40 protein-coding genes and 1 tRNA gene are annotated in these 54,502 nt (G+C 32.5%); 32 read left to right on the forward strand and 9 right to left on the reverse strand.

Annotated elements, in window-relative coordinates; translation table 11 throughout:
* The first annotated feature begins 161 nt into the window (after nt 1-161).
* The 4 genes from N5D46_RS10055 to N5D46_RS10070 all read left to right on the forward strand — a co-directional run bounded on the left by N5D46_RS10055 (nt 162) and on the right by N5D46_RS10070 (nt 2,625).
* The gene (locus N5D46_RS10055) at nt 162-569 is read left to right on the forward strand and encodes an NUDIX domain-containing protein (protein WP_038331012.1); all 408 of its coding nucleotides are present in this window, start codon (nt 162-164) and stop codon (nt 567-569) included.
* A 160-nt stretch (nt 570-729) separates the two neighbouring features.
* Complete coding sequence (locus N5D46_RS10060) at nt 730-1,233, forward strand: sigma-70 family RNA polymerase sigma factor (protein WP_038331014.1); 504 nt, start codon at nt 730-732, stop codon at nt 1,231-1,233.
* Nucleotides 1,223-1,813: a hypothetical protein gene (locus tag N5D46_RS10065; protein ID WP_038331016.1), complete on the forward strand. Its 591-nt coding sequence runs from the start codon at nt 1,223-1,225 to the stop codon at nt 1,811-1,813. The genes N5D46_RS10060 and N5D46_RS10065 overlap by 11 nt, the downstream gene beginning before the upstream one ends.
* 239 nt (nt 1,814-2,052) lie before the next feature.
* The gene (locus N5D46_RS10070) at nt 2,053-2,625 is read left to right on the forward strand and encodes a hypothetical protein (protein ID WP_280049877.1); all 573 of its coding nucleotides are present in this window, start codon (nt 2,053-2,055) and stop codon (nt 2,623-2,625) included.
* 136 nt (nt 2,626-2,761) lie between these two features.
* Here N5D46_RS10070 and ahcY read toward each other — a convergent pair whose 3' ends face one another.
* Nucleotides 2,762-4,075 (reverse strand): adenosylhomocysteinase, encoded by a 1,314-nt coding sequence (gene ahcY / locus N5D46_RS10075; protein ID WP_280049878.1) that lies wholly within the window; start codon nt 4,073-4,075, stop codon nt 2,762-2,764.
* Between the two features lie 74 nt (nt 4,076-4,149).
* On the opposite strand from ahcY, the gene N5D46_RS10080 reads away from it, so the two are divergent.
* From N5D46_RS10080 to N5D46_RS10095, 4 genes are all read left to right on the forward strand, one after another.
* Complete coding sequence (locus N5D46_RS10080) at nt 4,150-4,779, forward strand: 4'-phosphopantetheinyl transferase family protein (RefSeq protein WP_280049879.1); 630 nt, start codon at nt 4,150-4,152, stop codon at nt 4,777-4,779.
* A gap of 74 nt (nt 4,780-4,853) precedes the next feature.
* Nucleotides 4,854-5,537, forward strand: coding sequence for a nicotinamide riboside transporter PnuC (gene pnuC / locus N5D46_RS10085; RefSeq protein ID WP_280049880.1), 684 nt, complete (start codon nt 4,854-4,856; stop codon nt 5,535-5,537).
* A gap of 67 nt (nt 5,538-5,604) precedes the next feature.
* Complete coding sequence (locus N5D46_RS10090; protein ID WP_280049881.1) at nt 5,605-6,309, forward strand: Bax inhibitor-1 family protein; 705 nt, start codon at nt 5,605-5,607, stop codon at nt 6,307-6,309.
* 70 nt (nt 6,310-6,379) lie between these two features.
* Nucleotides 6,380-7,096 (forward strand): TIGR00730 family Rossman fold protein, encoded by a 717-nt coding sequence (locus N5D46_RS10095; protein WP_180905791.1) that lies wholly within the window; start codon nt 6,380-6,382, stop codon nt 7,094-7,096.
* Between the two features lie 55 nt (nt 7,097-7,151).
* Here N5D46_RS10095 and N5D46_RS10100 read toward each other — a convergent pair whose 3' ends face one another.
* From N5D46_RS10100 to N5D46_RS10115, 4 genes are all read right to left on the reverse strand, one after another.
* Nucleotides 7,152-9,965 carry an alpha-amylase family glycosyl hydrolase gene (locus tag N5D46_RS10100; RefSeq protein ID WP_280049882.1) on the reverse strand — a complete coding sequence of 938 codons (2,814 nt, stop codon included), beginning with the start codon at nt 9,963-9,965 and terminating at the stop codon, nt 7,152-7,154.
* A gap of 96 nt (nt 9,966-10,061) precedes the next feature.
* Nucleotides 10,062-11,126: a SusE domain-containing protein gene (locus N5D46_RS10105; protein WP_280049883.1), complete on the reverse strand. Its 1,065-nt coding sequence runs from the start codon at nt 11,124-11,126 to the stop codon at nt 10,062-10,064.
* Complete coding sequence (locus tag N5D46_RS10110; protein WP_280049885.1) at nt 11,126-12,742, reverse strand: RagB/SusD family nutrient uptake outer membrane protein; 1,617 nt, start codon at nt 12,740-12,742, stop codon at nt 11,126-11,128. The genes N5D46_RS10105 and N5D46_RS10110 overlap by 1 nt, the downstream gene beginning before the upstream one ends.
* Nucleotides 12,743-12,752: 10 nt before the next feature.
* Nucleotides 12,753-15,668, reverse strand: a complete 2,916-nt coding sequence (locus tag N5D46_RS10115; protein WP_280049886.1) for a TonB-dependent receptor — start codon at nt 15,666-15,668, stop codon at nt 12,753-12,755.
* 224 nt (nt 15,669-15,892) lie between these two features.
* On the opposite strand from N5D46_RS10115, the gene N5D46_RS10120 reads away from it, so the two are divergent.
* The 10 genes from N5D46_RS10120 to N5D46_RS10165 all read left to right on the forward strand — a co-directional run bounded on the left by N5D46_RS10120 (nt 15,893) and on the right by N5D46_RS10165 (nt 31,956).
* Nucleotides 15,893-16,912 (forward strand): LacI family DNA-binding transcriptional regulator, encoded by a 1,020-nt coding sequence (locus N5D46_RS10120; protein WP_114998825.1) that lies wholly within the window; start codon nt 15,893-15,895, stop codon nt 16,910-16,912.
* A 162-nt stretch (nt 16,913-17,074) separates the two neighbouring features.
* Complete coding sequence (locus tag N5D46_RS10125; RefSeq protein WP_038331042.1) at nt 17,075-18,421, forward strand: MFS transporter; 1,347 nt, start codon at nt 17,075-17,077, stop codon at nt 18,419-18,421.
* Between the two features lie 5 nt (nt 18,422-18,426).
* Nucleotides 18,427-19,083 (forward strand): beta-phosphoglucomutase, encoded by a 657-nt coding sequence (gene pgmB / locus N5D46_RS10130; protein WP_221853995.1) that lies wholly within the window; start codon nt 18,427-18,429, stop codon nt 19,081-19,083.
* Nucleotides 19,084-19,110: 27 nt separating this feature from the next.
* Nucleotides 19,111-21,408: a glycoside hydrolase family 65 protein gene (locus tag N5D46_RS10135; protein WP_114998830.1), complete on the forward strand. Its 2,298-nt coding sequence runs from the start codon at nt 19,111-19,113 to the stop codon at nt 21,406-21,408.
* A gap of 282 nt (nt 21,409-21,690) precedes the next feature.
* Complete coding sequence (locus N5D46_RS10140; protein WP_115001942.1) at nt 21,691-23,544, forward strand: glycoside hydrolase family 13 protein; 1,854 nt, start codon at nt 21,691-21,693, stop codon at nt 23,542-23,544.
* Nucleotides 23,545-23,896: 352 nt separating this feature from the next.
* Nucleotides 23,897-26,074 (forward strand): glycoside hydrolase family 97 protein, encoded by a 2,178-nt coding sequence (locus N5D46_RS10145; RefSeq protein ID WP_280049887.1) that lies wholly within the window; start codon nt 23,897-23,899, stop codon nt 26,072-26,074.
* Between the two features lie 389 nt (nt 26,075-26,463).
* Nucleotides 26,464-28,119, forward strand: a complete 1,656-nt coding sequence (locus N5D46_RS10150; protein ID WP_280049888.1) for an alpha-amylase family glycosyl hydrolase — start codon at nt 26,464-26,466, stop codon at nt 28,117-28,119.
* 26 nt (nt 28,120-28,145) lie between these two features.
* Complete coding sequence (locus N5D46_RS10155) at nt 28,146-29,534, forward strand: alpha-amylase family glycosyl hydrolase (protein WP_280049889.1); 1,389 nt, start codon at nt 28,146-28,148, stop codon at nt 29,532-29,534.
* A gap of 79 nt (nt 29,535-29,613) precedes the next feature.
* A complete protein-coding gene (locus N5D46_RS10160) occupies nt 29,614-30,225 on the forward strand; it encodes a PepSY-like domain-containing protein (protein WP_280035334.1) in 612 nt (203 codons plus the stop codon).
* A gap of 129 nt (nt 30,226-30,354) precedes the next feature.
* Nucleotides 30,355-31,956 carry a class I SAM-dependent methyltransferase gene (locus N5D46_RS10165; protein ID WP_280049890.1) on the forward strand — a complete coding sequence of 534 codons (1,602 nt, stop codon included), beginning with the start codon at nt 30,355-30,357 and terminating at the stop codon, nt 31,954-31,956.
* Between the two features lie 73 nt (nt 31,957-32,029).
* On the opposite strand, the gene N5D46_RS10170 is transcribed toward N5D46_RS10165, so the two are convergent.
* Both N5D46_RS10170 and N5D46_RS10175 read right to left on the reverse strand, forming a co-directional pair.
* On the reverse strand, nt 32,030-33,046 hold the full coding sequence (locus N5D46_RS10170) for a hypothetical protein (protein ID WP_280049891.1): 1,017 nt from the start codon (nt 33,044-33,046) through the stop codon (nt 32,030-32,032).
* A 218-nt stretch (nt 33,047-33,264) separates the two neighbouring features.
* Complete coding sequence (locus tag N5D46_RS10175) at nt 33,265-36,006, reverse strand: pitrilysin family protein (RefSeq protein WP_125349445.1); 2,742 nt, start codon at nt 36,004-36,006, stop codon at nt 33,265-33,267.
* A gap of 120 nt (nt 36,007-36,126) precedes the next feature.
* Here N5D46_RS10175 and N5D46_RS10180 point away from each other — a divergent pair, with 120 nt between their 5' ends.
* From N5D46_RS10180 to N5D46_RS10190, 3 genes are all read left to right on the forward strand, one after another.
* A complete protein-coding gene (locus N5D46_RS10180) occupies nt 36,127-38,541 on the forward strand; it encodes an alpha-ketoacid dehydrogenase subunit alpha/beta (protein WP_280049892.1) in 2,415 nt (804 codons plus the stop codon).
* Between the two features lie 91 nt (nt 38,542-38,632).
* Entirely contained in the window at nt 38,633-39,883 is a 1,251-nt protein-coding gene (locus N5D46_RS10185) for a type IX secretion system plug protein domain-containing protein (protein ID WP_260391957.1), read from the forward strand.
* A complete protein-coding gene (locus N5D46_RS10190) occupies nt 39,858-42,545 on the forward strand; it encodes a DEAD/DEAH box helicase family protein (protein WP_125349443.1) in 2,688 nt (895 codons plus the stop codon). Before N5D46_RS10185 ends, N5D46_RS10190 begins: the two co-directional genes overlap by 26 nt.
* Nucleotide 42,546: 1 nt before the next feature.
* On the opposite strand, the gene N5D46_RS10195 is transcribed toward N5D46_RS10190, so the two are convergent.
* Nucleotides 42,547-42,906: a DUF2200 domain-containing protein gene (locus N5D46_RS10195; RefSeq protein ID WP_125349442.1), complete on the reverse strand. Its 360-nt coding sequence runs from the start codon at nt 42,904-42,906 to the stop codon at nt 42,547-42,549.
* Nucleotides 42,907-43,006: 100 nt separating this feature from the next.
* Between N5D46_RS10195 and N5D46_RS10200 the strand changes: the two genes are divergently transcribed.
* The 6 genes from N5D46_RS10200 to N5D46_RS10225 all read left to right on the forward strand — a co-directional run bounded on the left by N5D46_RS10200 (nt 43,007) and on the right by N5D46_RS10225 (nt 50,612).
* Nucleotides 43,007-43,996, forward strand: a complete 990-nt coding sequence (locus tag N5D46_RS10200; protein WP_038331057.1) for a hypothetical protein — start codon at nt 43,007-43,009, stop codon at nt 43,994-43,996.
* Nucleotides 43,993-46,554 carry a hypothetical protein gene (locus N5D46_RS10205; protein ID WP_280049893.1) on the forward strand — a complete coding sequence of 854 codons (2,562 nt, stop codon included), beginning with the start codon at nt 43,993-43,995 and terminating at the stop codon, nt 46,552-46,554. Before N5D46_RS10200 ends, N5D46_RS10205 begins: the two co-directional genes overlap by 4 nt.
* A 66-nt stretch (nt 46,555-46,620) precedes the next feature.
* Nucleotides 46,621-47,340: a DUF1003 domain-containing protein gene (locus N5D46_RS10210; protein WP_280049894.1), complete on the forward strand. Its 720-nt coding sequence runs from the start codon at nt 46,621-46,623 to the stop codon at nt 47,338-47,340.
* Nucleotides 47,341-47,453: 113 nt separating this feature from the next.
* Nucleotides 47,454-49,082, forward strand: coding sequence for an L-glutamate gamma-semialdehyde dehydrogenase (gene pruA / locus N5D46_RS10215; protein WP_280049895.1), 1,629 nt, complete (start codon nt 47,454-47,456; stop codon nt 49,080-49,082).
* 58 nt (nt 49,083-49,140) lie between these two features.
* Nucleotides 49,141-50,070 (forward strand): cation diffusion facilitator family transporter, encoded by a 930-nt coding sequence (locus N5D46_RS10220; RefSeq protein ID WP_114998851.1) that lies wholly within the window; start codon nt 49,141-49,143, stop codon nt 50,068-50,070.
* Between the two features lie 11 nt (nt 50,071-50,081).
* Nucleotides 50,082-50,612 (forward strand): hypothetical protein, encoded by a 531-nt coding sequence (locus N5D46_RS10225; protein ID WP_280049896.1) that lies wholly within the window; start codon nt 50,082-50,084, stop codon nt 50,610-50,612.
* Nucleotides 50,613-50,691: 79 nt separating this feature from the next.
* Here N5D46_RS10225 and N5D46_RS10230 read toward each other — a convergent pair whose 3' ends face one another.
* The gene (locus tag N5D46_RS10230; RefSeq protein WP_280049897.1) at nt 50,692-51,336 is read right to left on the reverse strand and encodes an OmpW family outer membrane protein; all 645 of its coding nucleotides are present in this window, start codon (nt 51,334-51,336) and stop codon (nt 50,692-50,694) included.
* Between the two features lie 238 nt (nt 51,337-51,574).
* Between N5D46_RS10230 and N5D46_RS10235 the strand changes: the two genes are divergently transcribed.
* From N5D46_RS10235 to N5D46_RS10255, 5 genes are all read left to right on the forward strand, one after another.
* Nucleotides 51,575-52,717, forward strand: a complete 1,143-nt coding sequence (locus tag N5D46_RS10235) for an acyl-CoA dehydrogenase family protein (protein WP_280049898.1) — start codon at nt 51,575-51,577, stop codon at nt 52,715-52,717.
* Between the two features lie 68 nt (nt 52,718-52,785).
* Nucleotides 52,786-52,980, forward strand: a complete 195-nt coding sequence (gene rpsU, locus N5D46_RS10240) for a 30S ribosomal protein S21 (RefSeq protein WP_038331168.1) — start codon at nt 52,786-52,788, stop codon at nt 52,978-52,980.
* An 83-nt stretch (nt 52,981-53,063) separates the two neighbouring features.
* Entirely contained in the window at nt 53,064-53,963 is a 900-nt protein-coding gene (locus N5D46_RS10245) for a tyrosine-type recombinase/integrase (RefSeq protein ID WP_114998855.1), read from the forward strand.
* A gap of 2 nt (nt 53,964-53,965) precedes the next feature.
* Nucleotides 53,966-54,265, forward strand: a complete 300-nt coding sequence (gene raiA, locus N5D46_RS10250) for a ribosome-associated translation inhibitor RaiA (protein ID WP_038331066.1) — start codon at nt 53,966-53,968, stop codon at nt 54,263-54,265.
* Nucleotides 54,266-54,395: 130 nt separating this feature from the next.
* Nucleotides 54,396-54,469, forward strand: a tRNA-Thr gene (locus tag N5D46_RS10255).
* Nucleotides 54,470-54,502: the final 33 nt, after the last annotated feature.

A 54,502-nucleotide genomic window follows, 5' to 3' on the forward strand; every position in this document is an offset into this window, starting at 1 on the left:
CGCAAGTGGTCGCGGGTTCGAGTCCCGTCCGGATCGCCAACTTTTATAAGCTTCACTTATTGTGAGGCTTTTTTTTGCTCCAAACTCTCCTAAATTCTACTTTTGCATAACGCATAACGCATAACGCATAACGTATAACGCATAACGCATAACGCATAACAATGAATCATATTTATTTGGTGAACGCCTTGGTTACAGATGAAACGGGTAGAATGTTAGCTGTCCGAAAAAAGAAATCGAAATTTTTTCAGATGGTTGGTGGAAAACGAGAACAAGATGAAGAATTATTAACCACACTTCGACGCGAATTTTTAGAAGAGATTAATGTTGATATTCTACAGCACGATGTTTCATTTTTAGGGCAACACACTTCTATTGCCGTTAATGAAGTTAATACCGAAGTTTATGCAAATGTATTTCATGTTAAATTAAAATCATTAGAAACGCTTAAAATCGCTTCTGAGATAGAAGAAATGGCGTGGATAACGAAAGAAAACTACAAAGAATTTCAATTGGCTCATTTATTAGAAGAATTCAGTTTACCGATTTGGTTAGAAATGGTTTTTTAAATTTTTTTTCAAAATTTTTGTAACGTTTTTACTTTATGTTTACTTACTAATAAACACTAAATAATTAAGCGATGAAATCTATTTTGGAAATAACAGTTGAAAATAATGTTATCATAATAGACGATGAACAAGTTGCGTTGAAAAAAATAAAGTAACGATTTTGGAAGCTAAACAAACCCTTTTTTTAGAATTAATCGATCAACACAAAGAGATTTTACACAAAATCGCTAAGATGTATATGGATAATTCTGAAGATCAAAATGATTTGATACAAGAGATTGTTTTGCAACTATGGAAATCTTTTGATCGTTTCGAAGGTAAATCTCAATTTTCAACTTGGATGTATCGCGTTTCGTTGAACACGGCGTTAACTTATTTTAGAAAAGAAAAGAAAAAAGCAGATCGTCATACTTTTTTAGAAAATATTGATCAAGTAGATGAGATGGATTTTGGTGAAAAAGAAACACAACTCGAATTGTTTTATAAAGCAGTTCATGAATTGAATAAAGTAGAAAAAGCATTGATTTTTCTGTTTTTGGAAGGACAAAATCACAAGGAAATTTGTATGAACTTGGGAATTTCGGAAGTAAATGCACGTGTGAAATTGAACAGAACGAAAGAAAAAATACAAATCATCATAAAAAAATACGGTTATGAATTTTGATGAATTACAAAAACAATGGGACAATCAATCTTCAGATGAAGTTAAAATTGATCCAAATCTTGAGTTTAATCAAGAAGCAAATACCATTATTGATAAAGTACGAAAAACCTTGAAGAAAGAGTTTTATGTTCAATTATTAGGATTATTGTTTTTATATACTTTTCCTTTCTTATTTGATGCAAATACGCCAACAATTTGGTGGACATTGTTGTGTATTTCGTTGACTTTTTTGGTGCCGTTTATTTATGTTTTCAAGTTTTATAAACGATCATATCATCTGGAATATAATTCGCTAAAGAACATCAATTGGTTTTATTATAATTACAAATCTGCGATTGATATTTACAGTATTTACTCGTACTTGATTTCTATTTTAGTGTTGATGATTATTGGGATTTCGTATATCCAGCATCCTAACTCGTTGCAATTTGAATACAAATTTCAGTTTTATCTTTATATTTTTCTTACACTATTTTTTTATGTATTAATTTGCGTTTTATTATTAAAATGGTGGATTTCTACTTATTATAAAAAGAATCTGGTAGAATTAGAAAATATATTGCATCAATTAGAAGAGTAACCAAAAGTTACTCTTCTTTTGTTAATGTAATGCGTTAAACTTTAACATGTCATTGTGTAACCTTTGTGAATTTTGAACATCTATATTTTATAAAATTGATAAATGATTTAAAAACCAAATAGATGACAAAAATTTACTTTCTTTTTTTATGTTTTATAACGTTTGCAAATGCACAAGATTATAAAAAAGATACGATAGAATGACATGAAACGATTTTGTATGATAAAAGCAAATTTCGATTGAAACGTGTTGGTTCGGATACCAAGACGAAATCAATTTTAATCGGATTAACGGCTGATATTAATTTTAGTAAAGATTCACTTCCTAAGTTTACCAAAGAATTTGCAATTCCAATAAATGCGCCTAAAAAAGAATTCACTTTTCAACGTATTAATTTCAATTTTAGTAATAGTTTGAAATTAGATTCTATTCTTTTGAAAGTTGATTTAACGGCAATGAATAATGGGAAACCAGCTCAATCAATTTTAGAAAAACCTTTTGAAGTTGTTGTAAAAAAAGAATATCAACAGAATGATGTCTTTTCGATGGATTTACGTGATTTGAATATTAAATATCAAGATGATTTTTTCATCAAAGTAGAATTATTAACAGAAGTTGAAAAGCCAATTTATTTTAGTGGAGCTTTGCTGGCTAAATGTTTATATAAAACGACTGATTCTGATGTGTGGATGAAAACACCATTAGGAATTACGCCTGCAATCAATGCTGATATTTTGATAAAAAATAAAAAAGAAGCGACATTTAATTTAAGAAAAATATTCCTAAAAAATATACAACAAAGGAAGAGCTAAATAAATTGAATAATGAACTTGAATCAATTTCTGGCGTAGAAAATGACTAACAAAAAAGCCCTCGCTTGTTCAGGGCGAGGGCATATAGTTAAGTGCTTTTTTCTTTTTTCAAATAAAAATTTTGAATTAAAATTAATTAATATCTATAATATTCTGGTTTAAATGGTCCTTCAACCGTTACACCAATGTATTCTGCTTGTTCTTGAGATAAAACTTCTAATTCTACTCCTAATTTAGCTAAATGCAATTCTGCAACTTTTTCATCTAAATGCTTAGGTAAAGTATATACTTCATTTTTGTAAGCTGATGAATTTGTCCACAATTCGATTTGAGCTAAAGTTTGGTTAGAGAAAGAGTTTGACATCACAAAAGAAGGGTGTCCTGTTGCACAACCTAAGTTAACTAAACGTCCTTCAGCCAAAATGATGATGTCATTTCCGTTGATGTTGTATTTGTCAACTTGTGGTTTAATTTCTTCTTTCGTGTTTCCGTAGTTTCCGTTTAACCAAGCCATATCGATTTCGTTATCGAAGTGACCAATGTTACACACAACTACTTTGTCTTTCATTTTCTCGAAATGCTCTGCACGTACAATTCCAAAGTTACCAGTAGTCGTAATTACGATATCAGCGTTTGCAACCACTGTATCTAATTTTTTTACTTCGTAACCTTCCATAGATGCTTGTAAAGCACAAATAGGGTCGATTTCTGTTACTGTAACAATTGCTCCAGCACCACGGAAAGAAGCCGCTGTACCTTTACCAACATCACCATATCCACAAACTACAACACGTTTACCAGCGATCATCAAGTCAGTAGCACGTTTGATAGCATCTACTGCAGATTCGCGACATCCGTATTTGTTGTCGAATTTAGATTTTGTTACAGAATCATTTACGTTAATTGCAGGCATAGGCAATGTACCTTTCTCCATTCTTTCGTAAAGACGGTGTACACCTGTAGTCGTTTCTTCTGATAATCCTTTGATCTCAGCAACCAATTCTGGGTAACGATCAATCACCATATTCGTTAAGTCTCCACCATCATCCAAAATCATGTTTAATGGTTTACGATCTTCTCCGAAGAATAATGTTTGCTCGATACACCAATCGAATTCCTCTTCGTTCATCCCTTTCCAAGCATACACAGGAATCCCAGCAGCAGCAATTGCAGCAGCAGCGTGATCTTGTGTAGAGAAAATATTACATGACGACCATGTAACATCAGCTCCTAAAGCAACCAACGTTTCGATTAATACTGCAGTTTGGATTGTCATGTGTAGACAACCTGCAATGCGAGCACCTTTCAAAGGTTGAGCAGCTTTGTACTCTTCACGGATAGCCATCAACCCAGGCATTTCTGCCTCAGCCAACGTAATTTCCTTTCTTCCCCACTCAGCTAAAGAAATATCTTTAACTTTGTATGGAATGTATTGCGTTTTTGTATCCATCAATTGATATATTTAACTAACTTTTTTTTAAAGTTTATAATGAACAAATTTACAAACAAATTTCGATTAATAAAATGCCCGTTATCGATTATATTAACGATTTTAAACATACCCGCATTATCACGTGGAATGTAACAGAATCGAATGAAGAATTATTAGAATATCTTCATTTAGAGGATTATAGGATAGAAAAATATAATAATCTTCGACCTAAACAGGCCAGAGAATATCTTGGTTTGCGCGCTTGTCTAAAGAAATTGGACTTGGATTATGATGTAAATTATGACGAACGTGGAAAACCTTTTTTACCTACAAATAAAGAAATTTCCATTACACATTCCTATGGATTGGTTTCTGTTGGCGTGAGCGAATATAATATTGGAATTGATATTGAATTGGCTCGACCAAGAAAAATTTTGAACATCAAACATAAATTTGCCCGTCCAGATGAAATAGCTTGGATACCTCAAGAACATGAAACTGAATATTTGCATGTAATTTGGGGAATGAAAGAAGGTTTGTACAAATTGAATGGTGGAAATCTTTGGAATTTTCTGAATCATTATCGTGCAGAAGAATTTGAATTAATAGAAAATAAACAATTTATTTGTTGGATTTCGGATGATGTAAAATCTCGAAAATATCATGCATTCTATAAAATGATTGGTGAATATTATTTGGTTTGGGTGTTGGATTATGAATAGATTGAAGTTAGAAATTATAATTACGAATTTAGATTTACGATTTAGAATGAATTATTTTAACTCACAACTTAAGAATGAACGATTTTATTGATTACATCTTTGCTCCTTATAAAACCTATTCTACACTGAATATTTTACTTGAAATAATTGCAACTTTATTTGGGATTATTTCCGTTTATTATACCTACAAACGTAATATTTTGGTTTATCCAACCACTATTATTTCGACGTTTATTTTCATCTATTTATTTTTTAATTGGGGATTATACGGCGAAACTATTATTAATATTTACTATACTTCAATGGCGATTTATGGTTGGATTTTGTGGCAAAAAAATCTCGAAGCAGATCATAAACATGTCGATGTTTCGTGGGCTTCGAAGAAAGAATATTTATATGCAACTTTACTTTTCGCGTTGAGTTTTATCTTTATTTTGACGATTTATTATTTCCGTCCAGTTATTCAAAATGGTTTTGATTTCAGTTTTATCAACCAATGTAAATTACATTATTCTAAAATTGATTTTGTAGACGCTTCGACGACCGCTATCTTTTTGATTGGAATGTGGATGATGGCGCGACGAAAAATTGATAATTGGTATTTCTGGATTATCGGCGATTTAATCATGATTCCATTAATGATTTACAAAGGAGCAGTTATCACTTCGGTGCAATATATTGTCTTGTTGATTTTATCATTTATCGGATTAATCGATTGGATAAAATCAGCCAAAAATTCACAGAAAATAGTGAGTTAAGAAATAATTTAAAATTAGTATTTTAGCCTTATAAATTGAATTTGAAAAACCTATAAAAATTACGAATATGGAAAATCAACATTTATATCAACAAAACCAATTGGTTGCAGAGGCAACAAGCGTAGAAAGGGCAAATTTCTATAAACATACTTACGGACACGTTGCTGGAGGAGTTTTGGTATTTGTTTTAATCGAATCTTTGATGTTAAAATCAGAAGCATTAGTCAGCTTTATGTTAAGTTTAACTTCTGGATATCTTTGGCTTATTTTATTAGCAGGTTTCATGGGAATTACATGGGTTGCACAAAAAATGGCGTACGGATCGATTTCAAAATCTAAACAATATTTAGGCTATTTTTTATACATAGTTGCAGAAGCTTTAATCTTTGTGCCAATGCTTTACATTGCATTATATTATGGAGGAACTTATGTAATAAAACAAGCAGCCGTTGTAACAGGCGGATTATTTGTAGGATTATCAGCTATTGTATTTTTAACAAAAGCAGATTTCTCTATTTTACGAGGAGCATTAACTATAGGATTTTTCTTAGCAATTGGATTGATTATTGCAGGGATGTTATTCGGGTTCGATCTAGGATTATGGTTCTCAGTTGGAATGTGCGCCTTAGCTGGTGGAGCAATTTTGTACAACACTCACCAATTAAAATATGAGTTCGGAACACAACAGTATGTTGCAGCGGCATTGTCGTTATTTGCTTCATTAATGTTATTGTTTTGGTATATTTTGAGAATTTTTATGAGTAGAGATTAATCATGAAGAAACAATAAATTTGTATATTGAACCGTAGCATTTTTGTTGCGGTTTTTTTATTTAAGATACTATGACAGATAAAGAAAAAGAAGACGATAGAATACAATCTCCGTTTCGACCAAAAGATTGGAATGAGATTAGAATAAATGATTCTTGGGCGTTGTTCAAGATTATGGCAGAGTTTGTAAATGGTTACGAAGTAATGTCTAAAATAGGACCTTGCGTGTCTATTTTTGGTTCGGCACGTACTTCTCCAGATCATCCATATTATGCATTAGCAGAGGACATTGCGTATCGATTAACGCAAATAGGTTTTGGTGTAATTACTGGTGGAGGTCCGGCAATTATGGAAGCTGCAAACAAAGGAGCGCAAAAGGGTGGAGGAACTTCTGTTGGATTGGGAATTACATTGCCTTTCGAAACAGAATTGAACAAATATATCGACCGTGAATATGAAATTAATTTCGATTATTTCTTTGCACGAAAAGTAATGTTTGTGAAATATTCACAAGGATTTATCGGAATGCCAGGAGGTTTTGGGACGTTAGATGAATTGTTTGAGTCGATGACATTGGTACAAACGAAGAAAACAGGACGTTTCCCAATTGTGTTAGTTGGAACTGAGTATTGGTCAGGTTTAATTGATTGGATCAAAGAAACGGTTTTGAGAGAAGGTTATATTTCTGAGAAAGATTTGGATCTTTTCCGTTTGGTTGATACAGCGGAAGAAGCAGTTGCTCACATCGAGAATTTCTACGAAAAATATAATATTAAGCTTAATTTTTAAGCAACGAAAAACCTCATCATTTGATGAGGTTTTTTTATTTCATAAAGAATGATAATTATTGTTTAATTAATTTAGACGTTCCAATTTTTCGATTTTTAGCTTCAATGTCAAGAATGTAAATACCTTTTGGTAATTCTTTGATGTTAAATTGATGTATCGCTGAAAATTTTCCTGAAAACTCTTTGATCAGTTTTCCTGTTAAATCATAGATTTTTACTTTTTCTGAATTAATATTTAATGAAAAAGAGGAAGAAACTGGATTTGGAGTTACAGAGATTTTTTCTGAATTAACCTCAATATTATCTGTTGATAAATTTGCTTTTGCATTCCCGAAAATTCTAAATTCACCTGGATTTAGATTAACTGTAAATGATGAATTTGTATTGGTGACATTCAGCGTTGTTTCGTCCATCAAATTGTACCAATTTCCTGTAAATGGAAAAAGTGGCGCAATTGCTTGAGTGCTTGTTGTGAAGTTTGCAATAACAATTACCTCATATAAATCAGACGACGATAATAAATTATTTGTAATCTGAATACGCGGTTTTAAATCGCCAGATGTAATCGTATAATTATCAGTTTCGAAAACTTTGTTGTTTAATTTAAGTCCAATAATTTTTGCCCAAACATCATAAACAGATTTTCTATCAGTATTTGTTAAATAACCAATTTCGCTTGGAATTGGTTTTGGATTGGTACGGCATCCGTCACTATTTGTCTCATCTTGACAATGATTAATCGAGTAATCGTATCCTAATTCTCCGAATTGCCACAACATTTTAGGACCAGGAATTGTAAATAAAACTGCACCAAGAGCTTTTTGTCTTTCTAAAGAAGTTTTTAAATCTTTTACATTATAGGTTCCTGAAGATGCACCATATTGTAAATTCTTGTACATCATTCTTTCCTCATCATGACTTTCTGCGTAAGCAACTAAATGTTTTTTCGTAAAACCTTTTACAGTATGCTTCAACCAATCAAAGTTACTATCCGAAGCATATCCCATTGTATTTTGATTAAAATTATTAGTCGCTTTACCCCAAAGCATAATTCCTTTACCTTCGTTAATGCGATAATTCGCCCATTCTGTTTCCTCTTGTGCTGAACCATTATTTCCTAAATGCTCAAAAATGATGTAGGAATTCGGATCAATTGTCCATTGCATATCTGCATATTTTTTTAAAATTGCTACACGATCAGCTTGATATCCGTTTGTACAAGTTTCATCAGAAGGTGTACAATTTTGTGTAAATCCTTTTGTTAAATCCCATCTAAATCCATCAATTTTAAACTCTTCAATCCAATGTTTTAATGTACGTTGTACATAATTTTGAGTTGGTGTTAATTGATGATTTAAATCGTATCCAACATTGTAACTATGTTTTGCAGTTTGATTAACATAAGGATTTATAGCAGTTGGTTCTCCAAAACCATCATTGTCGGGATCATTCATCCACATTCTAACCAACGGAGATCGACCATAAACATGATTTAAAGCAACATCTAAAATGATTGAAATTCCATTTTGATGACACAAATCGATGAATTCTTTCATTTTATCTGCTGGTCCATAAGCTTTATCCAAAGCAAGATGATAAGCTGTATTATAACCCCAAGAAATATTTCCTTCAAACACCATTACGGGCATAACTTCGATTGCGTTAATGTTTAATTTTTTGAAATAATCAAAATCATCAATTAAAGATTGCCATGTTTTTGTCGAATTGAAATCACGAATTAATAATTCGTAAATCATCAAATTCTCTTTATTTGGGCGATTGAAATTTGAAACTTTCCAATTGTATTTTGCTTGATTTGTTTGTAAAACCGAAACTTCAAATTGTTGTCCAGTAGGATATACAGGCATATTTGGGTAAGTTGCTGCGGTAATATACGGATCATCATAAGGCGATAAAACTAAAGTCGAATAAGGATCTGCAGTTTTGATTCCATCACTTGTTCGATATTGAAACGTATAGATTTCACTTGCTTTAAGATTAGATAATTCAATCCAATATAAATCCTTGTTAGTTGTATCTCGATTCATCACATATTGATCAGAAAGTTGCCAATTATTGAAACTTCCGATTACATGAATAAACTCTTTTTGTGGAGCGTATAAAACCAAATATGCTTTTGTAAAATCATTAGCCAAATAATTAATTCCTTCATGTAAATTAGATGGAATGGCTACATCTTTAACCGTTGGTTTGATATTAATTGTAAAAGATTTGCTTATTGTTTGACCATTAAAAGTTGCATTTAATGTATAATTCTGATTTTGTGAAATGGTATAATTTTTATCAAATGAATTACTATCATTTACTTGATCAAAAGTATTACCGTTACCTTCTAATGTCCAATTCACATGAATTGTACTTGTTGCTTGGATATTAAAACTAGAACCGCTATTCACATTGGTTGTGCTGTTTTCTAGCGGATGAATTAGATTAACTTGCAAAGCACCAACATTGATAAAAATATCTGATGAGGTTTGTTGATTACCTTCTGCGTTTCTTACCACAAAAGCCATTTTAGTTATAGTTTTGTTTGGCTCTACATTGTAAAAACTTGTGATAGAAGGTGTGATTTCTAATTTATAAACATTACCAGATTGATGAATAAATTGAGGTTGAGAAGAATTATCTCCCCAAGAACCAATCACATTTTGCCAATCTTGTCCATCAACAGTTACACCCGTATGAGCATAAAGATTTCCTTGGTAATTTTCTAGTGGAGTTCCTGTTTTGTCAAAATACAAAGTGACCGATTTGTCTGCTTCTGGCGGACTAGGATCTGAAGTGATTTGCGCATCGATCTTTAAGAAAGAAAGGCAAATCAACATGAAAGTTAAATAAAATGTTTTCATATTATTGCGATTTTTGAATTATTAGATTAGATAAAAAAAGCTGTTAAAACATACAAGTATGTTTGTAACAGCTCTATTTTTAAATGAGGAATTTCTTTATTGTTTTACAAAAGAATAAGTTTCTTTACTGAAGTTTGCTGTTACAATGTAAGTCCCAGCTTCAGTAACTTTGATGTTGTCGCCACCTGATTTTAAAACTCCAGGAGTTCCAGAATCACCATAGTTTACATCCCAAGATTTATTTTGTCTGAATTTAAATTCACCAACTTTTAATTCTATAGTAGCTATCCAAGAATCTATTGTGCCATCGTAATTTAGAGCAGTGTCAGCATCCCAACCAAGCGGTGTTGCATCACCAATAACTCCCCAAGTGAAAGCTTCTATTTTGAAAGTTGAATCACTTTGATTAAAAGTTACTTTATATCTTCCGATATTTGGAATTTTAATATTATTTCCACCAGCGTCTAAACTTCCAGATACTGTTCCGTCAGATGCAGTTGTTGGGTTGTTACTTCCAAAGTTTACATCCCAAGATCCGTTTTGTCTGAATTTAATTTCTGCGTTAGCTTCTTCAACATTAATATAAGCAACTAAAACATTAGTTTCTTCACTTTTCCAGAAAGGAATATCTTGATTATCTGCCCAATTCGTAATAGAACCTACAACACCCCAATTTGTAGATAAATCTGTAGGATATGCTGTGATTGTGATTGTTTTTACAGCAGAAACTAGTGGTTGAGATTGTTGTGTACCTAATTCTGATTTTACACGATAAATATAATCTTGCTCCACATTTGGTTCAACACCAAGATCAATTACTTTATTATTAAAGTCTTTAAATGATATTTGAAACTCTGTTGTTGTAGAATTACCTATTAGAACTGTTGCATTAGCAAAGTTACTATCGTCTTTTGTTGTAAATTCTAAAGAATATTTTGGGACAACATCAAGTCCATATTCTGCTTTGTTCCAAGAGAAAGTAATAATTGAATCTTGATGCTCCTCTGTTAAAATAAATTGCGCATTATCGTTTGGTGTTACCAATTCTGGCGCTTGATAATCTGATGGATTTACAGTTAGTAAATCATCATCTTCTGAACAGCTTGTAATGGCAATACTACCAATTAAAGCAATTGAGATATATTTTAAAAAATTTTTCATTAGTAACCAGGATTTTGAGTTAAATTCGGATTAATTGCAATGATATTGATAGGAATTGGGAAAAGTTTTCTAATGTCAGAAACAGAAGTCCCGTTAGCTACACCTCCTTTAAATGGCCAGTTGTAACCTGTTGTAAATTTATTGAAACGGATTAAATCTGTTCTTCTTGTTCCTTCCCAATACAATTCGCGCGCACGTTCATCTAAAATAAAATCTAGGTTTAATTGTGCGTTTGTGATGTTACCAGAAGTGTTACCATAAGCTCTTGTACGCAATGCGTTAATGTAATTAAGAGCTGTAGCACGATCGCCCCCACCACCGCGAAGAACTGCTTCTGCATAATTTAGATAAATTTCTGCAAGTCTTATTACAGGAACATCGGTATCTACAAATTCACCTGTTGAGTCATTACCATTATTCCCATTAGATTTTTTATTTTTAAATTTTGTTACGGCATAACCATCACTAAATCTACTAACTTCTGCAATATCATATGTTTGACCATCTGTATAAAACATAGCACGTTTATCTGTCCAAGCTATAGGATTACCATTAGAATCATTTTGTGATGACTGAAATTTCTCAACCAAAGCGCTTGTAGTACGAGGACCTCCCCAACCACCATTTACACCATAATCTGCTGGTTGCATAGAACCACCGATAGCAGCTTTTACCAAATAAGTAGAACCACCATAAGTTCTAGAATTATTTCCGTCAAAATTTAATACAAAAATACCTTCGTTTTGAGCACCATTAGTATCGTTATCAGCTAAAAATAATTCGTCATACGCAGTTCCATTTTCATTGGCATCCGTGGTGTTTAACGAGTATCCTGATTCGATTGCTAAGTTAGAATAGGTGATAGATTCTGAATATTTAGCTACGTCTATCCAAGACTCTGCATTTAGATACAAACGAGAAAGTAATGCGTAAGCTGCAACTTTATCTACACGTCCGTATTCGTTTGCGCGACCAGCTTTTAATTCAGCTTCGATTGCTTTTAATTCGCTCTCAACGAAAGTGAAAATCTCTTTACGATTGCTTTGTTTTGGTAATTCAGAAGAAACTTCTGTTACTAACGGAACATTCGCATATAAATCCATTAAGCTATAATAAGCATATGCTCTAATGAAACGCGCTTCAGCTACATATTCTTTCACTTCTGGAGTTGTACTAGATAAAGCTTCAGCATTTGCAATAAACGAATTAGAGAAAGAAACGGTTTGTGCTAAACGATAATACATTGCTTCAACAAAACTGTTACTTGCTCCCCAACTTAGCGCATGCAAGTTTGGTAAACCTGGGTCTCCCCAACCAACAATAGATTCGTCTGTTGTCAATACATTTAAGTTGAACATTAAACGAGTATATTGAGAAGCACCTTCGTCAATACCTTGAATATCTCCACTTCCCGCAGGTCCTTTTTGTCCCGTAAGCGCTAAAGAAGCGTATACTTTTGCTAAAGCAGATTTTGCTGTAGCAGCATCTTTGAATACATCAAATTGTGTATAAGTATCTGGATCGTTTGGCATTAAATCTAAATCATCGTGACAAGATGTTATAGAGAAAGCTAATGCCGCTGCAATTATATATTTTGATATTTTTATTTTTTTCATGACTTTTTGATTAGAATTTAACATTTAAACCGAATACAAATGTTCTAGGTCTTGGATAGAAATTATTATCAATACCGCCAAACATTTCAGGATCTAACCCATCATAATTTGTAAATACAGCTACGTTTTGTACCGCACCGTATAAACGTACATCTAATCCTTTTATCGCTTGATTTAGATTATATCCGACAGTTATATTATCTATACGGAAGAATGATGCGTCTTGTACGTAATAATCACTCATTAAGTTTGAATCTGTAATTTCTACGAATCCTGCATTGTAAAAATCAGTATGAACATTAGATAAATAATTTTGTCCATTACCAGTCGCTTTTCTACTATAACCTTTTGCAGAAGCAACATTGTTATAAGCATAGTTACCTAAGTTTGCTCGAGCGCTAGCAGATAAATCTAGATTTTTGTAACGGAAAAACAAATTGAATCCCATGGTAACATCTGCGTATGGGTTTTTATGTATGTAACGATCTTTGTCGTTGATGATACCGTCACCATTCAAATCTTCGTAAGCACCTTCGATAGGTTTACCGTTAACATCGTAAATTTGTTTGTAAACATAGAAACTGTATGGAGCATAACCTTCTCTATGGATTTGTATATTATTACCTGTACCACCGTCAATTCCACCAACATAATTATCATTAGAAAGATTGGTAATTTTGTTGTCGTTAAAAGCAATATTATAACCTAGTGTGAAATCTATATCATTTGATTTTACAAGATCAGCATTGATGTTAAACTCAATACCTTTGTTCTCCATATCTCCAATGTTTTTGTTCATCATATTACCGAAATTGGTAAAAGGATCGATGTAAACATTAGCAATTAAATCTTTTGTTTTCTTTTGATAAAGATCTACAGAACCATAAACTTTATTTTTGAATAAAGAATAATCAATACCTAAATTAATTGTTTCTGCAATTTCCCATTTTAAATCTTTACTTACAGTAGATGGTCTATAGGTTTGATAAAAAGTACTACCAAACTGGTAATATGCTGTAGATTGTGAAACATTGTAACGTGTCATGTATAAAAAGCTTCCTAATCCATTTACATTACCAACTTGTCCAAAACCAGCGCGTAATTTCAAGTCATTTACTGTAGAAGATCCTTTTAGGAAATCTTCATTAGAAATGTTCCAAGCAAGTGCAACTGAAGGGAAATAACCCCATTGATTGTCTTTGATGAATTTAGAAGAAGCATCTGCACGTAAAGTACCCGTTAAAATGTAACGGTTATCGTAGTTGTAATTAAAACGTCCGAAATATGATAATAAAGTGAAATGATCTCTATCTATGAATTCATAATCTAATCCTTGCTCAAATAATTCACTGTCGTATGTATGAGAATATGTATTGAAGTATTGATATCCATAACCTGCAACAACATTCAAATTATGTAAACCGAAGTCTTTATTGAAAGTTAAATAAGCATCAAATAATTTGTTATAGTTTTGATTATCATATCTGTAATAAGAACCATCCCATGTTAAAGATGAGCTTGGCATGTTCTGAGAAACAACATTTCTTCCGTTTGCATTAGAGATATCATAACCAACATTTACTGTAGCAGTTACAGAAGGTAAGAAATGCAACTTATAATCAACTTTTGCATTACCTACAAAACGTCTAACTTCTGATGTATCGTCTTGCTCATTTAATAATGCGACAGGATTTGTAGGAGCTAAATTATGTTTAACATTACCATCCATCCAAGTGTGATAACCACCAAAAAATGGTGCGCCAGAATAAATAGGTTGTGTAGGGTCATATTCTAAAGCAGCGCCAATAGCACCTCTATTAGCGAATTTATTTTCGATATAAGAACCTCTAGCATTTAACTCAATCTTTAAATGATCATCAAAAAATGATGGATTTAAAGACATAGAAGCAGTAGTTCTATTTATGTTATCACCACTTAAAATTCCATCCTGATTTGTATTTGATAAAGAGAAACGTGAAGGCATTTTACCACCAATATTTCCCATAGCACTTAAATTGTGATCAAAACCAACTGCATTTTTATAAATTTCTTTTTGCCAATTAGTGTTTGCATTACCCAATCTAGCTATTTCTGTTGGAGAACCAACTTGATTAACTAATGTTCTGAATTGATCCGCATTCATCATATCTACATAGTTAGATGGAGTATAGACAGAAGTTGTAGCGTTGTAATTATAAGTAAATTTTTGTCCTTTACCTTTTTTTGTTGTTACTAAAACAACTCCATTTGCAGCACGAGAACCATAGATAGCTGTTGCTGAAGCATCTTTCAGAATCGTCATCGATTCGATGTCATTTGGATTTAAGAAATCTAAAGGATTTCGAGAACCTCCAATTACACCATCTGCTAATGGAACACCATCTACAACATACAATGGTTGAGAGTTTAATGATAACGAACTATTACCACGAATGATAATATTTTGTCCATCACCAGGAGCACCACCAGCAGATGTTACCACAACTCCAGCGATTTTTCCAGTCATTAATTCTTGCGCAGAAGTGATTGATCCTTTATTGAAATCTTCTGAATTTAATTGATTTACAGAACCTGTAACATCTTCTTTTTTCGCTGTTCCATATCCAATTACAACAACTTCTTTTAAGTTTTCTGTTGTTTTAGACATACGAAGTTGTAATTGCGTTTGTCCCGCAAAAGTTATTTCTTGATCGTCATAACCAAAAAAACTGATAACAATTATATCACCATCGTTCGCTTCTAATGTAAAATTTCCTTTTTCATCAGAAACTGTCGATTCTCCTGTTGTAATGTTCGAAACATCTGCACCAGCTAAAACCGTGTTATTAGCGCTATCTTGTACTGTTCCTTTTATCGCAGTTTGTGCAGATAAAATAGCAGGGCTTGATAAAACTAATGCTAGAAGAGATTGTTTTAAAATCCTCATATATTTTTTGTTTTGTTTCGTTAATTATTAATTTATATTTTTACTTCTCATTACCAAATATAAGTTGTTTAATTGATTGATTGTGTATGTAATACACTAACTAGTTAAACGAAAACGTTTTCGTGTTAATAAATAATTAAATTAATTGTTATAGCATGTTAATTTTTAATAAAAAAGACGGAAATTAGTAGAATAAGATTGATGGTTAAGGTAGAAAGAAGATTATGAAAAAGAATTTGACATTAAAACAGATTGCAAAAGAGTTAGATGTTTCGATATCAACGGTTTCTAAGGCGTTGAAAAATAGCGAAGAGATTAGTGCTGTAACGAAACAAAAGATTCAGGCATTTGCAAAATTATACAACTACAAACCGAATAATATAGCATTAAGTCTAAAGAATCGTAAAACGAAAACCATTGCCGTGATTATTCCCGAAATCGTTCACGATTTTTTTGCGATGGTAATTAGTGGAATCGAAAATTTAGCCAATCAATATGGTTATAATGTCTTAATATGTTTGTCAAATGAATCGTACGAACGTGAAGTGATTAATATGGAGATGCTTGCAGCGGGTAGTATAGACGGATTTGTGATTTCTCTTTCGAAAGAAACTCAAGCCAAAAAAGATTATCATCATATCAAAGAAATCATCAACCAAGGAATGCCAGTTGTGATGTTCGACCGTGTAACGCGTGAGGTTTATACTGATAAAGTGATTATTGATGATGTACTTGCGACACAAGAAGCAATTCAGTATTTTATAAGTAAAGAACGCAAGAAAATCGGTTTTATCACAACGCCAGATTATATAAGTGTCGGACGCTTAAGAACCGAAGGATATAAAAGAACGTTGGAAGCGAATGGAATTGAAATTGACGAAAACTTGATTTTGCGTGTAGAAGACGAGAGTCAGTTGGACACTATGATTGATGAATTTTTCGAAAAAAATAAATTTGACGCAGTAATGGCAGTAAATGAATTATATGCCGTAAAAGTTTTGAGAGCTGCATTGAAAAAAGGAATTAAAGTGCCAGAAGAGTTACATTTAATTGCTTTTACAGATGGTGTAATTTCCAAGAACTCAATTCCAAGCATTTCTACAGTTAAACAAAATGCATTCAAAATGGGTGAGATTGCAGCGCGTTTATTAATTCAAAAATTAGAGTCAGAAAACGAGCACGAACATTACATTACCGAAGTTGTCGGAACAGAATTATTACACAGAGAAACTACAACGATTTAGTAAGTTTTTTTTGGTTAAATAATTGTTACAGTTGCAATAATCCCAAAAAAAAGTTTTAACATTGTAAACAAATCAAAACATATTTTTACTTCTCAAATTACAAAAATATAGTTTTGATAAGCATAAAACGCTTATCGTAAAATACATAAAAAAATTACGATAATGAGAAAGCGTAGATTAGGATTTCTTGAAATCTGGAATTTAAGTTTCGGATATCTAGGAGTTCAAATGGGTTTCGCCTTGCAAAACGCAAATGCGAGCCGTATTCTAAGTTCATTTGGTGCCGATGTGCACGAATTGTCTTGGTTTTGGATTGTTGCACCGCTAATGGGATTGATTGTTCAACCTATTATTGGTCATTATTCAGATAATACTTGGTCTAAATTTGGACGAAGAAAACCATACTTTTTAGTAGGAGCTTTATTGGCTTCTTTCGGATTAATCTTAATGCCACAAGCAGGTGCATTTACGGCATTGATGCCTGCATTATGGATGGGTGCTGGATTCTTGATGATAATGGATGCTTCATTCAATATCGCGATGGAACCGATGCGTGCATTTGTAGCAGATATGTTGCCTTCGGATCAACGTACATTAGGATATTCAATTCAAACTGTAATTATTGGTTTAGGAGCTGTTGTCGGTTCGTGGTTGCCTTATATTTTGAGCAACTGGTTTGGTGTTTCAAGTATTGCAGCGGAAGGAGAAGTTCCGTTTCACTTAATTTTATCATTCATTATTGGAGCAATTGCAATTATTGTAACCGTTTTAATTACCATTTTTACAACAAAAGAATATTCGCCAGAAGAATTAGACGCTTTCGAAAAAGCAGAAGGTAGAGAACCAATTGTTGAAGAAAAAGCAAGCTTAACACAGATTTTTACCGATTTTGGGAATATGCCAAAAACGATGAAACAATTAGGTTTGGTACAGTTCTTTACGTGGTTTGCATTATTCGGTATGTGGGTATTTGCTACGCCTGCAATCGCTCATCATGTGTACGGTTTGTCTTTGAGTGATACACATTCAGAAACGTACCAAAAAGCAGGGGATTGGGTTGGAATTATCTTCGGAGTTTACAACGGAATTTCTGCAATATTCGCCTTCTTTTTACCAGCAATAGCCTTAAAATTTGGTCGAAAAACAACACATGCTATTTCATTAATTTGTGGAGGATTAGGATTAATTTCAATCTATTTTATTCACGATCCAAAATTATTAATCCTTTCCATGATCGGAGTAGGAATCGCTTGGGCAAGTATCTTATCGATGCCTTATGCAATTTTAGCGGGAGCAATTCCAGCGAAAAAAATGGGTGTTTACATGGGAATTTTCAATTTCTTCATTTGTATGCCTCAAATCGTCAACGCATTGTTAGGCGGTCCAATTGTAAAATATTTATATCACGATAATCCAATTTTCGCCATTGTTACCAGCGGTGTTGCGCTAATTATTGCAGCACTTTTTGTAACGCGCGTAAAAGATGTGGATGAACCAATCAAAGCATAATCATTTTGAAAACTAAAGCATTTATTTTTGATTTAGATGGTGTCATCGTCGACACTGCAAAGTACCATTATTTAGCATGGAAAAAATTAGCGAATAATCTAAACATCGATTTTACGCACGAACATAACGAATTATTGAAAGGTGTTTCTCGTGTGCGATCATTAGAAATTATTCTTGGATTGGGAAATGTTGAAGCTTCTGATGAGCAGAAAAACGAATGGTTAATTCAGAAGAACAAAGAATATTTAGAATACATTGATAAGATGGACGATTCTGAAATTTTACCAGGCGTTATGGACGTTTTAAACTTTCTAAAAGAAAACAATCAACCAATTATTTTGGGATCAGCTTCTAAAAATGCACGTCCAATTTTAGAGAAAGTTAATATTCTAAATTATTTCGATGATATCGTAGATGGAAACGATGTTTCTAACGCAAAACCAGATCCAGAAGTTTTTATCGTTGGAGCGAAAAAAGCGAATCAAACAAACGAAAATTCAATTGTATTTGAAGATTCTGTTGCAGGAATTGAAGCAGCAAATGTAGCAGGAATGACAAGCATCGGAATTGGAGAAGCTTCGGTTTTGAATGAAGCGAAATACAACTTTAAAAATTTTACTGAAATCTCAGAGGATTTCTTGGTCGAATTAATCAATCAATAATTATACAAACTACATACAACAAACAAAATGAATCAAGATTATATCATCCCGAATGCGTGGTCAATTATCGAAGAAGGGTTTGAAAAAGATCGTGTAAAATCGTCTGAAAGTTTATTTTCTATCGGAAATGGAGCAATGGGACAACGTGCCAATTTTGAAGAATTTTATTCAGGTGATACATTTCAAGGAAGCTATATTGCCGGCGTTTATTATCCTGACAAGACAAAAGTGGGATGGTGGAAAAACGGTTATCCAGAATATTTTGCAAAAGTATTAAATGCGCCAGTTTGGATTGGAATTGACATCGAAATTAACGGTGAAAAATTTGATTTAAACACTTGTAAAGAAGTTAAAAATTTCCGTCGCGAATTGAATATGAAAGAAGGTTTATTGGATCGTTCATTTATTGCGATTTTACCTTCAGGATTAGAAATTGAGGTTTTTGTTCGACGTTTTCTTTCTGCTGATTTAGATGAATTAGGAGCAATTAAATATGACATCAAACCAATCAATGATGATGCGAAAATTGTCTTCAAACCTTATGTTGATGCAGCTGTAAAGAACGAAGATGCGAACTGGGAAGAGATTTTTTGGGAACCAATTTTTTCTGAAATTAAAGGTGAACAAGGTTTTGTACAAGCGCGTACGTTCAAAACTCATTTTGAAGTCGTAACATTTATGCAGAATAAAATCTTGGTAAATGGAAGTTATCAACAAAATACACCAACAAGTGATGTTAAAACTGAAACAAAAGTAGAATTTACATATGAAGTTGAGGTAAAAGCGAATGATACCGCGACAATTGAGAAATTTGGAGGTTATGTAGTTTCGACAAATCATCCTAAAAATGAATTAATTAACGCTGCCGAAAATGTATTATCTCAAGCAAATGAACAAGGTTATGAACAATTGTTAATAAACCAAAAAGAAGCTTGGGCAAAGATTTGGGAAATGGCTGATATCACTATAGAAGGAGATACAAAAGCGCAACAAGGTATTCGTTTTAATATTTTTCAATTAAATCAAACGTATTCTGGAAAAGATGAGCGTTTGAATATCGGTCCAAAAGGCTTTACGGGAGAGAAATATGGAGGTTCTACATATTGGGATACAGAAGCATATTGTTTGCCATTTTACATGGTAACAAAAAATCAAGAAGTTGCGCGAAACTTATTAATGTATCGTTTTAATCAATTGGATAAAGCGATTGAAAATGGAGAAAAATTAGGCTTCAACAAAGGTGCAGCTTTGTATCCGATGGTTACGATGAATGGTGAAGAATGCCATAACGAATGGGAAATTACATTCGAGGAAATTCACCGTAATGGAGCTATTGCATTTGCGATTTACAACTATGTTCGTTTTACGGGAGATCAAACGTATATTCCAGAAGCTGGTTTAGAGGTTTTATTAGGAATTGCACGTTTTTGGAAACAGCGTGTGAATTGGTCAAACGACAAAAAACAATATGTGATGTTAGGAGTTACGGGACCTAACGAATATGAAAATAATGTCAACAACAATTTCCATTCAAATTATTGTGCACAATGGTGTATGAATTATTTGTTGGAACAAGTTGAAAACGTCAAAACAAATTATCCAGAGGATTTCGCTCGAATCGCTGCAAAGAGAAGTATTACTGATGCTGAATTAGCAGAAATGAAAGAAGTTGCAGAGAATATTTATTTTCCATTCAGTGAAGAATTAGGAATTTATTTACAGCAAGATGGTTTCTTGGATAAAGATTTAACACCTGTTTCTGAATTACCAAAAGAAGAACGTCCGATTAATCAAAAATGGTCTTGGGATAGAATTTTACGTTCAGCTTATATCAAACAAGCAGACGTTTTACAATCGTTCTATTATTTCGAAGATCAATTTTCGAAAGATCAATTAGAAAAACATTTTGATTTTTACGAACCATTAACGGTTCACGAATCATCATTATCGCCTTGTGTTCATTCCATCCAAGCAGCAACGTTAGGAAGAATGGAGCAAGCATATACATTTTATTTGAGAACTTCTCGTTTAGATTTAGATGATTATAACAAAGAAGTTCACGAAGGATTACACATCACATCTATGGCTGGAACTTGGATGTCGATTGTAGAAGGATTTGGTGGAATGCGTGTGAAAAACGATCAATTGTATTTTGAGCCGCGTTTACCAGAACAATGGGAAGGTTTTTCGTTCAAAGTCAATTTCCGTCATCAAATCCTAAAAGTTATTGTAAATAAAGGAGAAACAATTTTTGAACTGGAAGGAACAGAACCGTTAGAGGTTTATGTTTTCGACCAGAAAGTAGTTGTTCAGCCTTCGATTTAATAAAGGGAATCTAATACCTTGAAGGCTTCGGTTTTCAGGGTATTTTTATTTAAAGTAATAGGTTTTAAGTTCTACGTTCTAAGTTTATTCTGAAAACGTATTTAAAAAAAGTCATCCTGAATTCATTTCAGGATCACATAAAGCAGAGAATGAGAAGCTGAAACAAATTCAGCTCGGCAGAGAATTAAAAAGATTCTTCGATAAACTTAGAATGACAATTTCATTAATGTAGTAAAGTAAATGTCATTCCGACGAATGGAGGAATCTAAAAAAACAAAACACATGAAAAAAATACTATTATTATCATCTTTCCTATCAACATTTGCGTTTGCTCAAATCCAAAAAGTTGAGCCAATGTTTTGGTGGAAAGGAATGAAAAATCCAGAAGTTCAAATTCTAGTTTATGGAAAAGATATTAGTAAATACAATATTGAATTATCAGATAATGTTAAAATTCAAAATTTACAGAAAACTGAAAATCCAAATTATGTTTTTGTAACGATTAATACGAATGAAGTAAACAAATCATCATTCAAAATTAACATCAAAAACAAAAATAAAATTGTTGATTCGTATACATATGAATTAAAAGATCGTCAACCAAATTCTGCAAATCGAACATCTTTTACATCAAAAGATATGGTGTATTTGATTATGCCAGATCGTTTCGCAAATGGTGATGAAAGCAACGATTCGAAGAAAGAATTAACAGATAAAGCCAATCGTTCTATTCCAGATGGTCGTCATGGTGGGGATTTGCGAGGAATTATCAACAATTTAGATTATTTACAAAATCTTGGTGCAACAGCGGTTTGGTTAACGCCTGTTAATGAAGATAACGAGAAACAACATTCCTATCATGGCTATGCACAAACTGATTTGTATAAGATTGATGGACGTTACGGAAGCAATGAAGATTATCGCGAATTATCGCAGAAATTAAATCAACGTGGAATGATGTTGATTCAAGATTATGTGACAAATCATTGGGGAATTTCGCATTGGATGATTCAGGATTTGCCTTCGCAAGATTGGATTCACAAATTTCCTGGAGGAAAAGATGGTTTCCGTCGTTCCAATTATCGTACAACAACTCAATTTGATAAAAACGCTGCAGAAGTAGACAAAAAAGAAGCGTTGAATGGTTGGTTTGATTATACAATGCCAGATATGAATCAATCAAATCCGTTAGTGCTAAATTACTTGACGCAAAATGCAATTTGGTGGATAGAATATGCAGAATTAGGAGGAATGCGTGTTGATACATATCCGTACAATGACAAAGAAGGAATGGCGAAATGGGTGAAAGCAATTACGACAGAATATCCAAATTTCAATGTAGTTGGAGAAGCTTGGATGTATTCGTCTGCGCATATTTCGTATTGGCAAAAAGATTCTAAAATTGCTGAAATCGATAATTATAATTCGTATTTACCTTCTGTAATGGATTTTCCATTGTTTTCAGAATTGCCAAAAGCAATCAAGGAAGAGGAATCGTGGGATAAAGGAATGATTAAATTGTATAATTCGTTCACCAATGATTTTCTATATCCAGATATCAACAATATGTTTGTGTTTATGGAAAATCACGATACAGAACGTTGGAACGAAATTATGAATGGAGATGTGAATGATTATAAACTTGGTTTGTCATTAATTTCGACTGTTCGCGGAATTCCTCAAGTATATTACGGGTCTGAAATTGGGATGCGAGGAGATAAAAGTAAAGGTGATGCAGCAATTCGACAAGATTTTCCTGGAGGTTGGAAGTCAGATAAACAATCGGCTTTTACAAATGAAGGAAGAACTTCGGAGCAAAAAACGTTTCACGATTTTACAGCAAAACTTTTCAATTGGCGAAAAAATAAAGAAGTTATTCATTCAGGAAAAACAAAACATTACATGCCACAAAATAATGTTTACGTTTATTTTAGATACAATGAAAACGAATCTGTAATGATTATTTTGAATGCAAATCCAGAAAAACAAACGTTCAAATTAGATCGTTTTGCAGAATCATTAAACGGATTTACTTCTGGAAAAGATATTATTTCGGACAAAGTTTTACCAATCAATACAAACGGAGAAATCACAATTGATGGTAAATCTTCGATGATTATTGAACTTGGAAAGTAGTAGGTTTCACGTTTATTCTGAAAACGTATTATAAAAAATGGCATTAAATATATGACGTAAATAAAATTTAAAAAGTGAAGAGTAAAAATGATTTAATGAGCGATAGCGAATTTTTAAATCATTCTCGAAACGGTTTAAATTTTTAGTCAAATAGATTTACCGCCTTGACTTTTTTGATTCGTTTTTGTGTCAAGACAAAAATGAATGAAATATAAAAGTCATCCTGAATTCATTTCAGGATCACATAAAGTAGAGAATGAGAAGCTGAAACAAGTTCAGCTTGACAAGAAATTTATTGCTTTACGCATTAGGCGTAAAGCATAAAACAGACAATAAAACAAAAACAAGAAATATGAAAAACTTTAAGTTTATACTGGGGTTAGGAATCGCGATGATGAATATGGTTTATGGACAAGAATTGAAATCTCCAAACGGAAATTTTGTAATGGATTTTTCGTTGTCTAAAGATGGAAAACCTACTTATCAGTTAAAATACAAAGGAAAAGATGTGGTTAAACCAAGTCATTTAGGATTTGAGTTTAAAACGAAGCATAAAGAAATGGATTTTGCAGTGCAAGATCGAGTAGAAGATGAGCGTGCAAAAGACATTGCAAACTTCTTATCAGGTTTCAAAATTATTGATACTAAAACATCAACTTTTGATGAAACTTGGAAACCGGTTTGGGGAGAAGTAGACAAAATCAGAAATAATTTCAACGAATTAGCGGTGACGGTTTCTCAACCAAATACAGATAGACAAATGATTATTCGTTTTCGTTTGTTTAATGAAGGGTTAGGTTTCCGTTACGAGTTTCCAGAACAAAAGAACTTAAAATATTTTGTGATCAAAGAAGAGCATTCGCAATTCGCAATGGCAGGAGATCATACTGCTTTTTGGATTCCTGGTGATTACGATACGCAAGAATATGATTACACAGAATCAAAATTATCAGAAATTAGAGGATTATTTGATAAAGCTTATATTGGCAATGCGTCTCAACAAGCTTTCTCAAAAACAGGTGTACAAACAGCTTTGATGATGAAAGCAACAAACGGACTTTACATCAATTTACACGAAGCAGCGTTGATTAATTATCCTGCAATGAGCCTTAATTTAGATGATAAAACATTAACGTTTGAATCTTGGTTAACTCCTGATGCTTTGGGTGATAAAGGTTATTTACAAGCGCCTTTCAATACGCCTTGGCGTACAATTATTGCGAGTGATGATGCACGAGAAGTTGCTTTCAAAGGTCCGCAATTGGTTTATAATTTAAATGAACCTTCAAAAATTAAAGATACTTCTTGGATCAAACCTGTAAAATACGTTGGTGTTTGGTGGGAAATGATTACAGGAAAAAGCTCTTGGGCTTACACAGATGATTTCCCGACAGTGCAATTAGGGGTAACCGATTATAAAAATGCGAAGCCAAACGGAAAACATGGAGCAAATAACGAACATGTAAAAGAATACATCGATTTTGCTGCAGAAAACGGATTTGATGCTGTTTTAGTTGAAGGTTGGAACGAAGGTTGGGAAGATTGGTTCGGTAATCACAAAGACTATGTGTTCGATTTTGTAACACCTTATCCAGATTTTGATGTGAAAATGTTAAATGCTTATGCAAAATCTAAAGGTGTAAAAATTATGATGCACCACGAAACTTCGGGTTCTATTCGTAATTATGAAAGACATTTGGAAAAAGCCTATAAATTCATGAACGATAACGGTTATACATCTGTAAAAAGTGGATATGTAGGTGATATCGTTCCTCGTGGAGATTATCATTACAGCCAAAATACGATTAATCATTATCAATATGCAATCGAAAAAGCGGCTGAATATAAAATTATGGTTAATGCTCACGAAGCGGTTCGTCCTACAGGAGTTGCGCGTACATGGCCAAATTTAATCGGAAACGAATCTGCTCGTGGAACAGAATACCAAGCTTTCGGTGGTTCTAAACCAAATCACGTAACGGTTTTACCTTTCACGCGTCTTTTAGGTGGGCCAATGGATTACACGCCTGGTATTTTCGAAATGGATGTGAAAAAATTAAATCCAAACAACCATTCTCACGTCAATTCTACGATTGCAAATCAGTTGGCTTTATACGTGACAATGTATTCGCCTTTGCAAATGGCTGCTGATATTATTGAGCATTACAAACAATTTTCTGATGCATTTCAATTCATCAAAGATGTACCTGTAGATTGGCAAGATTCTAACTATTTAGAAGCTGAACCAGGAAGATATTTAACAATTGCACGTAAAGACAAAAACTCAAATAATTGGTTTGTTGGAAATGTAAATGGTGAAACGCCACGTTCAACGAAAATCAAATTAGATTTCTTAGATAAAGGAAAAAAATACGAAGCGAAAATCTATGCTGATGCAAAAGATGCGCATTATAAAACAAATCCTCAAGCCTATAAAATCGAAACAAAAAAGGTTGATTCAAAATCTGTTTTAGATTTAACATCTCAAGCTGGTGGAGGTTTTGCAATTAGCATTAAAGAGATTAAATAAATTTTAGATTTAAAAAGTTTTAAGTTCTAATTTCATGTCACTTCGAGTAAATTTTCGAAATGATAATGAAGAAAATTTGTATCGAGAAGTAAGATGTGAAAATTTGCCTAATTTCTCGATACGATTCTTATCAGAATCACTCGAAATGACGAATAAAAGTCATCCTGAACTCGTTTTCAGGATTAATGAAGTGGAGGATGAGAAGCTGAAACAAGTTCAGCTTGACAAGAGATTAAAAGATTCTTCGATAAACTCAGAATGACAATTTCATTAAAGTAAATATCATTCCGACGTAAGGAGGAATCTGAGAAAGTTTTAAGTAATATGTTCTACGTTATAAGTTGGGTGAAAATACTTAAAACGTAGAACTTAAAGCGTACAACACAATTATGAAAAAAATACTTTTCACGTTAGGAATAGCTTCATTGTTTTTAAGCTCTTGTTCAAAAACAACAACACAAGCTACGCAGACAAATCATTCAGAAAAACAACTATTTGTTTGGAATGGTGCAAATATTTATTTTTTGTTGACCGATCGTTTCGCGAATGGAGATAAAAAGAATGATGTCAACTATGGGAGAACTGCTGAAACTTCTAAATTAAGAGGTTTTGAAGGAGGAGATTTTCGTGGGGTAATCAATAAAATCGAAGATAATTATTTTTCAGATTTAGGAGTTAATGCGATTTGGATGACACCGATTGTGGAGCAAATTCATGGATATGTTGATGAAGGACAAGGAAAAACATATGGATTTCACGGTTATTGGACAAAAGATTGGACGTCGATTGATAAAAACTGGGGAACTGAAAAAGAGTTACAGGAATTAGTAGACAAAGCACATGCGAAAGGCATTCGTATTATGTTGGACGCGGTGATTAATCACACAGGTCCAGTTACAAATTCGGATGGTGTGTTTCCTGCTGATTGGGTTCGTGTTTCGCCACAATGTACTTATGAGTCTTACAAAACGACGATTGAATGTACGTTGGTAAAAAATCTTCCAGACATTTTAACGGAATCAGAAAATGATGTGATGTTGCCCCCGCAATTGTTAGCAAAATGGTCGCAAGAAGGTCGTTTAGACAAAGAAGTTGCTGAATTGAATGCTTTTTTCGCGAAATATAATCTTCCAAAAGCACCGAAATATTACATTATGAAATGGCTTTCAGATTATATTAGAAAGTATGGAATTGATGGTTATCGTGTCGATACGGTGAAACATACGGAAGAAAATGTTTGGAAGAAATTCGAAGAAATTTGTCAAGATGCTTTCGCAGAATATAAAACGAATAATCCTACAAAAGTATTGGATCAAAATAAGTTTTTCTTGTTAGGAGAAGTTTATGGATATTCGATTAATGATGGTCAGCAATATAATTTTCCTGATAAAACAGTTAATTATTTCGAGAATGGATTTGATGCATTAATCAATTTCGATTTGCGTTCAACTCAAAAAGAATCTAATCAAACTGTTTTTGATCGATACAATGATATTCTTCAAAATAAGATGAAAGGAAAGTCTGTGATGAGCTACATTACCTCGCACGATGACGGTTCGCCTTTTGATAAAAATCGTCAAAATCCTTGGGATGCAGGAACTCGATTGTTATTGGCGCCAGGGATTTCGCAAATTTATTATGGAGACGAAACGGCTCGTCCGTTAGAGATTGAAGGTGTTGATGGAGATGCAAATCTTCGTTCGAATATGAACTGGGAAGATATTAAACCAAATTCAGAAACGGAATCATTATTGAATCATTACCAAAAATTAGGACAATTTAGACGAAATCATCCAGCAGTTGGAGCAGGAAATCAAACAGATTTGCAAAATTCTCCGTATATTTTTACAAGAAAATATAAAACAGACGAAGTGGTGATTGGTTTAGAAATGCCAATTGGTAAAAACACAATTAATGTAAGTTCTGTTTGGAAAGATGGTACCAAAGTTCGCGATGCTTATTCAGGTTTTTCTGGAAAAGTTGTGAACGGAAATTTAGAATTGAATACAACTTCTGATATTGTGTTATTAGAGAAAGTTAATTAATTTTTTGAGAAGTAATAGAAGAAAAAATGATAAAAAAAATAGTTGGTTTAACCTTGATGACAACTTTGTTTTTGACAAGTTGTGAAAGCAAAAAGGAAACAAAGTCAGAAGACGTTAAAACTGAAATGAAACAACAAGGTATTTTACCTTTTACGGCTGATATGGCAGAAACTTCTGTGATTTATGAAGTGAATGTTCGTCAATTTTCACCAGAAGGAACTTTTGCGGCGGTAACAAAAGAGATTTCGAATATCAAGAAATTAGGTGTTAAAATCCTTTGGATTATGCCTATTTATCCAATTGGAGAAGAAAATCGAAAAGAAGGTTTAGGTTCGTATTATTCGATCAAAGATTATAGAGGAATCAATCCAGAATTTGGAAATGCCGAAGATTTTAAGAAATTAGTTGATGAAGCGCACAAAAACGGAATCTATGTGATTTTGGATTGGGTTGCGAATCACACGGCTTGGGATCATCCTTGGGTAAAACAACATCCCGATTGGTACGAACAAGATAAGAACGGAAAAATGCATTCTCCTTACGATTGGTCGGATGTTGTGGCATTAAATTTCGATAACAAAGAAATGCGCAAACAGATGATTGCCGATATGAAATATTGGTTAGATGATTTCAAAATTGATGGTTTCCGTTGTGATATGGCGCACGAAGTTCCAACAGATTTTTGGAACGAAGCAAAACCACAATTGGCAAAAGGTCGCGAAATTTTTATGTTAGGTGAAACAGAGAAGCCAGATTTATTAGCAAATAATGCGTTCGATGCCGCTTACGGATGGGAAATTCATCATATCATGAATGACATTGCAAAAGGTAAAAAGAATGTTTCTGCGATTGATGCGTATATGGATTCGATTCCGAAAAAATGGCAAGCGGATGATTATAAATTATTATTCACATCAAATCATGACGAAAATTCTTGGGCTGGAACTGAGTACGAAAGAATGGGGGATGCGGTCGAAACATTTGCTGCATTAACGTATACTTTACCAGGAATTCCATTGATTTATAATGGACAAGAAGAAGATTTTAATCGTCGTTTAAAATTCTTTGTCAAAGATTCTATTGATCGTAATCCAAATGCAAAAATGCGTGGTGTTTATGAAAAGTTAGGAGAATTAAAAATCACAAATGAAGCGTTTAATGGAGCGAAAAAAGCGGCTTCTTACGAACGTTTGAAAACATCTGATGATAAATCTATCTTAGCGTTCAAACGTCAAAAAAATACGACAGAAGCTTATTTTATTGCGAATTTTACGAAAGCAAATAAAGAAATTACAGTTCCAATTAATGGGGTGTACAAAAACTTTATGAATAACGAAGATGTGACATTTGATGCTACAACAAAACTGAAATTAAAACCTTGGGAATACCTGATTTTAGTTCAGAAGAAAAAATAAACTCTTAAAAGCTGGTTAAATTTTTAATCAGCTTTTTTTATGGTATAATGCTTGTTGATAAACGTTTAAAATCCAAATCATGAGAAAAGTAATTTTATCAACAGCCGTCATTTTAAGCTTAGTTTTCTCTTCGTGCGAATCGAAGAAAACAGAAAACTCAGAAGTTATCACAAGTAAATCTGAAGTTGCAGAACAACCAATTGTTTCGGAAAGTGATATTGCGAATCATCCAGAGTCATTGACTTCACAAAATACTTATGTGGTTTTACAAGATAATGGTCAACAAAAAACGGTAAATATTGATCCGAATGAAACGGTGATTTCAGCAAATAGTTTACCTGTTAATGCACAAAATTTTGTTTCGAAAAACTTTGGTAATATGGAGTTTGTGAATGCGATAAAAGAAGTTGAACGCAATATCACAACATATAATATTCAGTTGAAAGACGGAACAAAAATAGAATTTACAGATAATGGTGATTGGAAGGAGGTGAAAAATGGTTTAGGAAAAGCGATTCCGATTAAATTTTTCCCAGATAATATTCAAAAATATCTTCAATCAAAATATCCTAAAATCGATGCGAAATCAATTGAAATGGATACAAAAGACAAAGAAATAAAAGTAGAATTGTTACAAAATAATGTCGATTTGAAATTTGATTTGAATGGTAATTTTATCAAAATTGATTAATCAAATACATCAAAAACCTTGTCAATAGATGAGGTTTTTTTTAATTTCTAATTTTTAAAATTTTACAATAACCTTCACATCAACTTTTCGCAATTTTCAATATATTTATAGTAGAAAAAATCAACCAAAATGGATAAAAAATATTTGAGATCGCTAATTTTTAGACATCTCGATGGTTTGGTAACGGCTCCTGTATTGAGCGCTTTGGCTAAAAAAGGAGCTTTGCATTACATTGTCGAGCACAAAACTATACAGTTAGAAGAATTGACAAAAGAATTTCAGGCGAACGAAGGTTATCTAAATGTTGCTTTGCGTGTGTTGGCTTCGCAAAATATGTTAGAATATTCGGTGGACAATGCGAAAGATAATGTTGAAATTCAAACTAATAAATATTCGGATCGAGCATTTACAAATATTGATATTTACCACGATTTAGCTGTTTTTTTAGCAGAAAATGAGGTAATCAATCAACATGATTTTTCGGATGAGTTTTGTAAAAAATGGATCAAATTATTTGATAAATATAAAACTTATTTGATGACTGCTGATGACGAAGAGTTTCTTGAAAAACCTTTGCATTATCAAATTACCAAACATATCGAAGGCGTTTTGGTTGGACCAATTATTGTGCGAATGGGAATGAGCGGTTTGTTTCATAAATACTTTATGGAAGCTTCTTTCAATCCAGATGAATTTCACAAAAATCCACAAACTTTCGAAAAAATATTAGAAAGATTAACCGAATTAGGTTGGTTTACTAAACACGAAAAAAACTATAAATTCACCGAAATAGGATTGTTTTTTGCACGTCGAGCAACATCGTATGGTGTTACAGTTTCTTATTTACCAATGTTTGCAAAGTTGAATGATTTACTTTTCGGTTCGCCAACAAAATTGCGTGAAATTACCGATGGTGAAGATGAGCAACATGTGAATCGCGAAATGAATGTTTGGGGTAGCGGAGGAGCGCATTCCACTTATTTCAAAGTGATTGATGAGTTTATTGTTGATATTTTTAATCGTCCAATAGAAGAGCAACCGAAAGGGATTTTGGATATGGGATGTGGAAATGGAGCGCTTTTGCAACATTTGTATGATGTCATAGAACGTCAAACCTTACGCGGAAAACATCTAGACGAATATCCGCTTTTCTTGGTTGGTGCAGATTATAATCAAGCAGCATTGAAAGTAACGCGTGCCAATTTAATTAAAAATGATATTTGGGCAAAAGTGATTTGGGGCGATATTGGCGATCCAGATCGTTTGGCAACGGATTTGAAAAATGATTATTCAATAGAGTTGAGTGATTTATTAAACATTAGAACATTTTTAGATCATAATCGAATTTGGGAAGATGTAGAAGATATCAAAACAAATCGAATTAGTGCTTCTACAGGAGCTTTTGCGTTTAGAGGAAAACGATTGTCAAATAATGATGTGGAACAAAATTTATTGAATCATCTCAAAAAATGGGCGCCTTATGTAGATAAATTTGGTTTGTTATTGATCGAATTACATACGATTGCTCCAGATTTAACGGCGAAGAATTTAGGAAATACGCCGGCAACAGCGTATGATGCGACGCATGGATTCTCGGATCAATATATTGTAGAAGTCGATGTTTTTCATCGAATTTGTCAAGAAACTGGTTTAGTTCCAGATAAAACATTGTTCAAAAAATATCCAAACAGTGAATTGGCAACTGTTAGTATCAATCTTTTGAAACGATAATATTTAAAAGATATATTAAATCAAAAAAAGCTCAGCAATTGCTGAGCTTTCTTGGTTAGTCTTGTGTCAATAATTAGTTTAGGGTTATTTTTGCTTGACTAATCTTAAATCCATTTTCGTAAACATTGAACGTGTAAACTCCTTTTTGGAATTCCTCGTTTTCCCAATCAAACGTAATATTTTTTGTTTGTCCGTTTGTGTAATTAAAGTTGATTGCATCAGAGAAATTAACTGTATCTCCAGATCTCAATTCAATTTGTCCGCCTTGCGCATTTCCATATCTTCCTAATGTTCCGTCAGGATTATAGATAGCAACATATAATTTTTTTTCTCCAGATTCTGTTCTCGAATTACGATCTACATCAAAATAAACACGAATTTTATCAATACGTTTTGCACGTGTTTTTTCAACTTCTTTTCCGCTATTTCTTACACGAATTCCTTTGATTTGTTGATTAGAAACAGATAAAGTTGAACTTAATTCATTGATCTTTCCTTTCGAAATTGCATTGTCTTTTTGACGAACACTTTTTTCTGTTTCGTAGTTATATGTTAACTCTTTATTGTTTTCTCTTAAGTTGTTGTTATCTGTTGTTAAAGCAGAATTTTTATTATTTAATTCGTCAACACTACGTACAAGAATTGCATTTTCTTTTTGTAAACGCGCAACTTCAGATTTGTAATTTTTTACACTTCCTTCTAAATCGTTAATCATTTTACGAGCACGATTCATTTCTTCTGCAGTAGGATTGTCTTTATCTAGAATTTCTTGAATATCTTGATTCTTTAACTGAATCATATTTTCTTTATCGCCCAATAAATTGTTACGATCTTCAATACGAGCTTTATATTGTGTATAGTCGTTTAAAATCGAATCATATTGTTTACGAATTTGATCTTTTTGACCTGTTTCGTTTTTAAGGATTTGAGAATTTAAAGATTCATTTTTTTCAAGATTCCCGATTTGGTTTGCTTGATAAATATTATATCCTACACTTCCTGCTAATAAGATTCCGACTAATGCCAAAGGGACTACTAAACCGTTTTTTCCTTTGTTTGTTGGTTGATTGTTTTCTTCTAATCCTTGCATATGAATTATTATTTAAGGTTAATTGTTTTTTTATTGTTTCTAGTGTTAAGAAATTATGATGCCAAAAACTTAGGATGATGTTAAAATGAGGGTTTTTTAACAAATTTTTTCACATTTTAGACCGAAAATGAATAATCATGCAGAATTTTATTCTAAATAAATCATAAAAAAAGCTCCAGAATAATCTGAAGCTTTCTTTCTATTTTGATGAATTGTATTTACTTTTTATCAAAAGTTCCTGTGTAAACAGAAGTCAATTTGTCCAAAGAAATGTACTTTTTGAAAACCTCGTTCACTTGGTTTACATTCAATGCATCTACTTTTTTCTCTAAATTATCGAATTCATCAAACGTAATTCCATTCAATAAATAACCATTCGATAAGCCTAACAAAGTTCCGTCAGTTCCCAAAGAAGTTGTACGACCGTTTTTCCAACTTACAATATTTGTTTTCAATTCGTCCGCTGTGAAACCATCTTTCAATGCTTTTGCAACTTCTTCTTTCAATGCTTTTTCAACCGCTTCACGTTTTGTTGGATTCAAGAATGCATAATATCCCCAAGAAGCTACATCGTTTTTAGGATCGTTTGGAATCGAAACATATGAACCTGCACCATAGCTGATTCCTTCTTTTTCTCTTAATCGCATTGGAATACGAGCAGATAAAAATCCTCCACTTCCAATCATTTCATTTGCCATAACCATTGCGGCGTAATCAGCACTTTCACGATTCATTTTGAAGTTAATTGACCCAACTGCAGCAGCATTTTCTTTGTCTGGAATGTTATAAAGTTTATCCTCTTTTTTCGTTGCTGTAAAAGTTGGATACGCTTTTTCGTACTTCGATTTGCTATTCCATTTACCAAAAGTATCGTTTAATAATTTTTCAACTTTCGCTTTGTCATTTGTTCCAATAATAGAAACAACACCATTTTGTGCACCTAAAATATTTTTATAAAAATCAACTAAATCAGCTTGTTTGATTTTCTTTAAATCATCTTTTGTTTCAGCAAAAGAAGCTGTATAAAAAATAGAAGATTTAGGATAATTAGATGTTAAACGACTAATTTCGTTGAAGGCTAATGCTTGCGGATCGTTTGTATTTGCATCTAAATATGTTGTGTATTCATTTACAGATTTTGCTAATTCAGCTTCAGGAAAAGTTGGTTCTGTAATGATTTGACGCACGATATCCATTGTTTTGTCTAATGAATTTTTGTACGTATTAATTGTTACAGATAAATTTTGTCCTCCAAATCTAAATCCAACCGAAGATTTTAAAGCATCTAATTGATCTTTGATTTGTTCTTTTGTTAAATTCTTCGTTCCAGACATTAACAATTCAGCCGTTAATTGACCGATCATTCCTTTGTTTGCCAAATCTTTTTCATTCGAAACAGGTAAATTAAATGAAAGAATTACTTTTTCACCTTTAATTTCTTTGTCGATGATTCCATATTTTAGACCATTGTTCAATTTTCCTTCTGCATAATGAGCTTTTAAGTTTTTGATTGAAGCTTCAAATGGTTTTGCTTCTTTCTCAACTGCACGACCTTTGTAATTCGAAACTAATTCTGTAATCTGTTTATTCGTTAATTCAGCTGGTTTTACACGAATTTCATCTTTTGTCGGAATAAAAGTTCCAACTGTTCTATTATTCGCTTTAAAATATTTTTCAGCTACACGTTTTACATCTTCTTTGGTTACTTTTTCGATATTATCGCGGTATAAGAAACCTAAACGATAATCACCCGCACCAACAATTTCTGTTAAACCAATGGCATAATTAATCGTATTATTTTTTTGATTTTCGATGTTTTTCACAATACTTGCTTTCGCACGTTGTACATCTTGATCAGTATAATTAATTGTAGCAACTTTGTCTAATTCTGCACGAATATCATTTTTCGTTTGTTCGATGTTTTTCTCTTTTGGAATTTCAGTTCCGATATAGAAGAAACTTGCATCACGAACTTCTGGACTATACGCCCAAATTGAAGCAATTTTGTGTGTGTCAACTAAAGATTTGTACAAATATCCCGAAGGATCTGAAGTTAAAATATTATTTAAAACATCAATTGCTGCATAATCTTTATCGCTATATGCTGCAACGTGATACATTACACCAACAGATTGTGAATCTCCTGCACGTTTTACTTCAACAAATTTTTCACCATCTTGCGCTGGCTCAACTGTTAAAATTTCGTCTAAAACACGAGTTGGTTTTGGAATCGAAGCAAAATACTGATTCACATATTCCATTGTTTTTTTTTCGTCAAATTTTCCAGCAATAATTAAAGTTGCATTATCTGGTTGATAATATTTTTCGTAGAATTTGCGCAACTGTGGTGTTTTTACACGCTCAATATCTTCTTTAGATCCAATGGTAGATTTTCCGTAATTGTGCCATAAATAGCCAGCAGAAATAACGCGTTCCATTAAAACACTTGAAGGATCATTTTCACCAATTTCAAATTCATTACGCACAACTGAAAACTCTTTGTCCAAATCTTCTTGTTTAATGGTTGCATTAATCATTCGATCAGCTTCCATTTCCAAACTCCAACGTAAATTTTCGTCGCTTGATGGGAAAACTTCGTAATAATTTGTACGATCATAATATGTTGTTCCATTTGCGCGTCCACCTTTGTCAGATAACATTTTCTTGATATCGCCTAAGTTTTTTGTTGATTTAAACAACATATGTTCTAACAAGTGCGCCATTCCTTTTTCGCCATAACCTTCATGTTTAGATCCAACATTGTACACAATGTTAACCACAACATTACTTTGCGATTGATCAGGAACCAATAAAACTTGTAATCCATTTGGTAGTTTGTATTCCTTAATTCCTTCTACTTGCGTCACAAAAGTTGCGCTTCCAGATTTCGTTTGAGCCATTAAGTAAGGTGAATTTGCAAAGGCAAAAACCAGACAAATACTCAGTAAAGTTTTTTTCATGTATTTATTTTTATAGTTATTAATTGGATGATACAATTCTATAATCTATTCGTTAGACGCAAATTGTATGGTGTAAGTTACAAATCTTTTGTTAAATTTGTGATGCAACAAACAAAAGAAATGGAAACAAAAGAGGTAAATAAAATTACTTTCGAAGAGTTTAAAAGTCAAATCATTAATGATTACAAGACGGCTTTTATGTCTCGCGAAGTAAGTCTTTTAGGGAGAAGAGAAGTACTTACTGGGAAAGCAAAATTTGGAATTTTTGGTGATGGAAAAGAATTACCACAAATTGCAATGGCAAAAGTATTCAAAAATGGAGATTTCCGTTCTGGATACTACCGCGATCAAACATTTATGTTCGCAATTGGTCAATTAACAGTTGAACAATTTTTTGCACAATTATACGCTTTAACAGATTTAGAAAAAGAACCTTCATCAGGAGGTCGTCAAATGACATCTCATTTCGGAACACGTTCTTTAAACGAAGATGGTTCTTGGAAAAAATTAACAGAGCAAAAAAATTCGAGTGCAGATATTTCTCCAACAGCTGGTCAAATGCCACGTTTATTAGGTTTAGCACAAGCTTCAAAATATTTTAGAAATGTTCCTCAATCAGACGAAGATCAACAATTTTCTGTAAACGGAAATGAAATTGCTTTCGGAACAATTGGTGACGCAAGTACTTCTGAAGGTCATTTTTGGGAAACGATAAATGCAGGTGGAGTTTTGCAAGTGCCAATGGTTGTTTCTATTTGGGACGATGGTTACGGAATTTCTGTACCAGCTAAATTTCAACGCACAAAATCGAATCTTTCTGAATTATTATCAGGTTTCGGAAGAACGGAAGAGGAAAGAGGTTACGAAATTATTACTGTAAAAGCGTGGGATTATCCTGCTTTGATTGAAGCGTATACACGTGCAGAAAGATTTGCGCGTGAGCATCACATTCCGTGTATTGTACACGTGCAAGAATGTACGCAACCGCAAGGTCACTCGACTTCTGGTTCGCACGAGCGTTACAAATCAGAGGAGCGTTTGATGTGGGAAAAAGAATTTGATGGAATCACAAAATTCCGTGAATATATTTTAGCATTTGCAGATCATTCAGAAGCAATTATTTCTGCGGAAGAGTTGGATCAATTAGAAGCTGAAGTAAAAGCTGAAGTAAAAGCTTCTCAAAAACAATGTTGGGACGATTATTTGAATCCAATTTTGGATTTGAAAAATGAAGCATTAGAATTATTGACGAAAGTTGCTTCAGAAAGTGCAAACGGAGCTTTTATCAACATTGAAATTAGTAATCTAAAATCAAAGAAAAGCCCTTTTAAACGTGATGTTTATGGAGCTGTTCGTAAAGTAATTCGTTTAACTCGTTCAGAAAATTTAGCTTCAAAAACTGAATTAATTTCTTGGTTAGATGTTAAAATGAAACGCGAAGAAGAAATTTATTCGACTAAATTAGTTTCAGGTACAGCAACACAAGTTCCGCAAGTAAAACCTGAGTTTGGAGAAAATCCAACATTAGAAGATGGTCGTGTAATTGTACGTGATAACTTCGATAAAATTTTCGAAAAATATCCAAAGGCATTAGTTTTTGGTGAAGATGCGGGAAATATTGGTGATGTAAACCAAGGTTTAGAAGGTCTTCAAGCAAAATATGGAATCGATCGTATTTCGGATACAGGAATTCGCGAAGCAACAATTCTTGGTCAAGGAATTGGTTTGGCGATGCGTGGTTTACGTCCAATTGCAGAAATTCAATATTTAGATTATATCCTTTATTGCTTACAAGGAATTTCTGATGATTTGGCAACTGTGCTTTATCGTTCGAATGGAGGTCAAAAAGCGCCTGTGATTATCAGAACGCGCGGTCACCGTTTAGAAGGTGTTTGGCATTCAGGTTCGCCAATGGGAGGAATCTTAAATTTGGTTCGTGGCGTGAATGTTTTAGTTCCGCGTGATTTAACAAAAGCCGCAGGTTTTTACAATACATTGATGCAAGCAGATGAGCCAGCAATTGTTGTAGAAAGTTTGAACGGTTATCGTCTGAAAGAGCCTGCACCAACTAATATCGGTGAATTTACAACGCCAATTGGTGAAGTAGAAATTACAAAAGAAGGAAAAGATGTAACGTTGTTAACATATGGTTCTACTTGGAGAATTGTGATGGATGCAGCGAAAGAATTGGAGCAATTAGGTATTTCTGTTGAAGTAATTGATGCACAATCTTTATTGCCTTTCGATATCAATGCAGATGTTGCGAAAAGTTTGAACAAAACGAATCGTTTAGTTATTGTTGATGAAGATGTTCCGGGTGGAGCAAGTGCATTCTTGTTACAAGAAATTATCGAGAAACAAGGAGGATATTTCACATTAGATAGCGCACCATTAACGATTACAGCGAAAGCTCACCGTCCTGCGTATGCGACTGATGGAGATTATTTCTCAAAACCTTCTGTTGATGATATTACAGAACAAGTTTATGAATTAATGCGCGAAGCGAAACCAAATGAGTTTCCTGCTTTGCACTAAAAAATAAATTTTAGAGTTATATAAGCGTATGTCTTTTTCAAAAAAAGCATGCGCTTTTTTTGTATTTTTAACAATCAAAATTATAATGAAAATGAAATTTTATTCGATCATACTTTGTCTATTGACTTCTGTTCTTTTTGGACAATTTCAGGATATAATTCCTCCAAAGAATATCAAGACGGTTCAAGTTTTTAATCCGCAAACAAACGATAATACACCCGTTGTCAAGTTAGGTTCTAGCGAAAGATTAATTTTTCTTTTTGATGATATCAGTGCAGGTTATAAGCGTTATCAATATTCTATTGAACACAGAAATGCAGATTGGTCAGAATCGAATATTTTTCAAACCGAATTTTTAAATGGTGTTAATGCTGATTATGCGCGAACATATAAGAATTCATTCAATACGTATCAAAAATATACCAATTATCAAATTCAATTTCCGAATGATCAAATGAATGTAAAATTACCTGGAAATTATGTGTTAAAAGTGTATTTAGAAAATGATTCAAACCCAATTTTCACGAAACGTTTTGCCGTTTATCAACCAATTGCGGATGTTGGTGTGATGGTTTCTCGTTACAATAATCCAACCGTAAAAGAATTGAATCAGCGTTTGCAAGTTCAAGTTTCAAGTGGAACACAAAATTTAACTGAAGTTCCTGATGGCGCAAGATTATTTTTGATGAAAAATAACAATTGGAACGAAGGTTATTTTATCAATCGACCATCTTTTTCTCGTCCAAATCAATTAACATATAATGATACCAATATTTTGTTTGACGGTGGTGCCGAATACAATTGGTTTGATAACAAAAATTTAGAAGTTCCGAGTTTAACAACAGAAAAAACATTCAGAAAAGATAGTGTTTATCACACTGTTTTGCGTGCAGATATTCCGAAATATAATCTACCTTATGATGATTATCCAGACATTAATGGTAATTTTTATATCCGAAATAACCGTTATGGAAACGAATATGCAGCAAATTCTGAAGCAGATTATTCGTGGGTTTATTTTGCGTTAGACGCTTTCGAAGATCAAAATGGATTATACGTTCCGTATGTTGTAGGAGCTTTTAATAATTGGGAAATTGATGAAAATTCGAAATTAGAAAAAGACGATGCAGGATTTTGGGTAACCGAATTATTCTTGAAACAAGGTTATTACAATTATCAATATGTCGTAAAAAATACCAAAACAGGCAAAATCGATCCAAGTTATGTGAGCGGAAGTTTTTGGCAAACCGAAAATCAATATCAAGCATTGTTTTACTATCGCCCTTGGGGACAACGATACGATGTGTTAATGGGATATGGAACTGGAAATTCGAGGAGATAAATCATTCAGTTTTTTATCAATCATGACTTTCAATTTCCAACCAATAAAATTTAAGTATTCTTGGCGCGATTATCAACAGCGTGTTTTAGATGAATTAGAATTTCATTTAAAAGATGCGCATCTTAATATTGTAGCACCGCCTGGCTCTGGAAAAACGGTTTTGGGATTGGAAGTAATGCTTCGAATTAATGAGCCTACGCTTATTTTAGCGCCAACTTTAGCGATTCGTAATCAATGGAAAGATCGATTTATTGAGCTTTTTCTTGATAATCAGGAAGTCGATTGGATTTCGATGGATATTCATCAACCAAAATTTCTTACCATTTCTACTTATCAAGGATTACATGCTTCGATGGTAAAAGACGAACAATCTTTGATTCAATTATTAAAAGAAAATAACGTCAAAACTTTGATTGTAGATGAAGCGCATCATCTAAAAAATGAATGGTGGAAAAGTCTCAATAAAATCAAAAGTGAATTATCACCAAAGATTGTGGCGTTAACTGCTACGCCGCCTTTTGATGTTGCGAAAGAAGAATGGAATCGTTATCTCACTTTTTGTGGTCCGATTGATTGCGAAATATCTATTCCAGAATTAGTCAAACAAAAAGATTTGTGTCCGCATCAAGATTTGTTGTTGTGTTCATTTCCCATAAATTTTGAGAGTGAAATTATTTCCAAAAACCTTGAAGAAGTAGAAGCTTTTTTCCAAGAGGTTAAAGAAAATACAGCTTTGTATGAATTTGTTTTGATGTTAGATTTTATCAAAACGCCTGCAAGTTGTTTCGACGAAATTTATGCAGATTTTGATGCCTATGCGTCTTTTGTGATTTATCTGAAATCGTTTGATACGCCATTGGATTTTCAGCATTTGGATTTATTAGAAAACGAAACGATAGATTTTCCGCCTTTCAATTATTATTGGGCAGAATGTATGTTCAATTATTTGTTGTTTAAAGATGAAGAATTTTATTTGGAACACGAGAAATTTTTGAAACCATTTTTAACGAATTTAAAACGAATCGGAGCAATCGATCAGATAAAAGTTACTTTACATTATAATCAAAAAGTTAAAAATTCGCTGATAAATAGTGTAAAAAAGATTGATAGTATTGCAGAAATTGTAAAATCAGAATACCAACATTTGGGCGATAAGTTGCACATGGTAATTTTGACCGATTATATTCGAAAAGAATTTTATTCGGATAATTTACAGAATGAACCAAGTAAAATAAAGTTAGGCGTTTTTCCAATTTTCGAAAAACTTCGAAATCTAAATTCAGAAATAATTCCACATCTTGCGATTATTACAGGTTCGATGGTAATCGTTTCGAAAACAATTCTTCCAAAAATAATTTATCAGTTCAAAGATAGAGCAGAAGCGATTCAGTTTAAATCGGTGATGTTCGATGATAATTTTTTCGAAGTTGTTACGGAAGATAATTCAAGAGGAAATTTATTGGCTGTTTTAACAAAATTATTTAACAAAGGTGTTATCAAAATAATTGTCGGAACTCGCGCTTATTTGGGCGAAGGTTGGGATGCGCCGAGTATCAATAGTTTGATTTTAGCGAGTAATGTAGGTTCTTTTGTAACATCAAATCAGATGCGTGGGCGTGCGATTCGTGTGAATTCTGAAGAACCAAATAAAGTGAGTAACGTTTGGCATTTGGTTACGTTGGATTTGTTTGCGCAAAATGGAGGTGGAGATTTGGATAAAATGAGACAACGATTTGAGGCTTTTGTTGGGATTTCGCAAAAAGAAAACACGATTTCGAATGGTATTTCTCGTCTGAATCTTCCTGAACAATTTACAGAGGAATCTATTGAAAATTACAATCAGCAAACGATAGAATGGAGTAAAAATGATGTTCAAATTAGAGATTCTTGGACAAATTCTATTGCCGAAGGAACAAAGATTGATAATGAATTAAAGTATTTTTATGACGGAGAAAAAGAATATGATTTCTCAAAACATTTGTATTATTCGAAGTCGATAAAAAGTTTAACAACAAGTTTACTTCTTTCATTCATCTCTTTTATCGTTTTCTTTTTCGAAGAAAGTATTCGAACACTTTTATTTTCGATGTCGAAAAAAAGCTTTCTTTCAACCATAATTTTTCTCTCAACGGTCGGAATTGTGTATTTCGGAGTTAATTTTTACAAAAACATCAAACTTTATATTCAATATAGAGATATCACCAAAGATTTTCAGAAAATAGCTGTTGCGTTATTCAATACTTTGCAACATTTTAATTTATTGTCTAATGAATTGCGAGAAACAAATATTTTGACAACTGTAGATAAATCGGGAAATATTTCGTGTAGTTTATTGTCGGCAACAACTTATGATAAGGCGACTTTTTTACATTCGCTCGAAAATATTTTAAATCCAATTGATAATCCACGTTATTTTATCGAACGAAAAAGTGTGCTGATGAAGCTTTTCAAACAAAGAGATTATCATTCGGTTCCCGAAATTATTGGTCAACACAAGAAAAAGGCTGAATATTTTCATCAACAATGGTTGCAACTTGTAGGCGATGCAGAATTGCATTACACAAGAAGTTATTATGGACGAAAAAAGTTGATCAAAGCAAAAATAAAATCGTTAAGTTTTCAATTAAAGCAACCAATTGAACATATCAAAAAGTGGAAATAATCTAACTTCTCAAAATCTTTTCCATCGTTTTTCCTTTGGCTAATTCATCGATTAATTTGTCTAAATATCGAATTTTTTGCATCAATGGATTTTCAATTTCTTCCACACGATAGCCGCAAATTACACCTTTTATTTTAGCCGCATTTGGATTAAACTTTGGTGCATTTTCAAAAAAATCCTGAAAATTAGTTTTATTCGTTAAAATTTTTTCCAAATCTTTTTCAGTATAACCTGTCAACCAAAAAATAATTTCGTCAACTTCCGTTTTTGTTCGGTTTTTCTTTTCTGCTTTCGTGATATAATGTGGATAAACGCTCGCAAAAGACATTTCGATTACACGCTGAAAATTTTTATCATTCATTTTTTAAGAATATTATAGAGGATAAATTTCGACAATTAATTTGATAAAATCTCACTATTTTCATCGATTGTGATTTATAGATTTTGAGTTAAATTTGAGTATGAAATTTTTATTTAGATTTTTAACACTGTTTACGATAATTAGTTTGGTTGGATGTACTTCTGAAACCAAAAAATCACCAATTGATTTTTATTATTGGCGAAGTAATTATTCGGTGAATGAAACAGAGAAAAAAGCGGTTGATTCACTAAAAGTGGAAAATATTTATGTTCGTTTTTTTGATGTGGATAAAAAGTTGAATAAAATTTCTCCAGTTGGAATTATTCAGAATTTTGATGCAACGAAGCTCAATGTCAATTATATTCCGACGGTTTTTATTACCAATCAAACTTTTCTGAATACATCAAAAGATCAAGTCAAAATTTTAGCAAAAGATGTGTATAATTTTTTGAGTGAAACGGCTGAAAGAGGAAATCTAAAAAGTTTCAATGAAATTCAGATAGATTGTGATTGGACGAAATCTACGCGTGAGAATTATTTTATGTTTTTGTCGGAATTGAAACATATTTCGGGAAAAAAACTTTCGGCAACTTTGCGTTTGCATCAAGTCAAATTTAAAGACAAAGAAGGAGTTCCGCCTTTGGATAAAATGGTTTTGATGTGTTATGCAACCGAAAATCCAACTGATCAATCTGAAAATAATTCGATTTTAGATTTGAAAATAGCAAAAGATTATTTAAAAAACTTGAACGATTATCCAATCAAATTAGATGTTGCTTTGCCAATTTATTCGTGGGCAATTTTGACAAATCATCAAGGAAAAATAAAATTAATCAATTCTTTTTCGGAGCAAGATTTGATAGGAAAACCTGTAAAGAAAATCAGAAATGGATTTTATGAAGTGGAAGATGATTTTTTTGTACGAAATTTTTATGTGAGCAAAGGTTTTACAATAAAAGTTGAAATGATTTCTCCCGAATTATTAGTTGAAGCAAAATCATTTATCGATACAAAATTATCTTACAATTATCGATTGATTTATTATCATTTAGACTCAAAATTTTTGAAAACAATACCAACACAATTATGAAAAAAATAGTACTTACTTTATGCTTAACTTTTGGTTTAACCAAAGCATTTGCTTGTGCAGATGGAGGCGGAGAAGATTATTATTACTACAATCTTTTTTCGCAAACATTAAGCGAAGCTCCGCAATATCAACCATTTTTGATGACGTTGGATAATCCATATTATACGATGGATGCAAATCAAAAGAATGAGAATATTTTGGATTGGCAAAAAACGTTAGGAATTAGCTATCAGCAAGCATTTGAGTTAGTTTTTAAAGCATCGAAACAAGAAATTGATTTGATGGTAAAGAATGGAAAATCGTCCAATACGAACTATAATTTTGCGACAACAGATTGGGTAAAAAAGAATAAGCAAAGTTTACTTTACTTGTCGTATGCCAAGTATTTAGAGCCTTACATGGCTTTTTATTACATCGATAATGGTGAATGGTCGTATGTAGATCGTCCAGAAAAAAATGTCAATAATCTAAATTATAAAAAAGTTCTTGAGGTTCTAAAGAAAAGTTGGAATGCGGAAACGGACAAAGAATTAAAAGTTCGTTATGGTTATCAATTGGTGCGTTTTGCGCATTATTTCCACGAATATAAAGACGCTATCAATTATTTTAATATGTATGTGGCGTCGCAAGGACTCAAAAATTCGATGTATTATTATGCGTTAGATCAAAAAGGTGGAGCGGAGCGTGCACTTGGAAATTATATTCAAGCGAATTATGACTTTTTCGAAGTTTTTTCTCATTCGAATGATCGAAAAATGAGTGCTTATCAATCGATGCGCGTGACAGAAGATTTGAATTATGAGAAAATGTTAGCCAATGCCAAAACGATTCAAGAAAAAAATGATTTGTATTTATTGATTGGTTACAATGATTTTTCGAATCCGTTAGCTCCTGCCAAAAAAATTATTGCGAATGATGTAAATGCTCCACAAGCGAGAATCTTATTTGCACGTTCTATTAATTTAATTGAACGCGAATATTTGCAACAAAATCCTGAAGATTATTATTGGAATTCTTCTCAAGAACGAAAAAAATATACAGATTTATATTTGCCTGTAAAAACAAATGGCAATTATTACAGTAACCCCGAAGATTCAAAAGATGAAGTTCAGATCAATGAATTGATTGCTCTGGCAAAATCACAAGTGATAAAAGCTGACGACAAAGAATATTGGAATTTATCGGTGGCATATTTGAATTTATTGAACAAAAATTTTGCGGAAACAAAGGATTATTTAGCAAAAGTAAATTCAACTTCGAAAGAATTTCAACAACAGAAAAAAGTGATTGAAATTTTATTAGAAATTTTCGAACAAAAGAAAATTACAGATAGTTTTGAGAATCAATTGATGCAAAAATATGCGTCGATTTTGAATTATGAATATCCAAAATTACCAGAAGATGTCTATGGTTATTCGGATGAAGATGATCAAAAAATGAACTTGAAAAATGTGATTTTAGATGTTTTAGCAAATCGATATTTTTTGCAAGGTGACAAAGGAAAAGCATTTTTGATTCATAATGAAATTACACAATTAGGCTCAAATCCGGATTGGGCGATTATCAATGATTTAGATAAATTGGATAAAAAATCGAATAAAACAGCTTTCGAAAAATATTTGATTAATGCAAAAGTAAAATCGAGTTCATGGGATTGGAGAACAGAAAAATCAAAAGAAATTCAGTTTAAATTATCAGATTATTTAGCCGATTTCAAAGGAACATTGTATTTAGGCGAAATGAAATTTGATTTGGCGAAAAAAGAATTTGAGAAGATTGATCAAAAATATCACACGTCAGAAAGTGCTTATTTTGTTTATGATTACGATTATACAACAGAAAAAGAAAGCAAAACTTGGGTAGAAAATCAGTTTGATGGTTATCATAATATTCCGAATAAAATCTTTGGATATAATAAGATTGAATGTTTCAATTGTGACGAAAATCAAGTGATCGCAACACCATATTTGAATGAATTCAAATTTATCAAACCAAAAATGTCAAAATTAGAATTGACAAATGCGATGATTGAATTGAATAAAATAGCAAAGAAGAATACCGAAGAAGCTGCAAAAGCGAATTATTTGTTGGTGAATTTCTTTTACAATACGACGACTTTAGGCTATTATCGTTATTTGTTGACATTTGATCGAAACAATGATAATGGACCAAAATTTAATAATTATGGTGATCAATATGAAGCGACAAGCAACTTCTTTTACAAAAGTTTCGGTTGGGGTGGAAACTACGTAGATAATTTTACGCCGTCAGAAAATTATTTGAAAAAAGCATTTGATTCGACAAAAGACAAAGAAATGAAAGCGCAAATTTTGTTTGCATTGTCTAAGAATGAACAAGGAAGATTTTATAATGCAAAAGACCCTGTGTTGAAACGTTTGTACGAAAATCAATATGATAACGAAGATAAAATTTTAGCGTTTAAAGTGGCAAATTATCGTTCTAATTTTAAAAATTTGAAACAATATTCGGACACGAAAACATATCAAGAAATAAAATCAAATTGCAAATATTTCGATTATTACACGAATAACTTTTAATAATTAAAACGCTTCTAATTTTAGGAGCGTTTTTTGTTATGTGATTTTTGACTAAAATAGATTATTATGAAATGTTTTGTAACTCAAAAACCAATTAATCGCTACGAAGCTGTAAAAGGAAAAGAAATTCAGCAAGAAATTTTTAAATTGATTGAGCAAGATTATCCAGCAATTACCGAAGAAGATTATGTTTCGATAAAAATATTGAACAAATATCGTCGTCAATTTTTTGCAAATTTGATTTCGCAAGAAAAAGGTGAAATGGAAAAATTGGATCAAGATGTAGTAGAAGCAATTCGTGATAATTCTATTCTTTCCGAGAATATAAAAGAAAATTCATCAAAGCCATTGACAACAGGCGATAGAATTGCAGATAAAGTAGCGTCTTTCGGAGGAAGTTGGACATTTATTATTTCGTTTTTTATTTTCTTATTGGCTTGGATGTTTCTTAATTTTTGGATGTTGCACAACAAAGGTTTTGATCCCTATCCATTTATTTTACTCAATTTGATTTTGTCTTGTTTAGCAGCAATACAAGCTCCAATTATTATGATGAGTCAAAATCGTCAAGAAGATAAAGACCGTGATAGAGCCGAACATGATTATAAAATTAATTTGAAAGCCGAACTGGAAATAAAATTATTAAGCGAAAAAATAGATCATTTATTGGTTCATCAGAATAAGAAATTATTAGAAATACAGGAAATGCAGATTCAATATTTAGAAAATATCGAAAATCAAATTCTTCATACAAAAGATAAAAAAGAAAATAAAAAGGAAGAATAATGGATGATTTTATGTTTAAAGTGATAAAAGACTTAATTATCTGAACTGAAACATTTCCATTTATTTTTCTTAAATTTGAACTTTGAAAAGTATAAACAAACAAAATAATCAAAATGTCAAAATCATTTGCTCAAATTCCTCACGCTGTTAACGAAGAGGTGAAATCATATGCTCCTGGTACGCCAGAGCGTGCGCAATTATTAGACGCTTACAAAAAAATGTTTAACGAGGTAACTGAAGTTCCTCAATACATTGGTTCTGAAGAAATTTTTTCAGGAAATAAAAAAGAAATTCGTCCTCCACATGACCACCAAAAAGTTGTTGGTTATTTCCACGAAGGAACACAAGATGATGTAAGAAAAGCGATTGATACAGCTTTAGCTGCAAAAGAAGCTTGGGTTGCAATGCCTTGGGAAGATAGAGCGGCAATTTTCTTGAAAGCTGCAGATTTGATTGCTGGTCCTTACCGTGCAAAAATAAATGCTGCAACAATGATTGGTCAATCTAAAAATGCAATGCAAGCAGAAATTGATTCAGCTTGTGAGTTGATTGACTTTTTACGTTTCAATGTACAATACATGACAGAAATTTATGCAGATCAACCAATTTCTTCTCCTGGAATTTGGAATCGTGTAGATTATCGTCCATTAGAAGGGTTTACTTTTGCAATTACTCCTTTCAACTTTACTGCAATTGCTGGTAACTTACCATCTTGTATGGCTTTGATGGGGAACGTTGTAGTTTGGAAACCTTCTGATAAACAAACTTTAGCTGCTAAAGTAACAATGGAAGTGTTCAAAAAAGCTGGTTTACCAGATGGTGTAATCAACATGATCTTAACTGATGGAGCAGAAACTGCAAAAACAGTTTTAGAACATAAAGATTTTGCAGGTTTACACTTCACAGGTTCTACAAAAGTTTTCAATACTTTATGGAAACAAATTGGAGATAACATCAACAATTACAGAACTTATCCACGTATCGTAGGAGAAACAGGAGGAAAAGATTTCGTAATGGTTCACAAATCAGCTTGTCCAACAGAAGTTGCTGTAGGTTTAGTTCGTGGAGCGTTTGAATACCAAGGACAAAAATGTTCTGCTGCTTCTCGTGCTTATATTCCATCTAACTTATGGAGCGAAGTTGAGAAACAAATGAAAGAAATGTTAGCAACTGTTACATTAGGATCTCCAGAGGATTTCTCTAATTTCATGACAGCGGTTATCGATAAAAACTCTTTCGAAAAATCTAAAGCATATATCGATCGTGCACAAGCATCTTCTGAAGCTGAAGTTGTAATAGGTGGTACTTATGATGATTCAGTTGGATATTTTGTTCAACCAACAGTTATCAAAGCAACAAATCCTAAATATGAATCAATGGTAGAAGAAATCTTCGGGCCTGTATTATCAGTTTATGTTTATGATGAAAATGAATTCGAAGAAACTTTAAAATTAGTTGACGAAACTTCTGTTTACGCATTAACAGGATCAATTTTCGCGAAAGAGCGTGCTGCTGTAGAATTAGCTGCTAAAGCATTGAAAAATGCTTGTGGAAACTTCTACATCAACGACAAACCAACAGGTGCAGTTGTAGGACAACAACCATTTGGAGGAGCGCGTGCTTCTGGTACAAATGACAAAGCAGGTTCTGCAATGAACTTGTTACGTTGGACTTCTGTTCAAACAATCAAAGAAACATTTGTTCCTGCAAAAGATTACAAATACCCTTTCTTAGAAAAATAATATTTTCGAGATATAAAATTAGAATAAGCCTTACATTTGTAGGGCTTATTTTTTTGGTATGAATGATAATTCGGAAAAAGCAATCAAAGCTTCGATTTTTAGTATTGTAGGAAACGCTTCTTTGGCTGGAATTAAGTTTTTGGCTGGTTATTTTGGGAATTCTTACGCACTTATTGCAGATGCTATCGAGTCTTCGGCAGATGTTTTTTCTTCTATATTTGTTTTCTTTGGACTAAAGTATTCTGCAAAACCTGCAGATGAAAATCATCCTTACGGACACGGAAAAGCAGAAGCGTTAATCACATTTTTAGTGGTTACTTTCCTTATTGTTTCTGCGATTATCATTGCAAAAGAAAGTATTACCAATATTATTACACCACATCATCAACCCAAACCATTTACATTGTTAGTTCTTGGAGGAATTATTTTATTCAAAGAATTATCGTTTCAGTATGTAATGCGAAAAAGTGTAGAAACCAATAGTTCTTCTCTAAAAGCAGATGCTTGGCATCATCGTTCGGATGCAATTACATCATTAATGGCGTTTATCGGAATTTCGATTTCGTTGGTAATGGGACCAGGTTGGGAGGCAGCAGATGATGTTGCTGCGCTTTTTGCTTCAAGTTTTATTTTATATAATGCATACAAAATCCTTCGACCTGCGTTAGGAGAAATTATGGATGAGCAATTGTACGAAAATGAAATTGAGCAAATTAGAGAAATCGCTTCACATGTTCCTGGTGTTATGGCGACTGAAAAATGTAATGTGCGCAAAAATGGAATGAATTATTATGTGGATTTGCATGCAATAGTCGATGGAACGATTTCGGTGGTGGAAGGACATAAAATTAGTCATGATCTGAAAGATGCTGTACAAGCTAAAATGCCACAAGTAAAAGATGTATTAGTGCATATAGAACCTACTTTTGTTTCGGTTCGAGAATATTTTCGAACAAATCACATCGAAGATAAGAGAGTGGAAGAGTAAAATTTTATCTTATGAAATATTTTGGAATTTGCATTGTTTTGTTTTCATTTTTCTGTTGTAATCCATCAGTTTCAGAGAATAATGCTGTAAGTGAAACAAATTATGGTAAGATTGATGATTCTGATTTAAAATTCAAATTTGGAGATATTATTTTGTTTGAGGATAATATTAAAGCGGTTGTGATTGATATTTTTAAAGAGGATAATATAATTTTCTACGGAATATCTTTTATGATGAATGATAATATTTTTGGAAGAAGAATTCCAGAAGGTTTTGAAGGTAATTGCATTGATTTAATCGATATTTTATATGTAAATGAGAATTATTTCACAAACAAAAAAGTTTCTGTAATAAAACATGAAGATTTAAATTTTAAGAAAATTGGAATAGGAGCTTATGGTTACATTAATAATTATAAGGAAATTCTAAGTGATTATAAAAAGGGAATCGAAATTCGAAAATTAGAACAAACTCCTTGTACAGATTTGACTGAATTGAAACCTATTTATGAGCAATATTTTGATATAAGTCAATTTAAATAAAAAAAAGAGAAGCTATTGCTTCTCTTTTTGATCTTTTAGTTGGTTAATAAAAAATCATAATATATATAAAAGGTCGATTTTAGAATAGTTTGAAACCAATACCAGTACTGATTAACCAAGGATTAAGATCTACATCTGCTGGTACATAAACTTGTTTGTCTAAAGCTGCACCAACTGTAACGTCAGTATTCAAGTACAATTTTTTAACATCTACGTTCCAGTATAATTTATCATTGATTTTGTAATCAAATCCTAATTGAAATCCGAAACCTACATTGTTTTTGTAATCTACACTAGTTACAGCTGCGTTTCTACCTTTTCCTTGCCCTTGATCATAGAAGATTGTATAATTAATTCCTGCACCAACATAAGGTTTTAGGTTTTTGGTTGGATACAAATGATATTGTACATTAAGAGTTGGAGGTAACAACATTACTCGTCCCAAATCTAAATTTCCTAATGCAGTATTTACCGCAACAACTTCGTGTTTAGATGTTCCTAAAATTAATTCGGCTGCGATATTTTTTGTAATATAATAAGTAAAGTCGATTTCTGGAATAAGATTATTTGTAACCGCTACATTTCCGCCTATAGCTTCAATTTTAGCATCTTCTATAGGAACTACACCTGTTGCTCTTACGCGCATATGCAATTCACCTGCTTCTTGTCCAAATGAGATTGCTGATGTAAGGATTGCTCCTAATATTAATAGTCCTTTTTTCATAATGTTTATTTTATTTCTGAAACAAAATTCGGATTAATTCATCCGAATTAAAATGTCAAATATCATTTCCGAAAATGACTTTAAACATTTGTTTTTTTTAAGGATATTATTAACTTAAACACGCTGATAGTCAATTATTTTTAATGAGTAAAAATAATCGTAAAAGAAAAACTTTTCACTTAATAGAAATTTATTACTTTTGGAGGAAAGTCATAAAAAAACAAAAAAACTCAAAAAAATGGATTTCTTAGAAAATGAAAATTTATCATTAATCGCGCAATCGGCAAGAGATTTTGCAAAACAATACATTCAACCGAATATAATGGAGTGGGATGAAGCTCAAACTTTTCCAGTTGAAGTTTTCAAAGAACTTGGAAAAATGGGATTCATGGGAATCGTTGTTCCAGAAGAATATGGAGGAAGTGGTTTGTCATATGATGAATATGTATCAATTGTAGATGAAATTTCACAAGTTGATCCTTCTATCGGTTTGTCTGTAGCGGCACATAATTCACTTTGTACAAATCATATTTTAGAATTCGGTAACGAAGAACAAAAACAACGTTGGTTACCAAAATTAGCAACAGCAGAATGGATTGGTGCTTGGGGATTAACAGAGCACAACACAGGATCTGATGCAGGAGGAATGTCTACAACAGCTGTAAAAGATGGAGATGAATGGGTGATTAACGGAGCAAAAAACTTTATTACACATGCAATTTCTGGTGATGTTGCGGTTGTGATGACAAGAACAGGAGAGAAAGGAGCTAAAAATAACGCGACAGCTTTTGTAATAGAAAAAGGAACGCCAGGTTTTACATCGGGTAAAAAAGAAAATAAATTAGGAATGCGTGCTTCGGAAACGGCAGAGTTAATCTTCGATAACGTACGTGTTTCGGATGCAAATCGTTTAGGAAATGTTGGTGATGGTTTCAAGCAAGCACTTAAGATTTTAGATGGTGGTCGTATCTCGATTGCAGCTTTATCTTTAGGAATCGCGAAAGGAGCATACAAAGCAGCATTGAAATATGCACAAGAGCGTCATCAATTTGGAACTGCAATTGCAAATTTCCAAGCAATTAACTTTAAATTGGCTGAAATGATTACAGAAATCGAAGCTTCAGAATTATTAATTCGTAAAGCATCTTATTTAAAAAATCATAAAAAACCAATGACGACAGAAGGTTCAATGGCAAAATATTATGCATCGGAAGCGTGTGTTAAAATCTCGAATGAAGCAGTTCAAATATTTGGTGGATACGGATATACAAAAGATTTTCCAGTAGAGAAATTCTACCGTGATTCTAAGTTGTGTACAATCGGTGAAGGAACAACTGAGATCCAAAAATTAGTGATTGGAAGAAATATTTTGAAAGATTAATACAAAACGATTTGTTTAATTACTAAAGAGTTGTATATTTGCCATCTCAAAAAGAAATAGATAAAATTATGTTGATTATACCAGTAAAAGACGGAGAGTCAATCGAAAGAGCTCTAAAAAAATACAAAAGAAAATTTGATAAAACAGGTGTTGTACGTCAGTTAAGAGCACGTCAACAATTTACAAAACCTTCTGTTACAAATAGAATTAAGATGAGTAGAGCAATCTACAAACAAGCCTTAATCGAAAAGGAGGAAGCATAAATTGCCGTTTTAAACGATATAAAGAAATTAATTTCTGTTGACCTATTTATTAAAGTTGTAACTTTGATGAATAGGTTTTTTTTATGGAATTTATTCAACTATTCTTAGATTATTTAGCGCTCGAGAAAAACTATTCTACGCTAACAATCACCAGCTACAAAAGAGATTTGGACGATTTTGTTGAGTTCTATCAACAAGAAGAAAATTCGTCAGAAATACAACTTGCAACAAAAAATCATATTCGTGCATTTGTGATGCATTTATCAGAATTAGAAAAGTCTGAGAAAACGGTTAATCGCAAATTAAGCGCTTTGCGAACATTTTATAAATATCTGATCAAAGAAAATCATCTTACCATTAATCCAATCGAACAAATTCATTCACTCAAACAAAATAAACAAGTTTTGGTGCCATTTACAGAAGCAGAACTGAATGATTTGTTGAATAATGATGAGTTTTTCCCAGATACATTCGAAGGTTTACGTGATCGATTAATGATTGATGTAATGTATCAAACAGGGATTCGACGTGCCGAATTAATTGGTTTGAAAGAAAATGATATCGATCCGAATACACTTTCTATAAAAGTTCTTGGAAAAAGAAACAAAGAACGCATAATTCCTATTTCTACCTTTCTATTAGATGATTTGGCGAATTATAACACCAGAAAACATAATGAAATTACCTTACAATGTACGAATGTTTTTGTAACAGAAAAAGGAAAACCTTTGTATGATAATCTTGTTTATTCGAAAGTAAAATACTATCTTAGTCTTATAAGTGTAAAACATAAAAAAAGTCCTCATATGTTGAGGCATTCATTTGCGACCCATATGTTAGATTCCGGAGCAGATCTGAATGCGGTAAAAGATATCTTAGGGCATTCAAGTTTGTCATCGACTCAAATTTATACACATGGGAGTATAGAAAATTTAAAAAAAGTGTTTAACAAAGCTCACCCGCGTGAGAACAAAAAAGAGTAATTATGACAATTAACTTTCAAGCAGTAAACTTCAATACTAAACCAGGTTTAGAGGAGTATTTAGAGAAAAAATTAGAAAAATTAGAAACTTTGTCAGACAAAATCATTGCAGCGAATGTTTCTTTTAAATTAGAGAATACTGCAGAAAAAAATAATAAGACAGTTGATATTAAGTTAGAAGTACCAGGAGATGACATTGTTGTGAGTAAAACAGGACAGTCTTTTGAGGAATGTATTGATTTGGCGGTAGATACATTAAAAAAATTAATTATCAGAAAAAAAGAAAAAATTAGCGAAAGATAAAAAATAACGAATTGACTAAAAAAAGAACCTAAAAATTTGGTTAATTCAAAAAACAACGTAAATTTGCAGTCCGTTAAACAAACATATTTAACGGACTGTTCTTTTAAATAACGATTTTAAAAACAAAAATGCCGATGTAGCTCAGCTGGCTAGAGCAGCTGATTTGTAATCAGCAGGTCGTGGGTTCGAGTCCCTCTATCGGCTCAAAGTTTTTAGAAGAACAAAAAAAAAGTAAGG

Origin of the sequence: Empedobacter sp. GD03865, from assembly GCF_029840775.1 — a bacterium.
In the GTDB taxonomy this organism is placed as follows: domain Bacteria; phylum Bacteroidota; class Bacteroidia; order Flavobacteriales; family Weeksellaceae; genus Empedobacter; species Empedobacter falsenii_B.

Excerpts from the sequence above, each read along its gene's own strand:
- N5D46_RS10055 (WP_038331012.1), top strand. The coding sequence starts at position 162 with ATGAATCATATTTATTTGGTGAACGCCTTGGTTACAGATGAAACGGGT.
- N5D46_RS10065 (WP_038331016.1), top strand. The coding sequence starts at position 1,223 with ATGAATTTTGATGAATTACAAAAACAATGGGACAATCAATCTTCAGAT.
- ahcY (WP_280049878.1), bottom strand. The coding sequence starts at position 4,075 with ATGGATACAAAAACGCAATACATTCCATACAAAGTTAAAGATATTTCT.
- N5D46_RS10080 (WP_280049879.1), top strand. The coding sequence starts at position 4,150 with ATGCCCGTTATCGATTATATTAACGATTTTAAACATACCCGCATTATC.
- pnuC (WP_280049880.1), top strand. The coding sequence starts at position 4,854 with ATGAACGATTTTATTGATTACATCTTTGCTCCTTATAAAACCTATTCT.
- N5D46_RS10090 (WP_280049881.1), top strand. The coding sequence starts at position 5,605 with ATGGAAAATCAACATTTATATCAACAAAACCAATTGGTTGCAGAGGCA.
- N5D46_RS10095 (WP_180905791.1), top strand. The coding sequence starts at position 6,380 with ATGACAGATAAAGAAAAAGAAGACGATAGAATACAATCTCCGTTTCGA.
- N5D46_RS10100 (WP_280049882.1), bottom strand. The coding sequence starts at position 9,965 with ATGAAAACATTTTATTTAACTTTCATGTTGATTTGCCTTTCTTTCTTA.
- N5D46_RS10105 (WP_280049883.1), bottom strand. The coding sequence starts at position 11,126 with ATGAAAAATTTTTTAAAATATATCTCAATTGCTTTAATTGGTAGTATT.
- N5D46_RS10110 (WP_280049885.1), bottom strand. The coding sequence starts at position 12,742 with ATGAAAAAAATAAAAATATCAAAATATATAATTGCAGCGGCATTAGCT.
- N5D46_RS10115 (WP_280049886.1), bottom strand. The coding sequence starts at position 15,668 with ATGAGGATTTTAAAACAATCTCTTCTAGCATTAGTTTTATCAAGCCCT.
- N5D46_RS10120 (WP_114998825.1), top strand. The coding sequence starts at position 15,893 with ATGAAAAAGAATTTGACATTAAAACAGATTGCAAAAGAGTTAGATGTT.
- N5D46_RS10125 (WP_038331042.1), top strand. The coding sequence starts at position 17,075 with ATGAGAAAGCGTAGATTAGGATTTCTTGAAATCTGGAATTTAAGTTTC.
- N5D46_RS10135 (WP_114998830.1), top strand. The coding sequence starts at position 19,111 with ATGAATCAAGATTATATCATCCCGAATGCGTGGTCAATTATCGAAGAA.
- N5D46_RS10140 (WP_115001942.1), top strand. The coding sequence starts at position 21,691 with ATGAAAAAAATACTATTATTATCATCTTTCCTATCAACATTTGCGTTT.
- N5D46_RS10145 (WP_280049887.1), top strand. The coding sequence starts at position 23,897 with ATGAAAAACTTTAAGTTTATACTGGGGTTAGGAATCGCGATGATGAAT.
- N5D46_RS10150 (WP_280049888.1), top strand. The coding sequence starts at position 26,464 with ATGAAAAAAATACTTTTCACGTTAGGAATAGCTTCATTGTTTTTAAGC.
- N5D46_RS10155 (WP_280049889.1), top strand. The coding sequence starts at position 28,146 with ATGATAAAAAAAATAGTTGGTTTAACCTTGATGACAACTTTGTTTTTG.
- N5D46_RS10160 (WP_280035334.1), top strand. The coding sequence starts at position 29,614 with ATGAGAAAAGTAATTTTATCAACAGCCGTCATTTTAAGCTTAGTTTTC.
- N5D46_RS10165 (WP_280049890.1), top strand. The coding sequence starts at position 30,355 with ATGGATAAAAAATATTTGAGATCGCTAATTTTTAGACATCTCGATGGT.
- N5D46_RS10170 (WP_280049891.1), bottom strand. The coding sequence starts at position 33,046 with ATGCAAGGATTAGAAGAAAACAATCAACCAACAAACAAAGGAAAAAAC.
- N5D46_RS10175 (WP_125349445.1), bottom strand. The coding sequence starts at position 36,006 with ATGAAAAAAACTTTACTGAGTATTTGTCTGGTTTTTGCCTTTGCAAAT.
- N5D46_RS10180 (WP_280049892.1), top strand. The coding sequence starts at position 36,127 with ATGGAAACAAAAGAGGTAAATAAAATTACTTTCGAAGAGTTTAAAAGT.
- N5D46_RS10185 (WP_260391957.1), top strand. The coding sequence starts at position 38,633 with ATGAAATTTTATTCGATCATACTTTGTCTATTGACTTCTGTTCTTTTT.
- N5D46_RS10190 (WP_125349443.1), top strand. The coding sequence starts at position 39,858 with ATGGAACTGGAAATTCGAGGAGATAAATCATTCAGTTTTTTATCAATC.
- N5D46_RS10195 (WP_125349442.1), bottom strand. The coding sequence starts at position 42,906 with ATGAATGATAAAAATTTTCAGCGTGTAATCGAAATGTCTTTTGCGAGC.
- N5D46_RS10200 (WP_038331057.1), top strand. The coding sequence starts at position 43,007 with ATGAAATTTTTATTTAGATTTTTAACACTGTTTACGATAATTAGTTTG.
- N5D46_RS10205 (WP_280049893.1), top strand. The coding sequence starts at position 43,993 with ATGAAAAAAATAGTACTTACTTTATGCTTAACTTTTGGTTTAACCAAA.
- N5D46_RS10210 (WP_280049894.1), top strand. The coding sequence starts at position 46,621 with ATGAAATGTTTTGTAACTCAAAAACCAATTAATCGCTACGAAGCTGTA.
- pruA (WP_280049895.1), top strand. The coding sequence starts at position 47,454 with ATGTCAAAATCATTTGCTCAAATTCCTCACGCTGTTAACGAAGAGGTG.
- N5D46_RS10220 (WP_114998851.1), top strand. The coding sequence starts at position 49,141 with ATGAATGATAATTCGGAAAAAGCAATCAAAGCTTCGATTTTTAGTATT.
- N5D46_RS10225 (WP_280049896.1), top strand. The coding sequence starts at position 50,082 with ATGAAATATTTTGGAATTTGCATTGTTTTGTTTTCATTTTTCTGTTGT.
- N5D46_RS10230 (WP_280049897.1), bottom strand. The coding sequence starts at position 51,336 with ATGAAAAAAGGACTATTAATATTAGGAGCAATCCTTACATCAGCAATC.
- N5D46_RS10235 (WP_280049898.1), top strand. The coding sequence starts at position 51,575 with ATGGATTTCTTAGAAAATGAAAATTTATCATTAATCGCGCAATCGGCA.
- rpsU (WP_038331168.1), top strand. The coding sequence starts at position 52,786 with ATGTTGATTATACCAGTAAAAGACGGAGAGTCAATCGAAAGAGCTCTA.
- N5D46_RS10245 (WP_114998855.1), top strand. The coding sequence starts at position 53,064 with ATGGAATTTATTCAACTATTCTTAGATTATTTAGCGCTCGAGAAAAAC.
- raiA (WP_038331066.1), top strand. The coding sequence starts at position 53,966 with ATGACAATTAACTTTCAAGCAGTAAACTTCAATACTAAACCAGGTTTA.